Source organism: Dehalococcoidales bacterium, assembly GCA_035529395.1.
Taxonomy (GTDB): Bacteria; Chloroflexota; Dehalococcoidia; order Dehalococcoidales; family Fen-1064; genus DUES01.
Map to the genome: position 1 here is coordinate 1 of DATKWT010000136.1, position 52,205 is coordinate 52,205.

Annotated in this window: 43 protein-coding genes and 1 pseudogene; 18 read left to right on the top strand and 26 right to left on the bottom strand. The window is 53.9% G+C overall.

Annotated elements, in window-relative coordinates:
- Together aroF and VMW13_08770 are read right to left on the bottom strand one after the other, a co-directional pair.
- Positions 1-885: 3-deoxy-7-phosphoheptulonate synthase (gene aroF, locus VMW13_08765; GenBank protein ID HUV44906.1), on the bottom strand; the 885-nt coding region annotated here is incomplete at its 3' end.
- A 77-nt stretch (positions 886-962) separates the two neighbouring features.
- A complete protein-coding gene (locus tag VMW13_08770) occupies positions 963-1,541 on the bottom strand; it encodes a flavin reductase family protein (GenBank protein HUV44907.1) in 579 nt (192 codons plus the stop codon).
- A 541-nt stretch (positions 1,542-2,082) separates the two neighbouring features.
- Between VMW13_08770 and VMW13_08775 the strand changes: the two are divergent.
- Both VMW13_08775 and VMW13_08780 read left to right on the top strand, forming a co-directional pair.
- Positions 2,083-2,217 (top strand): annotated as a pseudogene (locus VMW13_08775) (IS3 family transposase).
- Between the two features lie 392 nt (positions 2,218-2,609).
- Entirely contained in the window at positions 2,610-3,956 is a 1,347-nt protein-coding gene (locus tag VMW13_08780) for an MATE family efflux transporter (GenBank protein ID HUV44908.1), read from the top strand.
- A gap of 85 nt (positions 3,957-4,041) precedes the next feature.
- On the opposite strand, the gene VMW13_08785 is transcribed toward VMW13_08780, so the two are convergent.
- Positions 4,042-5,385, bottom strand: a complete 1,344-nt coding sequence (locus VMW13_08785; GenBank protein ID HUV44909.1) for an acetyl-CoA hydrolase/transferase C-terminal domain-containing protein — start codon at positions 5,383-5,385, stop codon at positions 4,042-4,044.
- A gap of 758 nt (positions 5,386-6,143) precedes the next feature.
- On the opposite strand from VMW13_08785, the gene VMW13_08790 reads away from it, so the two are divergent.
- The 6 genes from VMW13_08790 to VMW13_08815 all read left to right on the top strand — a co-directional run bounded on the left by VMW13_08790 (position 6,144) and on the right by VMW13_08815 (position 11,240).
- The gene (locus tag VMW13_08790; protein HUV44910.1) at positions 6,144-6,899 is read left to right on the top strand and encodes a glucose 1-dehydrogenase; all 756 of its coding nucleotides are present in this window, start codon (positions 6,144-6,146) and stop codon (positions 6,897-6,899) included.
- Complete coding sequence (locus VMW13_08795; GenBank protein ID HUV44911.1) at positions 6,896-7,717, top strand: enoyl-CoA hydratase-related protein; 822 nt, start codon at positions 6,896-6,898, stop codon at positions 7,715-7,717. Before VMW13_08790 ends, VMW13_08795 begins: the two co-directional genes overlap by 4 nt.
- A 248-nt stretch (positions 7,718-7,965) precedes the next feature.
- Positions 7,966-8,733, top strand: a complete 768-nt coding sequence (locus VMW13_08800; GenBank protein HUV44912.1) for a glucose 1-dehydrogenase — start codon at positions 7,966-7,968, stop codon at positions 8,731-8,733.
- Between the two features lie 558 nt (positions 8,734-9,291).
- A complete protein-coding gene (locus tag VMW13_08805) occupies positions 9,292-9,693 on the top strand; it encodes a gamma-glutamylcyclotransferase family protein (protein ID HUV44913.1) in 402 nt (133 codons plus the stop codon).
- A 36-nt stretch (positions 9,694-9,729) separates the two neighbouring features.
- Positions 9,730-10,422: a glycerophosphodiester phosphodiesterase gene (locus VMW13_08810; protein ID HUV44914.1), complete on the top strand. Its 693-nt coding sequence runs from the start codon at positions 9,730-9,732 to the stop codon at positions 10,420-10,422.
- Positions 10,423-10,457: 35 nt separating this feature from the next.
- Positions 10,458-11,240, top strand: coding sequence for an enoyl-CoA hydratase-related protein (locus VMW13_08815; protein ID HUV44915.1), 783 nt, complete (start codon positions 10,458-10,460; stop codon positions 11,238-11,240).
- A gap of 3 nt (positions 11,241-11,243) precedes the next feature.
- On the opposite strand, the gene VMW13_08820 is transcribed toward VMW13_08815, so the two are convergent.
- The 8 genes from VMW13_08820 to VMW13_08855 all read right to left on the bottom strand — a co-directional run bounded on the left by VMW13_08820 (position 11,244) and on the right by VMW13_08855 (position 21,330).
- Positions 11,244-13,583, bottom strand: coding sequence for a penicillin acylase family protein (locus tag VMW13_08820; GenBank protein HUV44916.1), 2,340 nt, complete (start codon positions 13,581-13,583; stop codon positions 11,244-11,246).
- Positions 13,584-13,636: 53 nt separating this feature from the next.
- Positions 13,637-15,670: an alpha/beta fold hydrolase gene (locus VMW13_08825; GenBank protein ID HUV44917.1), complete on the bottom strand. Its 2,034-nt coding sequence runs from the start codon at positions 15,668-15,670 to the stop codon at positions 13,637-13,639.
- 274 nt (positions 15,671-15,944) lie between these two features.
- Positions 15,945-16,184 (bottom strand): hypothetical protein, encoded by a 240-nt coding sequence (locus tag VMW13_08830; GenBank protein ID HUV44918.1) that lies wholly within the window; start codon positions 16,182-16,184, stop codon positions 15,945-15,947.
- 284 nt (positions 16,185-16,468) lie between these two features.
- Positions 16,469-17,923 carry a DUF2779 domain-containing protein gene (locus VMW13_08835; GenBank protein HUV44919.1) on the bottom strand — a complete coding sequence of 485 codons (1,455 nt, stop codon included), beginning with the start codon at positions 17,921-17,923 and terminating at the stop codon, positions 16,469-16,471.
- 42 nt (positions 17,924-17,965) lie between these two features.
- A complete protein-coding gene (locus VMW13_08840; protein HUV44920.1) occupies positions 17,966-18,535 on the bottom strand; it encodes a nitroreductase family protein in 570 nt (189 codons plus the stop codon).
- Positions 18,536-18,568: 33 nt separating this feature from the next.
- Positions 18,569-19,882, bottom strand: coding sequence for an AmmeMemoRadiSam system protein B (gene amrB / locus VMW13_08845; protein ID HUV44921.1), 1,314 nt, complete (start codon positions 19,880-19,882; stop codon positions 18,569-18,571).
- Positions 19,875-20,918 (bottom strand): AmmeMemoRadiSam system radical SAM enzyme, encoded by a 1,044-nt coding sequence (gene amrS / locus VMW13_08850; protein ID HUV44922.1) that lies wholly within the window; start codon positions 20,916-20,918, stop codon positions 19,875-19,877. The genes amrB and amrS overlap by 8 nt, the downstream gene beginning before the upstream one ends.
- A 127-nt stretch (positions 20,919-21,045) precedes the next feature.
- Positions 21,046-21,330 (bottom strand): hypothetical protein, encoded by a 285-nt coding sequence (locus VMW13_08855; protein ID HUV44923.1) that lies wholly within the window; start codon positions 21,328-21,330, stop codon positions 21,046-21,048.
- A gap of 739 nt (positions 21,331-22,069) precedes the next feature.
- Here VMW13_08855 and VMW13_08860 point away from each other — a divergent pair.
- The 5 genes from VMW13_08860 to panC are packed head-to-tail and all read left to right on the top strand — an operon-like array spanning position 22,070 to position 25,732.
- Positions 22,070-23,008: a DUF2520 domain-containing protein gene (locus VMW13_08860; GenBank protein HUV44924.1), complete on the top strand. Its 939-nt coding sequence runs from the start codon at positions 22,070-22,072 to the stop codon at positions 23,006-23,008.
- A 29-nt stretch (positions 23,009-23,037) separates the two neighbouring features.
- Positions 23,038-23,478, top strand: a complete 441-nt coding sequence (locus tag VMW13_08865; protein HUV44925.1) for a hypothetical protein — start codon at positions 23,038-23,040, stop codon at positions 23,476-23,478.
- A gap of 58 nt (positions 23,479-23,536) precedes the next feature.
- Positions 23,537-23,908, top strand: a complete 372-nt coding sequence (panD, locus tag VMW13_08870; GenBank protein ID HUV44926.1) for an aspartate 1-decarboxylase — start codon at positions 23,537-23,539, stop codon at positions 23,906-23,908.
- Positions 23,909-23,919: 11 nt separating this feature from the next.
- The gene (panB, locus tag VMW13_08875) at positions 23,920-24,753 is read left to right on the top strand and encodes a 3-methyl-2-oxobutanoate hydroxymethyltransferase (protein ID HUV44927.1); all 834 of its coding nucleotides are present in this window, start codon (positions 23,920-23,922) and stop codon (positions 24,751-24,753) included.
- Between the two features lie 49 nt (positions 24,754-24,802).
- Complete coding sequence (panC, locus tag VMW13_08880; protein HUV44928.1) at positions 24,803-25,732, top strand: pantoate--beta-alanine ligase; 930 nt, start codon at positions 24,803-24,805, stop codon at positions 25,730-25,732.
- 194 nt (positions 25,733-25,926) lie between these two features.
- Here panC and miaA read toward each other — a convergent pair whose 3' ends face one another.
- From miaA to dxs, 5 genes are all read right to left on the bottom strand, one after another.
- The gene (gene miaA / locus VMW13_08885) at positions 25,927-26,886 is read right to left on the bottom strand and encodes a tRNA (adenosine(37)-N6)-dimethylallyltransferase MiaA (protein ID HUV44929.1); all 960 of its coding nucleotides are present in this window, start codon (positions 26,884-26,886) and stop codon (positions 25,927-25,929) included.
- Between the two features lie 22 nt (positions 26,887-26,908).
- Positions 26,909-27,703 carry a triose-phosphate isomerase gene (gene tpiA, locus VMW13_08890; protein ID HUV44930.1) on the bottom strand — a complete coding sequence of 265 codons (795 nt, stop codon included), beginning with the start codon at positions 27,701-27,703 and terminating at the stop codon, positions 26,909-26,911.
- A 77-nt stretch (positions 27,704-27,780) separates the two neighbouring features.
- Complete coding sequence (locus VMW13_08895) at positions 27,781-28,998, bottom strand: 2,3-bisphosphoglycerate-independent phosphoglycerate mutase (protein ID HUV44931.1); 1,218 nt, start codon at positions 28,996-28,998, stop codon at positions 27,781-27,783.
- Positions 28,999-29,045: 47 nt separating this feature from the next.
- Positions 29,046-30,242 (bottom strand): phosphoglycerate kinase, encoded by a 1,197-nt coding sequence (locus VMW13_08900; GenBank protein HUV44932.1) that lies wholly within the window; start codon positions 30,240-30,242, stop codon positions 29,046-29,048.
- 75 nt (positions 30,243-30,317) lie between these two features.
- Positions 30,318-32,219, bottom strand: a complete 1,902-nt coding sequence (gene dxs, locus VMW13_08905; GenBank protein HUV44933.1) for a 1-deoxy-D-xylulose-5-phosphate synthase — start codon at positions 32,217-32,219, stop codon at positions 30,318-30,320.
- 439 nt (positions 32,220-32,658) lie between these two features.
- Between dxs and VMW13_08910 the strand changes: the two genes are divergently transcribed.
- A complete protein-coding gene (locus VMW13_08910) occupies positions 32,659-33,156 on the top strand; it encodes a small multi-drug export protein (GenBank protein HUV44934.1) in 498 nt (165 codons plus the stop codon).
- A gap of 742 nt (positions 33,157-33,898) precedes the next feature.
- Here VMW13_08910 and VMW13_08915 read toward each other — a convergent pair.
- Positions 33,899-34,582, bottom strand: a complete 684-nt coding sequence (locus VMW13_08915; protein ID HUV44935.1) for an ImmA/IrrE family metallo-endopeptidase — start codon at positions 34,580-34,582, stop codon at positions 33,899-33,901.
- Positions 34,583-35,240: 658 nt separating this feature from the next.
- On the bottom strand, positions 35,241-38,387 hold the full coding sequence (locus VMW13_08920; protein ID HUV44936.1) for a tetratricopeptide repeat protein: 3,147 nt from the start codon (positions 38,385-38,387) through the stop codon (positions 35,241-35,243).
- 225 nt (positions 38,388-38,612) lie between these two features.
- Here VMW13_08920 and VMW13_08925 point away from each other — a divergent pair, with 225 nt between their 5' ends.
- Entirely contained in the window at positions 38,613-39,149 is a 537-nt protein-coding gene (locus VMW13_08925) for a lamin tail domain-containing protein (protein HUV44937.1), read from the top strand.
- 212 nt (positions 39,150-39,361) lie between these two features.
- On the opposite strand, the gene VMW13_08930 is transcribed toward VMW13_08925, so the two are convergent.
- The 6 genes from VMW13_08930 to VMW13_08955 all read right to left on the bottom strand — a co-directional run bounded on the left by VMW13_08930 (position 39,362) and on the right by VMW13_08955 (position 47,258).
- Positions 39,362-39,655 carry a hypothetical protein gene (locus tag VMW13_08930; protein HUV44938.1) on the bottom strand — a complete coding sequence of 98 codons (294 nt, stop codon included), beginning with the start codon at positions 39,653-39,655 and terminating at the stop codon, positions 39,362-39,364.
- Between the two features lie 910 nt (positions 39,656-40,565).
- Positions 40,566-41,135, bottom strand: a complete 570-nt coding sequence (locus tag VMW13_08935; GenBank protein HUV44939.1) for a manganese efflux pump MntP family protein — start codon at positions 41,133-41,135, stop codon at positions 40,566-40,568.
- A 147-nt stretch (positions 41,136-41,282) separates the two neighbouring features.
- Complete coding sequence (locus VMW13_08940; protein ID HUV44940.1) at positions 41,283-41,813, bottom strand: cysteine hydrolase; 531 nt, start codon at positions 41,811-41,813, stop codon at positions 41,283-41,285.
- 187 nt (positions 41,814-42,000) lie between these two features.
- Positions 42,001-43,650 carry a dihydroxy-acid dehydratase gene (gene ilvD / locus VMW13_08945; protein HUV44941.1) on the bottom strand — a complete coding sequence of 550 codons (1,650 nt, stop codon included), beginning with the start codon at positions 43,648-43,650 and terminating at the stop codon, positions 42,001-42,003.
- Positions 43,651-43,810: 160 nt separating this feature from the next.
- Complete coding sequence (locus tag VMW13_08950; GenBank protein HUV44942.1) at positions 43,811-46,882, bottom strand: FAD-binding and (Fe-S)-binding domain-containing protein; 3,072 nt, start codon at positions 46,880-46,882, stop codon at positions 43,811-43,813.
- A 28-nt stretch (positions 46,883-46,910) separates the two neighbouring features.
- Entirely contained in the window at positions 46,911-47,258 is a 348-nt protein-coding gene (locus tag VMW13_08955) for a metalloregulator ArsR/SmtB family transcription factor (protein HUV44943.1), read from the bottom strand.
- Positions 47,259-47,503: 245 nt separating this feature from the next.
- Between VMW13_08955 and VMW13_08960 the strand changes: the two genes are divergently transcribed.
- The 3 genes from VMW13_08960 to VMW13_08970 all read left to right on the top strand — a co-directional run bounded on the left by VMW13_08960 (position 47,504) and on the right by VMW13_08970 (position 49,575).
- Positions 47,504-48,049 carry a C-GCAxxG-C-C family protein gene (locus tag VMW13_08960; protein HUV44944.1) on the top strand — a complete coding sequence of 182 codons (546 nt, stop codon included), beginning with the start codon at positions 47,504-47,506 and terminating at the stop codon, positions 48,047-48,049.
- A 165-nt stretch (positions 48,050-48,214) separates the two neighbouring features.
- Positions 48,215-48,787 (top strand): flavodoxin family protein, encoded by a 573-nt coding sequence (locus VMW13_08965; protein HUV44945.1) that lies wholly within the window; start codon positions 48,215-48,217, stop codon positions 48,785-48,787.
- A gap of 317 nt (positions 48,788-49,104) precedes the next feature.
- Entirely contained in the window at positions 49,105-49,575 is a 471-nt protein-coding gene (locus tag VMW13_08970; GenBank protein HUV44946.1) for a peptidylprolyl isomerase, read from the top strand.
- Positions 49,576-50,015: 440 nt separating this feature from the next.
- On the opposite strand, the gene VMW13_08975 is transcribed toward VMW13_08970, so the two are convergent.
- Complete coding sequence (locus VMW13_08975; protein HUV44947.1) at positions 50,016-50,585, bottom strand: cytochrome c3 family protein; 570 nt, start codon at positions 50,583-50,585, stop codon at positions 50,016-50,018.
- 89 nt (positions 50,586-50,674) lie between these two features.
- Positions 50,675-52,205 (bottom strand): FAD-dependent oxidoreductase (locus VMW13_08980; GenBank protein ID HUV44948.1); only part of this gene is annotated, 1,531 nt, incomplete at its 5' end.

Genomic DNA, 52,205 nt, shown 5'->3' on the forward strand with positions numbered 1-52,205 from the left:
TCCATCAGCACCGGCGGCCACTGCCGCCCTGGCTATTGCCGGTACCAGCGAGTAGTGACCGGCGGCGTGGCTGGGGTCGACAATTACCGGCAGGTGACTGGCCTTTTTAATCACCGGTATCGCCGAGATGTCCAGCGAGAAGCGCGTGCTGTCCTCAAAAGTCCTTATTCCCCGCTCGCACAGGATGACCTGCTCGTTTCCTTCTGCCAGCAGGTAGTCGGCAGCGGTAAGCCACTCGGTTATGGTGCAGGAAAAACCTCGCTTCAGAACGACGGGACGCTTGCTCTTACCGACGTTGGTCAGCAGGGCAAAGTTCTGCATGTTGCGAGAACCGACCTGAAGGATACTGGCGGACCTGGCCACCATATCGACGGCCTGCGGGTCGACTACTTCGGTTACCACGGGCATTCCGAAAGTCTCACTCACTTTCGCCAGCAGCTCCAGACCTTTTTCCTCCAGACCGTGAAAACTAAAAGGTGATGTCCTCGGCTTGAAGGCGCCACCGCGCAGAATACTTGCCCCGGACGCCTTCACTGCACGGGCCGCCTCCATGAGTTGTTCCTCACTCTCCACAGCACAGGGCCCGGCCATAACGACTATGCGCTTGCCACCGACCTCCACACCATCAACCGATACCAGGCTGTCCCTGCCCTTGAACTCCCGAGCCGCCAGCTTGTAAGGCTTCATGATGCGGGTGACACTTTCGACCTCGGGAAGCACGGCGAAAACATCCGTGGAAATCTGCCCGGTGGTGCTCCCCAGAATGGCAACCACCGTCCTGTCCGTACCGAGATTCAACTGGACTTCCAGACCCAACGACTCAGCCCTCTTAACAACGTTATCCACCGCTTCCCGGCTGGCACCCTTTTCCATTCCAATTATCATCGAACCCTATCCCGTCTCCTTCTCCATTACACAATCAAGATTATGCCAGACTGCGTTCCCTTTCTCAACCTCAGCACCTATATCTTCTCCCCGAGCCCACGACCAACACTGAACGCATCCGCAATTATGTCGCCAAGAGCCTGGTACTGCTGTGCTGGCGACGTAACGTAGGCAAACGGCCGAATCCTGGTCACATCCGGTTTACCATCGGTAAGGCAGTCCTCGGAAACGTGGGTCTCTTCGATTCTGCCGACAACCAGCAAATTGCTTCCCATGTCCATAATGTGCACCACACGGCACTCCAGGTTAACGGGGCATTGCTCGATGAGCGGGGCGGCTTCCAGCTTGCCGTAGAACACACGAAAGCCGCAGACAGAGACCTTATCAACCCTGGAACCGGAGACAGTACCGCAGTAATCCACCTCCTTTACCATGTCGACCGATGGTATGTTCACCGAAAACACCATGTTCTCACGGATACCCTTGAAGGTGTACCTCTTAGAGACTATCGCCACGGAAACCATCGGCGGTGAACCGTTGACAATTCCACCCCAGGCAACTGCCATGAAGTTCGGTTTCCCGCCGACATTTGCTCCTACCAGAAACACCGGCATGGGATAGACCAGCGTCTCCGGGCCAAGCTGCACCTTTGCCATAGTATCCCTCCTCTTATCCGGGCAAAGTATCAGTGCTTCACCCCGGTAGAATTGTAGCCTTTTACCGGAGAGGATAGCAAAGAAAGCGCCTCTCAGAAGAGGCGCCGCTTCTGGAGAAGGTGCGCCCCTGTTTTTGTGATATATAATATGGTGTCCTGCGCCTGATGGTGTGTCAGACCCCAACTCTGACAGGCTGTACCCCCCAATGGCAAATGGTATCACGCCGTGCCTGACACCATGTCTGGAAACAGCCACCTATGCCGCCGATTACCATCCGGTGTCACGTGGTCTGTTAGCACCGGTGTTAGCAACCGCCGAGTTCTCTCCTGGTGCAAGCTGCCCTGCACCAGGGGAATGTCCCTCGGGCCCGCGCAAAGAGCTGGCGGCAGTCCAGTCCAGTAGCAAAGTTGAGGGCCAGGTCGTGAAGTCCGCACAGGAGTTTCTAGAGCTACTGCCTGGCGGGAGTAAACTTTCCGGCAGCAACAGGTGGCAGGGAAGTCATTCTACCGGGCGTATATCGAGTGGTGCGATGACCAGAAGCTCAGGGAAAGGGAACGGCTTTGATAATGCACCGATGGAGAGTTTCTGGGGGACACTCAAGCAGGAGCTTGCCCATCGTCGCCGGTACAAGACCAGGCAGGAGGCGATACGGGATATTACCGAGTATCTGGTGATTCTCGGTTGCTAGGGCCGAGGATTAACCACCAATCATCAGCCATTCTGGCAGGGGGGATTTCACCCTACCTTCTGCCGACCCTGGTACCTCACAATAACCAACCAATGAGAAGCCGAAGTCATCTCTCACAACTACATCCACCGCTGTTTCCGTGGCCAAGTTTGCTTTCAAATGTTAATCTTGATTAATCATAAATGATTACCGAATGACAAGACAGGGTGTTTCCAGTCTTGGGCTTTCTTGCTTAACAAGTGATACAATGCCTGTTAATGTATCCCGGATGTTGATTCGAGAAGTAAGAATATCCGTGGCATAATTCCAGTTATAAACGTGTATTACTTACGCTTGCGAACGTAAAGAAAGAAAAGGTCCGCTCTGCGAAAAGCATGACGATGATAACAAAAGACTGGACACAGGGCAGTATCCTTAAAAACCTGTTTGGGCTGTCATGGCCGATGGCGCTAACCGAAGGCTTCGGTTCGCTGGTGATGACGGTTGACCTGATATGGGTGGGCAGACTGGGTTCGGCTGCTATCGCCAGTGCCGGTGTCGGTGGTATGGTTTCCATGCTGGTAATGGGTGCCAATGTCGGTCTGATAATGGGGGTACGGGCGATAGTAGCCCGTTTTGTCGGGGCGCGAGACATTAGTAGCGCCAACCACGCGGCCACGCAGGCTCTCGTAATCGCAGTCGTTTTTGGTTTAGTGGCGGTATTGGCAGGAGTAACGCTTGCCGAGTCTGTCATGAACCTGTTCGGATTAGAACCTCAGGTTGTCTCTGAAGGCGTGACATACGTCAGGATAACGTTAGCCGGTGCTTTGGCGTTCTCATTGAGGGTAGCAGCCGATAATATCATGCAAGCTTCCGGTGATACGTTAACGCCAATGAAAATAACTATCCTGACAAGGTCAATCCACCTGCTACTTGCCCCTGCTATTATCCTTGGTTGGTGGGTATTCCCCCAGATGGGAGTTACTGGCGCTGCTCTAATCAATGTGTTTACGCACACTTTCGCCATGGCTATTGGACTCTGGGTCCTTATTACGGGTCGTTCGCGCCTCAGGCTGAACTTGAAGAACTTCCGGATTGACATGAATATCATCCGGCGCATGGTAAAGATCGGTATGCCGGCAAGCATTATGAATATTCAGAGGTCACTGGGATACCTGGTGCTCGCCTGGCTCATGGTCCCCTTCGGTACCTTTGCCGTAGCTGGACATAGTCTCATTCAACGGATTGATATGCTCATTATTCTGCCTACGTGGGCGATTGGATCCAGTGCCGGAGTACTGGTGGGGCAAAATCTAGGCGCCCAACAGGTACAGCGGGCGGTGAGGAGCGTGTGGCTGGCAAGCGCTGCCATTTCTGTAGTGATGATTGCAGTAACAACGGTAATACTGCTATGGGCAGAGGGTATTGTCGGCATCTTCAACAATGAACCCGGTCTTATGGATATTGCCAGCACTTTTCTAAGAATAGCCGCTGCCGGATACCTTCTGATGGCGCTTACGGTAGTATTGCAGCAGGCACTGTCCGGTGCCGGTGACACCATGCCGGCAATGCTGATAAGCCTGATGATGATATGGGTTGTGCAGTTACCGCTGGCTTACTTTTTACCCCGGCTGACGGATTTTGGTGTCTACGGGGTCCGTTGGGCACTGGTGATTGGTATATTCGCGGGTGCGGTTGCTTACATCGTCTACTTTCACATCGGCAGATGGAAACGGAAGATGGTCTAGCTGGCTGTCACCAGGATTGAGTGTATGTGATTGGTAGAATCGAGGTAACTCTAACTTAACAGGTGGTATTCCTTTTGAGGGCAGGTCAGCACAGAGTCCTAGTATCCAGTGTGGTCCAAGGCCAGAACAGCTTCCTTGCTTCTCTCTCAAGTTCGGCACGAAAGGCAGGATGCGCTATAGCAATGAGCTCCTGCGTCCTTTCTCGCTGAGACTTCCCTAGAAGACTGGCAATGCCATATTCGGTGACGATGTAATCGACGAAATTCCTAGGTACGGTGATAATTGTCCCAGGCTCAAAGAAGGGCGTTATCCGTGAAATCTTTCCATCAGCTGCAGTTGAACGTAGCATTGTAATGGAGCGACCTCCTTTCGAGAGCATAGCACCGATAGCAAAAGAGGGCTGCCCCCCTGAGCCAGAATACATGCGAGGCCCTATTGACTCCGATGCAATCTGGCCAGTGAGGTCAACGGAGAGGGCAGCATTAATAGCCACCATGTTGTCATTGGCGGCGACGTTCCTGATGTTGACGACGTAGTCCTGAGGATAGAGTTCAAACATGGGATTATTGTCAATGAAGGCAAGTTCCTCTGGGGCCACTGCACCGAAGTTATTGCTGACTACCTTGCCAGGGTGAAATGTCTTGCACTTCCCTGTGACCACTCCGTCCTTTACCAGTTGCACAACTCCCGGAACAAGATTCTCGGCATAGTAACCAAGATCATGCCTGTCGTTGAAGATCCCCTGAGAGCACAGGGTGCGGCCAATTGAACCAGCGCCGATACCAAGGGTATCACAATCCTTGACTAAGGTCCCAACGTATTGTCCAATAACCTTCATATACTCTTCAGGTTCCGGCAGTACAAATTCCCGCGGCTCGCGAGTATACTCCACGAAGTAGTCTATCTCGGAAATATGCACAAGGTTATCGCCATAAGTTCTAATATGGTTCTCGTTTACCTCGGCAAGAACCTTCTTGGCACTTTTGACATACCATTTCTTGGCCCATATCGCGGGACCGAAGCTGCAAAAACCATGCTCATCCGGGGGGGACACTTCTGTTATGAAAACATCTGTTCCTCTTATCCCCGGTCTTCCCTCAGTCTCGGCCTTTCCCTGGATGGAGTACAGGACAGGTGAGTAATCTGCTCTTTTTTCATTCACCATTGGACGCGCCAGTGACCCCATGTAGCTTATAACAGTTATCCTAAGAGATTCCTCCCAGCCAGGCTGGTACCAGCCATAGTCTACTATAGGGTTACCTATTTGGATTTCCACGTCTTTTAGGTCGACTAACCTGGCAGTTAGCGCCTCTGAGAGGGCCTCTGACTGGTCGTTCGTAGTGAACACAACCCGGTCCCCAGACTTAACAATACTGACCGCTTCTTCTGCGGTAACCAGCTTCTTTCTGTACTCTTCTCGCCAACCCACTAATCTCACCTCTTGATGTTTTCTGCAGTGATCTACCCCCAAATAGTGTACCACCAAAATGAGCCAGATACACGGCTGTCCACGAGTCTCCTAGCCATGGCCGGTCCGATGCCCTTCACCAACCCGGAGCCAAGGTACTTCTGAATACCGGTGATCGTAGAAGGGAGCACGGAAAGGCAGGTCTCTACTCTCGGGACTGCTCACCGAACTTGGCACCCATCACCCATTCGTCTTTGAGTCTCAAGGTCTCCCAGGCGTAGGTGATGGCAGAGCACCAATGATTGTGACAAGGTCACGGCGCCGGGCGACCTGGAACCGGGCGACGGTGAAACCGCTTTCCTCGTTAAGGAAAACTATACGCTCTAGAACACCCTCAGGCGTTGCGTGTCTTCTTGTACGATTCCTGGTTACTTCCACCATAGCTACCCTCGGTCAAGGTCAACTATGGCAAATGACAGGTCACCTTGAAAGCGAATCGGTCATGGAGCGATGGTCTGGATACCACTGTACCAATCCTGGAGCCTCTCGCATCCGATATGCCCATTACACGAAACAACGAAATGGTTAATGCCTTGCACAATCAGATGAAGAGTGTCTTCCGGGTCGAGAACCCTTGACAAAGATGGCCCACGTACCTAGAGTGTTAATTAGCGGCCGGCCCAAGACAGCGATGGAACACCTGGTCTGCGCCCTATCAGTCGCGTTTGGCCTTCTCGGGATATGGTCGGCCAGCCATTCACGTCTGGAGGACAATCATCATGGAGCGTTTTCAAGATAGAGTTGCCATCGTGACAGGCGGAGCTCAGGGAATAGGCGAGGCCATCGCTCGTAAGCTTGCGGCTGAGTCTGCAAAGGTCGCCATTCTTGACATTCAACACGAGAAAGCGCAAGCGGTCGCGGACGATATATCCTCGAGCGGGGGCAGGGCTATAGGCGTGAAGACGGACGTCACCGATAGCCGGGATGTTTGGCGAGCGGTCCAAGACGTTGAAGCTATGTTCGGTAAGGTTGATGTCCTGATAAACAACGCCGGGTGGGATAAGACCGGGCCTTTCGTTGAACTCGGCGAGGAGATATGGGACAGAGTGATTGCCGTCAATCTCCGGGGGCCCATGACCGTGACGAGGGCAGTTCTGGACGGCATGATAGCCAGGGGCTATGGGAGGATAGTGAATATCGCCTCCGATGCGGGGAGAGTCGGCTCTTCAGGAGAGTCCGTTTACTCAGCGTGCAAAGGTGGGATCATTGCCTTCACCAAGACACTCGCACGCGAACTCGTCAGGAGCAACGTGCTGGTTAACTGCGTTAGCCCTGGGCCTACTGACACCCCCTTCCTGGCCGGAGTGACCTCAGACAACCCCAGGCTGGCTGAGGCCCTGGAGCGAGCGATACCGATGCGGCGTCTGGGTAGGTCCGAGGAGGTGGCAAATGCAGTGGTGTTCCTCGCCTCTGACGAGGCAAGCTACATTACCGGTCAGACCCTCAGTGTCAGTGGCGGGCTTACGATGGCATAGGACAATCATGGAGGAAAAGGCAGATGGACTTCACTGAGATCATCTACGAAAAGAGGGACGGCGTCGCGCGGATCACAATCAACCGTCCGGAGAAGCTCAACGCAGCCACGACAACAACAATGACGGAAATGGTACAGGCTCTCTCCGATGCCTGGGTGGACAGCTCCATAGGAGTAGTCGTCCTCACAGGGGTGGGGGATAGGGCATTCTGCACCGGGGGAGACCAGTCCATAAGGGAATCAGGAGGCTATGCCACAGGCGCGATGACATTACCGCTCGAAGTCATCTGGCAGCAGGCTACTCAACTTATAAGGAGTCTACCCAAGCCGGTCATCGCCAGGGTAAACGGATATGCTATCGGCGGCGGACACGTGCTGCAAGTAGCCTGCGACCTGTCTATAGCCTCGGAGACAGCTCAGTTCGGGCAGGCTGGCCCCAGAGTCGGCAGTTTCGACCCCGGCGTGGGTACGGGCGACCTGGTAAGGTGTGTCGGCATGAAACGGGCGAAAGAAATCTGGTACCTGTGCCGGCGCTACACCGCGAAGGAGGCTCTTGACATGGGACTGGTGAACTGCGTCGTGCCGCCGGACAAGCTTGACGAAGAAGTGGACAAGTGGTGCAGTGAGCTCCTGGCGAAAAGCCCACTAGCCCTCAAGATGCTCAAGTACGCCTTTCATGCTGAGTGGGACGGCATTGTCGGCATTACCAATCTTGGCGTCGGTGGTCTGTCCCTTTACTACCGGACTGAGGAAGCGCAAGAAGGACGCGATGCTTTCATGGAGAAACGACAGCCGGACTTCGGCAAGTTCCGAAAGTGACTTCTTTGGGCGGCAGGTGTACGACTGGCCCTTAGGCGTGGAAGCCGATGGACCCTATTCCGCGCTGGCGTGACCACTGATCACACAGAATGGATTCGTGTTTAACTGCATGGCTCCGAAATGGAGATTGACAACCAAGTGTCATGGATATATTGTCGGGACAAGAGCAATGAGGTATTCATACCCTCATTGCAAATTCAAATGGGAAATCCCAACTAGTGTTAAGGAAAGCAAGAAGGAGGTCCTGTATGTCTCTATTTGAACTTAAAGACAAGATCGCCATCGTTACTGGTGGCGCTGGTGGTATCGGTACATGTATCGCTCTACAGTATGCGAAAGCTGGCGCCAATGTCGTTGCCGTCAGCCGTAACCAGGAGAATCTGGATAAGGTTGCCGCAGAAATCAAGGCTCTCGGCAGGGAATCCCTTGCCATCGCCACAGATGTCTGCATCCCGGAGCAGGTAGACAACATGGTCAAACAGACGGTGGATAGGTTTGGCCGGATTGACATTATGGTCAACAACGCCGGTCGCGGCAGCCTCCCCGTCATGCCGGAGGAGCTCTCTTTTGAGGACTGGAATACCATTATTGCCCTCAATCTTACCGGCCCCTTCCTCTGCAGCATCGCCGCCGGTAAGGTAATGATTGAGCAGAAGAGTGGCAAGATAATCAATATCTCCTCGACTGCTGGCATTAAGGGCTCCCCGGGTATGGCTCATTACGGGGCGGCCAAAGCTGGTGTTATCAACCTGACCAAGTCCCTGGCTAATGCGTGGGCGCAACACAACATCAATGTCAACTGTATTGCCCCCGGTCTGACTGCGACTCCAGGGCTTAAAAGTGCGGGGTGGATGCCACCCGATAAAACCGAGGACGGCACGCCGGTACCGCCGCTGCAATTTCCCCATGGTCCTGAAGAGGTTGCCAATCTGGCCCTCTTCCTTGCTTCTGCATTGTCTGACCATATCAGCGGTGAACTCATACCAATAAGAGGGTCAGTTGCACTGGATCATTGACGCATGGGGACGTGGCACTTACCGTTTGCCTTTGCCCTGGCATGCCCCCACAAAGGATACCTCTCCCTATGTTAGAGTTGAAGATAGTGGACTTGCCCCCATTACTGTACCACCTGCAATGTTAGTTTTACGGGTTCTGCGGCCATCTTAACCGCAGCGAACTCCAGAGGGGGTTTCAGAAAGCAACTAAGGCCGCCGGCCTACCCCACCGGTCGTTTCACGAGATCCGACATACGTGTGCAAGCCTGCTGATCAGGCAAGGCGTAGACCCCAGGACCCTCACCATGTGGCTCGGACATCACAGTGTCAAGACAACCCTGGACATCTACGGACACCTGCTCAAAGGGCCAGCGGGGGTCGGCCGCGGAGCGCCTCAGTGCCGTATTCGATGAGATTCCTTCACCCGAGTAGTCAATGGAGTGTCAGCAAAGTGTTAGCAGCGAGGTTAGAAACCAGAGTGTTTACACAGGGAATACGGGCCATGGCGTACTATGGTGTATAATATGTCTCAGTAATCGCCCGGAAACCCTCGGGGAACACCGGGTCGGAGAGTGTAGGATGTACTACTTTGCCTATGCCAGCAATCTGAGCCGAAAACAGATGACGGAGCGCTGTCCTGACAACCAGCCCAGGTTTCGCGCCGTACTGCCCAACTACAAGCTGATATTCACCGGCTGGTCAAGGCAGTGGCGGAGTGGGACCGCCAGTATCAAACCTTTCCAGGGAGAAAAGGTCCCGGGGGCGGTCTACGAGATATCAGAGCTGTGCCTGAAACGACTGGACAAACACGAAGGTTACCCCACCGTCTATGACCATATAAACGTGAGGGTAATCGACGAGGACGGTGAGGCCGTCCGGGCAGTCACATATATCAAGCGGGAGCAGTCGGAAGAAACACAACCCTCGCGGGAGTACCTGGCAGTAATCCAGCAGGGCTATCACGACTGGGAGATTACCTGACCGACGGGGCCGCGACGCCAGGAGAAGTGTAAACTCATGAAGCACGTCCTCAACATAGCCCACCGGGGCTTCACCAGGGATTTCCCGGACAATACCCTGGAGTCTTTTGAAGCCGCCATCCGGATACCGGTCGATGCCATAGAATGTGACGTTCGGGAGACCGCCGACGGCCATTTTGTTATATACCACGACGCCGAGTTGTCCGGCAGGGACATAGGCCATCTGTCACTATCCGAAATCAAGGATACCCGGCTTCGTGGCCGATTCCGAATACCGACCCTCGAAGAAACCCTGGACCTGTGCCACGAACGGGTCAGGTTGAACGTCGAAGTCAAGCGGGTAGACTCTCTGGCCCGTTTCCTTGATATCCTGCGGGCGGGTATCCAACCGGACGAGGTGTTCCTGACCTCATTCAACAGGGACCTTGTGATGGAACTGGCCAGTCTGGCTCCCGATATACGGCGGGGCGTCATCACCGCCACCCCGATGGAAGACCACGTCACCCTGGTCCGGGAGACAGGGGCGGATATGATCATCGTGATGTTCCCCAGTGTGAACACCGACCTCGTCCGCGAGGCCGATGAGGCCGGCCTACCCGTCTTCGTGTGGGGTTTTGCCGACATGACCCAGGTCCGCATAGCCCTTGACCTGGGCGTGGACGGCATAATCACCGACTTCCCGGACCAGGCCAGAGCAGAGCTTGAGCGAATGGGCAAGAACTCGTCATAGCCCGCTCAAGCAGAACGGACCCGAGGAGGCAGGAAATGACCGGTAAGACCGTTCTGGTCGCCCGGGAGAATGGTATAGCCACCATTACTCTCAACCGTCCTGAGGTGCTCAATGCAATGAACACCCGGCTGAACCAGGAACTCAGGACCGTAATGGAGGAATTGAAGAGTGACAGGACGGTCCGGGTAGTGATTATCACCGGTGCCGGAGACAGGGCATTCTCCGCCGGCAGAGACCTCAAGGAGTACAGCGAGTACAAGTCCACGCCCATTGAAGACTGGGAGAGGCGTGTGCAATCAGGCGAGAACTCCGGTGTGGCCGGAATGCCCCAGCCGACCATCGCCGCCATAAACGGCTTCGCTATCGCCGGTGGCCTGGAGCTTGCCCTTGCCTGCGATATCCGCATTTCCTCGGAGAAGGCCACTTTCGGACTCTTCGAGATACGACGTGGTTTCTTTCCCGGCGGCGGGGCCACCTGGCGGCTGGCTCCACTTGTCGGCAAGGGTTGGGCAATGGAGATGCTCCTTGGCGGAGATACCATCACGGCGGATGTTGCCGAGCGTATCGGGCTGGTGAACCGGGTCGTCCCCCACGACCAGCTAATGCCTGCCGCCCGCGAGTTGGCCCGAAAGATAGCTGACAAGAGCCCGGCGGCAGTGAGGCTGGCAAAGGCAGCCATCAATCAGGCCACGGCCGCTTACGAACGCACAGGTTTCGATATCACCGTTGCCCTGCGTTCCCTGGCCGAAACCAACGAGGATATCAGGGAAGGCACCAGAGCCTTCGTTGAGAAGCGGAAGGCCGATTTCAAGGACTAGCCTCTAGCTTTCGTTATCCTCCCTTTTTACCGGTAGGAGCCACAATGTGCCCTCCTGGTTCTCCCTGATGCGGTCCCAGTTCCAGAACATCGGGCGGTACTCAAGATTGAGCCAGGGCTGGATGTTATCGTTGTAGTGCGGACTACCAGGATGCCCGGACTGCCCCGGTGGCAGTATCCACACCGCGCTGTCGACGTCGGCGAAATCCACTATCATCCGGAACGAGACACCCATATTAGTGGCAAAGCCCGTCCGGTAGCCCGGTGCGGCATTGAACACCGTAGTGCCATCGCCACCGATACCAACCGGCGGGATGTTGAAGGCTTCATCGTATGGCGGTGTCCGCCCCAGGTTGTGAATGAATGTCTGCCGGTGCAGCCTGCCCCAGTTCCATTTTGCAGAATCGGCTCCCTGGTTCTCAGTGAGGAAGTCCTGCGCCTCCTTGAGCGATTTCTGCATCACCTGCTGCCATGTCATCCCCCGTGTGGCCTCGTTCAGTTCCAGGATGGAATGGTCGTCTTCTTCCATCTGACGGAGGAGTCGGGGCAGGTAACAGCTTTGCCAGCGGTCAAGTGCGGTAGCCGCACCCGGAAGTCCGGTGAGACAAGAGAAGACGCTCGCCAGGAGCTTCTGCATGAAGACCTCATACATGGCCGCTGCTGGTGCATCCGGCGACAGTACGCAGTCCCATGATTGCAGCAGTTCCACAGCAGCCCGAAGCTCTTTCGCTGGTTCTATTTTCCCCAGCATCCGGACAATGTCTGCCGCCGGTCGACAATAGCGGTCGCCCTGGATGGCCATGAAATCCTCTATTCCGAAGCTAGCTTTGCCACGCAGCATATCTTCGACACGCCATGCCCGATAGGTAATGGTGGGCACATTCACGTGATACTTGTACCCGGCAGGAACTACCCGGTTATTGGCACTGGCAATGAAATGACGGTCCGGGTTCTTCGCCCGGGGCAGTTCCTCAAATGGTATGAATCCAGTCCAGTCATACTCTCCGGTCCACCCCGGCGCAGGCACGGCGTTAGCCCCGCCGTGAGCACGTACCGGAATATCACCAAGGAGCTGGTAGGCGATATTGCCGGAATCGTCAGCCGTTATCCGGTTCATGGGTGGGCCGGCCCAGTTACGCTGGGACTCGCGGAACTCGTCGACATCCTTTGCCCGGGCCATTCCCGGTATACACTCGAAGGTGCTGACCACTCCGTGAGCCGTCCACTGCCAGGCGAGCGGTACTCCGGGTTCAAGAGGCCCTCCGCTTACCAGCGGGCCGTGCACCGTGACCGGGATATCCTCGACCACCGGTTCGCTACGCCCTTTGACCCGGATTTCTTCGTGCCGCATCTCTGCTTCGAGCCACCGGTCCCGGTACAGGTATTTCCGTCCGCTCTCGTCAAAACGCTCCACGAACAAGTCGGCGATATCCGCCAGTGCATTGGTTACCGTCCAACCGACATGGCCGTTGTGCCCGTAGAGAAACATGCCGGGCACGCCGGGGGTACTCACGCCGGTCATCTCCCACTCCGGCGTCCTCAGGTGGCTGATGTACCACACGGGTGCGGTCTGAATAACGGCGTGCGGGTCACCGGCAAGCAGCGGTTTTCCCGAAGCACTCAGGTTGCCATCTACCGCCCAGTTGTTAGAGCCGCCTTCCGGTGAAGAAATCGGTGCCAGATTCGCGGCCAGGGCACTCATCTCAGCCAGTTCTGCCCCCAATCCCTTTCCAGTACTGCCGGGAGGGCATACCACCGGTGACTCCCCTGGTACGTCCGGTTCGAGAAGGACTGCCGCTTCCGGGCCCAGTTCACGCGCAATCGCGGCACGGAGGAGTTTAATATTGAAATCGGCAGTCTGGGTGAGGAAGATGACTTTCCAGAGGGCAATGCTGTCAGTGGGAGACCAGGGTTCCGGCTCCAGGTCCAGGACGGCAAACTCCGGCGGCAACTGGTGTATCGCGCCCATTGCCGCGTTGACACCATCGCTGAACGCCTGGAGAATATCCTGCGCTTCCTGATTTAGCTGGGGATAATCGCGCTCAGCGACACGCTGTATACCAAGTCGACGGTAGTACCGGTCGACTCGTATCAGAGGTTCACCAAGTATCTCCGAAAGCGTCCCCCGGGCAAAACGCCGTGTCCGCTCCATCTGCCATAGCCTGTCCTGGGCATGGCAGAAGCCCTGGGCAAACCAGATATCATGCTCATTGCTCGCCGTGATATGAGGGCACCCCCAGAGGTCACGAATCACGGACACGGACTTGTGAAGGCCGTCTGCCCATATCCTTCCCTTAATTTTAGGCAGTCCACGCTTCTTAAGCCGTTCCGGCGTTAACGCCATGTCAGGACCTCCCAAATTTAACACTGACACACGTCCACCGCGAAACAGACCCTTCAGTTCTCCTCTGGAACGTCTGCGGTGAATCTAGCAGTAAAGAAGGCGATCACTTCTCCGACCATCTCGTCTTCATGTGCGCTCCAGAAATGGTCTGCCCCCGGTACGACATGGTACTCGGTGGGGTGACGAGCCGCCTTGAGATACTGCTGGAAATGGTCCATCTGGATTACCGAGTCGATACCACCCACGATAATCAGCTTTGGCCTGGTGAGTTTCTCCAGTTCTACCCACCCGCTGTCAGTCAGTGCCGGTGACACCAGGACAAGACAGGCGACACGCTCCTCCTCAAGTGCAACCGGTAGAGCAACACCACCACCGAAGGAGTACCCGGCCAGCCCGATTCTCTCCTGGTCCACATCGGCTGCGCTGGAGAGAAACTCCAGGGCTGCCCGGACATCTTCCCTCTCATTGACTCCACCACCGAACTGACCGCCACTGTTACCCACTCCACGGAAGTTGAAACGGAGGGCGGCTATCCCCTGCTGGCTCAATGCTTCACAGATGGTAACGACCACGTTATTGTACATGTTACCACCATAGAGCGAGTGTGGATGGCAGACCACTACCGCAGGGGACAGGGCCTGTCGTCCGGACAGGCTCTCCCTTTCAGGCAAGTGCCATTCGCCTTCAAGAGTGATTTCTCCACAGGGAAACTCCACATGGATGGACTTCACTTTCTCACCCCTTTCGCCTTCCTGCTCCTGCTCTTTCACCTCAGCCCACCACTCCTTGAGTCGGGCAGCCACCTCTTGCTCATAGCCCTGGTCACCAGGGGTGTAGAAGCGCTTTCCCTGAAGCGAGTCCGGCAGATTCTGTTGTTTAACGAAGTGCTCCGGGTGGTCATGGGCATACTTGTATCCCTTACCGTAGCCGACCTCCCTCATCAGCGACGTCACCGCGTTCCGCAGGTGAAGCGGCACAGGGTCGTTGGGTCCCTGCTGAATCTGCGCCTGTACGGCACCGTAAGCCCGATAGAGAGAGTTGCTCTTGGGGGCAGTAGCCAGGTAGACTACCGCCTCAGCAAGGGCAAGACTACCTTCCGGCATACCGATGAAGTGCACTGCCTGCTGGGCGGCCATGGCGACCACCAGCGCCTGCGGGTCTGCCATGCCAACATCCTCCGAGGCAAACCGTACCAGACGACGGGCAATGTATAGCGGTCCCTCTCCTCCTTCAAGCATCCTGCCCAGCCAGTAGAGAGAAGCATCCGGGTCGGAACCACGCATCGACTTATGCAGCGCCGAAATAATATCGTAGTGCTGTTCGCCGGACTTGTCGTAGACCAGTGCCCTCTGCTGCACGGCATCCTCAACCACCGGCAGAGTAATATGACGCCTCCCGTCAGCATCCGGAGGTGTCGTCATAACGGCCAGTTCCAGGGCATTGAGAGCAATTCGGGCGTCGTGGTCCGACATCATCACCAGGTGGAGCATGGCCTCGTCTTCAAGCTCGATGTCTATATGGCCTAGCCCATTTAGCCGGTCCTTCAATGCCCTAAGGATAATAATACGGATTTCGTCTTCGCTGAGAGGGTTGAGCGTCAGCAACTGGCACCGCGATAGCAGTGGCGCAATGACCTCGAATGAGGGGTTCTCAGTGGTAGCGCCTATCAGGGTGACGGTACCATCCTCCACGTAGGGCAGCACGGTATCCTGCTGCGCCTTATTGAAACGATGAATCTCATCGATGAACAGGATGGTCTTTCGCTGGTAGAGCTTGCGGCGCTCCCTGGCCTCTTCAATGATGCGGCGCAGGTCGGCAACACCGGCACTGACAGCACTCACCGAGCTGAAATGGGAATCGGTGGAGTTGGCAATGATACTGGCCAGGGTGGTCTTGCCACTGCCGGGCGGACCCCAGAGAATGATGGAGGGAATCCGGCCGGACTCGATAGCGGTTCTGAGCACGTGCCCCTTGCCTACCAGGTGCTCCTGCCCGACAAATACGTGGAGACTGGACGGCCTCATCCGGGCGGCGAGGGGTGCCTCCTTCTTCTTCTGCTCCTCAGACTTCTGCTCGAACATGTCCATGAAGGGCTTCCTTTAAGGGGAGAATAGGTTTCCTATTCCCTGGTAGGTATTCTTTGAACGTCTGGCTATCTTGCCAACAATTATTAGATTGTCCTTATCAAAAACAGCGTATATTATGCGCCAATTCCCCACACGGATTCTGTATATAGAAGCTCTTAGTTTCTTACTCCCGAAAGGTCCAGGGTCACCGCCAAGCTGTTGTAAGGCAGCTACTATACGTGCCAGGTCTTGAGCAGGAAGATTATCCAGCTCGCGCTGCGCACGGGAGGTTAACTTAAGTTGATACACGCGTATTCCTCTGGCGCAGATATTCCTCCAAATCTATTGCCAACTCAGGGTGAGCACGGTACTTAGCCAATTCCTCTTCCATGTCCTGAATATCAGCAATATCTTCACCGTATACGGTATCAATAGCTCGCCGGATTAGCTCGGCGAGAGAGGTATCTGCCTCAAAAGCGAGCCTTCTGAGCCATTGGTGGGTTGCTTCAGGTAGATAGACCATAGTTCTTTTCATTGGTGACTCCCTCAACAGTAATAGACACATATATATTATAGCATATATATGCCGTGGTGTTCAGTATGTCCATGATGGGTCTTACCTCGTCACCGCAGAGCGATAAGTTACTACCATCTACACCTTCTTCATCCCCTCTCTTTCATCCTCTATCTGTCATTGCGAGCCGAAGGCGAAGCAATCTCAAAGGTACTACCGTTATCTCCCTTTCTCACTGTCCAGATTGCGCCCACTGAAGTCAGCGAGGCGTCGCTACACTCCTCGCAATGACGTAATGCTCAGGGTTATAGGGGCTTCACCACGTCCGTCAGCTTCTCGTGGAGCTTCACCATGGCGAGGGTGTCCTGTTTGCAGTATTTAAGCAGATTCTGCTTGACCGTATCAACCTCATCCGGCTTCCAGTAGGTGCCCATAGCCAGGTAGGCAAAAGCTGCCGATGCGGAATCGCCCTCACCGATTTCCATACCCTTATACGACATTCCCGAAACAAGTGCCGGCAAGGTGGCCTTTATCGAGGTGCTGCCGTGAAAGTCGGGGTGATAGTAGTTCCGCCTGATTATGGCTTCCAGGTCCACGATGCGCTCTCGCAGGGCACCCAGTGCATCCGACAGGTCAGGGAACAACTGCGCCAGGCCGTTAATGACCGCATTCTCAAAGCTGGAATAGGCGATGATGCTGCCCTGCTCCCCCAGGTCTCGGAGCAGACGCTCAGCAAGCTCCCGGCGGCAGTCTCCGGCAGGGTCCGCCAGGTACTCACGGTGCTCAATAACCCTGCCGACATCAGAACACACGTGTACAGAGTATTGTGTTGGGATCTGAGTATACGGAGCAATATCGGGATACAGTGGTATCGCCGTCATCATCGTTTCAAAATCCAGGTAGTACGCCGGCCACTCGATGGTCTCCAACTCCGTTCTTAACTCTTCACCAACGTACGACTCACCACGTTGAACGCAGTCCTTTACGTGGGTCTGGTTCTCCGTCAGGTCAAACCAGTTGGGGATGTCCTCGATACGTACAATACCATGCGCCACCAGTTCGCCAAACCTGGTCTGACTCAGCCTCGGAAGGTCGAAGATATGGTTCTTTATCCCTCTACCCACACAGATACGGAAGAGGTCACAGTGACGACATTCCATGATGAGTTGCGGTTCCGGTTTCTCCTCTGCCCTGGTTATCTCCTCGATTTCCCGCCGGATGGTTTCAAGCTCCTCGACGCGTGCAAGGACTTCGTCAGTGTGGTCTATTCGCGTGAAGAGCGCATCATCCGCCATTCCCAGGCGGAAATCGCGGGACACCAGAAACAAGGAGACCCCGCCTATTTTCAGCCCACAGAAATCCGCCACCATGTAGGTATGGGCCATGTCGTCAATATATTCCATCCTGTCATTTGTGCCGGACTTCACCTCTATCAGGTGCCAGCCTTCGGCTTCCTGTTCCAGTACATCTGCCCTGGTGACAAAGCCGTCCGCCAGGAAGGCACCCTCAAAAATGGCTGGAACCGACGAGTGGAGAGCGTCGGTAGTCTTCCTGGCAGCAGAAGACAGGTTTACATCCGCTACCATCAGGCCGTCCGGATAGAGCGTCCTGGCCCTCCGGCCTATCTCCCGGCCCTGCGCAAACCGGAACCTGTCTCCCAGGGTCAGGCGCGGCTTCGGCGCTTCTCCGGTACGCAGCATCCATCCCAGCACGGGACATGTCAGCGCATTCAGGAACACATTCTTTGATACGTTTCTCATGGTCTCAGTACATCCACCATCCGGCGCAGCGTTCTGAAAACGTTAGCCCACAATTATATCGTCCAGCCGCCGCTTGGGTACATGGTGCACCTGGTCTTCATCGCGCCAGTAGCGGGCATCGCCGCCCGGCTCCAGGGTCTCCATTACTACACGCTCCTTGGGTTTGCCCAGGGCCAGCACAAGGAGAATCTCGAATTGCTCCGGGATTTCCATAAGCTTACGCAGTTCGTCACGTTTTACCGAAGCCAGCATACACCCGCCCAGACCTTTGTCCACGGCACCGAGGAGAATACTCTGCGCGGCTATACCGTGGTCGACGCCGGCGTTCTTACTTATCTCCGTGTCTCCCAGGATGATGATGTAGCCTGAGGGTCGTTCCCCCTCCGGCGGGCCGGACCAGTCCGGAAGTGCCGCCGCCCATGCCAGAGTGGAGAACACCCGGGCATTTCTCTCCGGAGTGCAGGAAAGGACGTATTTCAGGGGCTGCCGGTTGGCTCCTGATGCAGAGCACCTCGCCAGGTCGACCAGCTCCTTCAGTGTCTCCTGCTCAATGGGGACATCCTGATAGAAACGCCTGTAGCTCCGGTTCTTCATTACCAGGTCTCTTATCATATCAACGTCCTTCCTTATTATTATTAGTGAGAATTACTTGTACCTCTTCACCTCAAAACGGTACAGATTGACCGCTTCTGCGGGGCCTATGCCCGCCTTCATGCGGCAAATCTCAATCTGCCTCTCCACGCTATCCACTCCTTCAAGGTCGGGTAGCAGCAGGCCCCGTCGCCAACCGGCCTCAACAATGGCCCCGTAACGTTTCGGGTCAAGCTGGTCGGCCCTGTCGATACCTTCCGGTGTCGTCAGAACATCAACGCTGTACTCAAGGCTGTCGAGTTCATCTATGCTGACCGGAAGGAAGCGCGGGTCCCTGGTGGCGGAACTGATGGCGTTGGTGACAACCTCTTCGGCGATATTGTTCTCCGCCGGTTCAAATGTCCCGATACAGCCACGCAGTTCGTGGTGCATGTGAAGGGACACAAAGACACCGGCCTTCTGCTCCATATCCTGCGTCAGGTTCTCCGGTCGGAGCCTCTTTCCTTCACGGACATACGTCTCGACGGTCTGTTTGGCCAGTCGCACCAGTGGCGACATTCCGCCGGCTTTGATAATTATCCCGGCGTATCCAACGACGGCTGAGTAGTCCCCGGTGGTGTCGCCGCTTGTCTGGTATCTGACCAGTTCCGTATCTCCGGCACCCAGTTCTTTAGCAGCGGCAATCATGGTGGCCGCCGGTGCGTAAGCACACATCGATATGTTCAGTTCCCGCACCCGCTTCAGCAGTTTCTCTTCGTCCAGCTCCAGTATCGCCTCTATCCCCTCCCTGTCCTTCCGCTCTGCCGATTGCTGCGGTTCGTAGTGGGTCATGTCACCGGAGGCTATTATAACCACGCCCCTTTCCAGCTCTTTGACTGCCCCGGCCAGGGCCTGCCCGATTTCCCGGTACGTGTCAACATCAGCGGAAGCAAGAACGATAGGCACAATCCTGACATTCGGCTTGAAATACTGCAGGAAAGGCAACTGTACTTCAACAGCATGCTCCTGCAGGTGGGCCAGATAGTCCTCCTTCAAAATGCCGGACAGGTTCAGGACTTTTTTACCTAGCTCGGTATCGAGATCGACATCCCCCAGCGGAGTTCTCCATGTCCCCTCCGTCATGATGCTGAAAGGCTCCCCCATCCCGGTGTGACTCGGCCCCATGATAATAAAGGTATCCTTGAACCTGACCCGTGATATGGTTGCCCCGGCTACCGTTCCGGAGTACTCGTAACCGGCATGAGGCATCACCACACCGATAACGTCTTCTTTGTCCGCCCTCTCATCGACCATACCGCCGATAATCTTCCGCAGCCGGTCAGGGCTGCCGGGATAGAACCGTCCCGCGACCACCGGTTCCCTAATCATTATGTCCACCTCCTCTACCGGGCATCCTGAAGCCAAGCTCCGCCCCGCAGTATCCACACTTCGAGCCGTTCAAGGCTACCACATTGGTCTGGTAACCGGACCTGGCCACAACCAACTTTCCGCAGGAGTAGCATACCGTGTTCTCACTCTCGTGGCCGGGAACGTTTCCCAGGTAGACAAACCGTAGTCCGGCAGCCCGCCCGATATCACAGGCATGTTCCAGGGTTGCGATTGGTGTTGAAGGAAGTTCTGTCATCTGGTACTGGGGGTGGAATCTGGTCACATGCCACGGCGTCAGTTCACCCAGGCTATCATATATCCACCGGGCGATACCCTGAAGCTGCTCGTCATCGTCATTCAACGTGGGTATGATATTGGTGATAACCTCAACGTGCATGTTCCACTTTGTTTTAGCCCGCTCGGCGACCTCCAGTATCTCCCGCCAGTGGGTTATCCTGGCCAGTCGGTGGTAGACGGAGTCGGTGAAGCCCTTGACATCCACTCGCCAGGCGTCCAGATACGGCCCGATGATGTCCAGCGCTTCCGGTGTAAGGTAGCCATTGGTCACGTAGACCGTATACAGGCCCTTTTCTTTAGCCAGCCGGGCCCCGTCAAGGGTGTACTCGAACCAGATACTCGGTTCGTTGTAAGTCCAGGTAATACCCTGGCATTTACTACGCTCGGTTAGCTCTATTAGTTGCTCCGGCAGGATTTCCCGCGCGCCGTATGTTTGGTTATGGTCACGGACGGAAGAAATCTGCCAGTTCTGGCAGCCCCGGCACTGGAAATTACACCCCCAGCCGCCTACCGAGAAAGCAAGGGTACCGGGGAAGAAGTGAAACAGGGGTTTCTTCTCGATCGGGTCGGCAGCCATGGAAGAGACCCGGGCGTAACTGAGATTCTGCAGGGTGCCGTCCACGTTCTGGTACATCCGGCAGACCCCGAACTTACCCGGGTTAATGCTGCAGCGCCACTGGCAGGTACCGCACTTCACCCTGGAACCCGGAAGCTTCTCAAAGAGCATCGCCTCTGGCATTCCTACCTCCAGCCACCGACTCGGCACAATTATACCACTAGAATGTTGCTAATAATACTCCGCACGGGCCCACCTTTGGGAGCGCGCACAACGCTGCAATCCGAGACGCAGCGTCGGCTCGATTCGATCATGGTCGCCAACTGTCATGTGGATGAGGCTCAAAGCGGAATATACCGTTGTTCAGTTCCCTGTCAGCATCCCTGAGTTCTTCGATCAGATTCTTCCTGGCCTCGGCCATGAAGGGGTTCAGGAGTTGTGTCTCGCGATACGTAACCGGAGAGTTGCACTTGAGGTGCTCAATCAGCTGCAGCAGGAATGAACCAGCCCGTGATTCTCCCAACAGGATACGCTGCGCGGGTTCCAGGGCCAGTTCGAGAGCGATCCCCAAAGTGAGCGGTACCAACGACGGCACCACGCCTATCGTAATCCTCCGGGGTAACAGGCCAGAGTGTGTATCCCTGCTGGTTCAGGTACCCAGAGATTCGCTTGTCCGGCTCTCCGATAACGGGGATTTCCCCTTCGTGAAGTTCCGGGAGGCCGAATCGCTGTCTGCGGACTAACGACAATTCACTTTCTGCAGCGATTCTAGCAGTGCAGCAATCCATGACAACACAGTGCTCCCGCGAGGACTCATTGATCTGGTCGACCCATAACCGGATCACTTCAACAGGCACCGCCAAGAAAAGGAAGTCGGCCTCTGAAATGGCTCTGCCAGGGTCGTCTGCTGATGCAGCACCCGCAGTCCTGGCTTCCTCCTCCACATTCCTGGCTGAGAGAACCGCCACGTCGAAGCCACGCGAGAAGAGTTGGGCAGCACGTTTTCCCATCCGGCCAAAACCGATGATGCACATTTTCTCATTACCAGGCAACCGTACCACCCCCTTTCACACAATTACCCCTGAACTTGATGGACAGACATGACCTATTATAGTGCATGGCTCGCCAACAGATAAACTATTACGAATGCAAAAAGCATGCCTTTATAACCATAAATCTATTGACAAACAGATACCCCCCTTGTTAAAATCCAATTGCTGGGGGGATGCGGGCCATCGACAATGCGGTGAGTCCACTAATAAGAATCCCCGGTAATGTAGCTGGTCGCTTGGATCGGATACGACCGAGACGGCAGGAATATCGGTGATACACGAATGCCTTCTCTGGTTGTACCGGAGAGGGCATTTTTACTGGGAACGGAGCGGAGGAAGACAGCCATGCTGAAGCTGGGTTTCATCGGGGCGGGAACTGTGGGCACGGCACTGGCGAGAAGATTGAGCGAGAGGCAATATCCCGTTGTCGCTGTCTTCAGCCGCACCCCGGACTCCACAAACAGGCTTGCCCGGGCAGTAGACGGTTGTCAGGTAGTTGAGAGTGGTCAGGCGGTGGCTGACGTCGCTGAGCTTATCTTCATCACCACGCCCGATGATGCCGTCGGTCCGGTGGTAGCCGGAATAGAGTGGCATCCCGGCCAGAGCGTGGTCCACTGCAGCGGCGCTGACTCTGTGGACACGCTGGAGACGGCCAGGAAACAGGGTGCCGGTGTCGGTGCTTTTCACCCCTTGCAGACCTTTGCCAGCGTGGAGCAGGCCATCAGTAATATAGCCGGTTCTACTTTTGCCCTCGAAGCTGGGGAACCCCTGCTGAGCACGCTCAAGGAACTGGCCCATGCCCTGGACGGACATCCCATAGAGCTAAGACCGGGAGCCAAAGTGCTCTATCACGCCGCCGCCGTTATTGCCTGCAACTACATGGTGACCCTGGTCAAGCTGGCTACCGACCTGTGGCAGACCTTCGACGTAGCACCGGATGAGGCTACACAGGCGCTGCTCCCACTGTTGCGGGGGACCATTGCCAATATCGACCGCGTAGGGATACCGCAGGGCCTGACCGGACCTATTGCCCGTGGCGATACCGGTACTATCAGGAAACACCTGGAGGCCCTGGAGAAAGCGGCTCCCGCCGTGCTTTCCACATACTGCGACCTCGGCCGCCAGACCGTTCCTATCGCCCTGGCTAAAGGTAAAATAGACAATAAACAAGCTGAAGAGCTACTGGCTCTTCTCAAGGACAATCCTTCGGGAAAAGATTAGAAGACCGGATGAAGGAGGCAAATAGAACATTGAAATACAGGACATTACTTCCCCTGGTTGTACTGTCAATTGTCGGAACGCTGCTGACAGGATGCGGTGGGACACCCAGTCCACCGGTGGGCAGCATAAAACACCTTCAGGAACTGACACAGGTTGGTCAGACTTTCGACCAGTTCCAGGAGTTAATGACAGACGCACTGAAGGACAGAATGACAATATATCCGGCGCAGGATATCGCGAAACAGGAGAGTGGCAACTGGACATTCAAGGCCAAGGAGGGTGGTAGCCCCGGGGACACCGATGCACCCTGCCTGGCCATCGTAATCGAGCCGGACCCCGGTGACAACATGTACTTCGCGGTCTTTCTCAAGGACAGACAGATTATTGCCGTGGAATGGTTCGATTATGCAGGGGCATTCGTAATAAATACGGTGCTTGGTAATCTGCTGGACCTGGGGGGAACTGAATAGTCTGACTGGCCGTTTTAGACCAGGCCGGTTCACACTATCCACAAGGAGTATAAGCCTGATGCGCTTCATGCTTAAGAGCAAGATTCACCGGGCCCGGGTAACCGGTGCCGACATCAACTACGAAGGCAGTATCACCATTGACCGCAAGCTCATGCAAGAGACGGATATCCTGCCTTATGAGCAGGTCCATGTGCTGGATATCAATAACGGTTCTCGCCTGGTAACCTACGCTATCGAGGGTGGTGAAGGTGAAATATGCCTTAATGGAGCAGCGGCCAGACTGGTCTCAATCGGAGACCTGGTTATCATCCTCTCCTACTGCCAGGTCAGTGATGAAGATATCCCGGACTTCGAGCCCAGGCTGGTTTTTGTTAATGCTGATAACGTCAGTATGTCAGTTGGACGCCTCGCCGAGACTGCGCCCGTCTAAGGAGGAGGACAATGCGTATAACAATCAATGACATCAGGGAACTGAAGGAAAAGGGTGAGATAATCACCATGGTCACGGCCTACGACTACTCGACCGCCAAGATTGTAGACCAGGTGGGAATACCACTCATCCTGGTAGGAGACAGTCTTGGCATGGTGGTGCTGGGCTACGAGTCTACCATCCCGGTGACGCTGGACGTTATGCTGCATCACACCAAGGCGGTAGTCAGGGGCACCGAGCGGGCACTGGTGGTTGGTGACATGCCCTTCATGACCTATCACACCAGCCCCGAGGACGCAATGAGGAATGCGGCACGCTTCATACAGGAGGCTGGTGCCCAGGCAGTCAAGCTGGAAGGTGGAGTTACCGTCGCCGATAAAGTGAAGCGCATCGTGGAGTGCGGTATCCCGGTGATGGGCCACATCGGGCTTACGCCACAGTCCATCAATCAGTTCGGCGGGCACAAGGCCCAGGGGAAGACCCCGGAAGCCGCGGTAAAGATACTCGAAGACGCCAGGGCCCTTGAAGAAGCCGGTGCATTTGCCGTGGTACTGGAGACAGTCCCGGCCCAGCTGGCAAGCCTGATAACGGAGAAAATCAGCATCCCTACCATCGGCATCGGCGCCGGGCCTGGCTGCAGTGGCCAGGTGCAGGTCATCAACGACCTGCTGGGTTCGTACACGGACTTCGTCCCGCGGCACGCCAAGCAGTATGCCAAGCTGGCTGATATAATCTCCGGTGCGCTCACCGAATATTACAACGAGGTGCGCGCCGGCACTTTTCCCACGAAAAAGCACGGCTCCTCCATAGACGAAAGTGTACTGGCAGAGCTCAAGGCAAAGTAGGAAGACCAATCGGTATCCTTTGACCAAAGGCCTTAACCGGAGGGTGGTTATGAGCATCGTACAGGGGAAACAGACTGGTGCGTCGACACTATGGTCTGGTCACGCTTCCAGAGATAATAGCGAGAAGAAGGGTCCTGACATGAAGGTCATCGAGACGGTGGACGAAATGAGAAGGTTACGCCGTACCCTGGCCGAGCCAGTCGGCTTTGTACCGACCATGGGCTATCTTCACGAAGGTCACCTTTCCCTGGTGAAACGGGCCCGTGAGGTCAATGCAACCGTTGTGGTCAGCATATTCGTGAATCCCACCCAGTTCGGTCCCTGCGAAGACCTTGAAGATTACCCGCGTGACATCCAGCGTGACCTGGCAATGCTGGAGGAACTGGATACGGATGTTGTCTTCATGCCGTCGCCGGACGAGGTCTACCCACCGCAGTTCAACACATGGGTAGAGGTTACCAGGCTGACGGAACGACTCGAAGGAGCCGCCCGACCGACCCACTTCCGGGGTGTCACCACCGTAGTCGCCAAGCTGTTCAACATCGTACAGCCAACCCGTGCCTACTTCGGGCAGAAGGACGCCCAGCAGGCTATCGTTATCCAGAAAATGGCAACTGACCTCAATATGGACCTTGATGTCATTGTCTGCCCTACAATCCGGGAACACGATGGCCTGGCAATGAGCAGTCGGAATATTTATCTCACCCCGGAACAGCGCCGGTCGGCGGTAGTACTATCGCAATCGCTCAAGCTGGCCGAGCGACTATGGGCAGACGGCGATCGTAATGCCGAGCGTATCCGCGGCGAGATGCGGCAACTAATTGAGCAGCAGCCGGAGGGGCAGATCGACTACCTCAGTGTAGCTGACACACTGACACTTGAAGAACTGGACACAATCACATCTACAGCCCTGGTGTCACTGGCGGTCAGATTCGGCAAGACCCGGCTGCTTGACAACGTGGTGCTGAGACCCGACTAGTGCCCAGTTACCGAAATACCAGCTAGTATGTTCCATGGGGTGAGACCCTTAGGCTTCGGCCTGCTGGCTTTGCCAGCAGATAATCTCAGGGTGACACGCCGTTGATATGTCATTCTTGAGCGAAGCGAAGAATCTAAATGTTGCGCGTATTTCTGCAACTGAGTACTATTGTAATGGTATCCTGTCCCTAATATTCAGCCAGTACCAATGAATTTGCTGACCAGTCCCCGAATCTCTGCCTCCGGCTCTATCTTCACATCAAACCAGTGGATGTGTTCATCCTTCAGTCGGAACCAGCTATACTGGTGGCGTACCAGCCGGTGCGTCTCAGTCTTCATTTGCTGAACAGCCTCGGTTAGACTCAGTTCACCACGCAGGTACATGGTAATCTGCCGGTAGCCGATACCGGAGACGACCGGAGGAGCGGAGCCGTAGCCCATTTCTACCAGCTTCTTCACCTCATCAACCAGTCCTCGCTCAATCATGGTGTCAACCCTGGAATCAATCCGACGATACAATTCACCTCTATCTGTGGTCAGACCGATGATGAGCGTCTCATAAGACGGCACCTGTTTACCACGTAGCTCCGATATAGGTGCCGAGGTACTGCGACTGACTTCGAGCGCCCTGATAACACGGCGGACGTTGCGCGGGTCAATCCTGTGAGCAGCCACAGGGTCAATCCTGACCAGTTCCTCGTACAGGCGGTGACCACCTGATTCGGCAGCCCGCTTTTCCATTTCCTGACGGAACCCGGCATCCGGCGGGACACGCGGAATTCGCCAGCCTTCCACTACTGCCCGGACATAGAGACCGCTCCCACCGACGAGAAATGGCAATTGTCCGCGCCGGTGAATATTATCGATTGCTTCGCAGGCAATTTGCTGGTACCGGGCAAGGCTGAAATCCTCGTCGGGATTGATTATGTCAAGAACATGATGCCGCACCAGGGATTGCTCTTCCGGGCTGGGCCTGGCGGTGCCGATATCCATGTACCGGTATACCTGGCGGCTATCGGCACTGACTATCTCCCCGCTGAACTCCCCGGCCAGTTCGAGTCCCAGTCGGCTCTTGCCGACTCCGGTGGGGCCGACTATGACTACGAGACGCATCATTCTCTGTCCCGGCAATACGTCACCGCTCGCCTGATACATACTCCTGCCGGTTGCCTGCCGACTACCAGGGTATGAGGTCTTTGGTTGGCGGGTTGTTGGGGAAGAATATCTCTTCCGTCTGCCGGATAATGCTGGTGAACTGGTCCGCTTTCAGACTGGCCCCACCAACCAGGGCACCATCGATTTCAGACTGCTCCATGAACTCGGCGATGTTGTCTGCAGTAACGCTGCCACCGTAGAGAACGCGGGCGTCATCGGCCATCTGCTGACCGTACAACTCGGCCAGCGTACTCCGGATAATCCGGACAGTATCATTGACCTGCTTACCATGGGCTGCCCTGCCCGTCCCTATCGCCCAGATAGGTTCGTAAGCGACAACCAGTTCGCCGGAGCAGTCCAGTCCGGCCAGCGCAGACCTCAGTTGTCCGGTAACGATATCATTGGTCTTGCCAGCCTCGTTCTCCTCCAGTTTCTCTCCAACGCACAGAATGGGCTTCAGACCGGCCTTCAATGCCGTACCCATCTTCTTGTTCACAACATCATCCGAATCACCAAAGTACTGCCGGCGCTCCGAGTGCCCGATGATGACATGCTCACAGAGGCCGACCAGCATCATTGGAGAGATTTCGCCGGTATAGGCCCCTTTTTCCTCGAAGTATATATTCTGCGCACCCAGCTTAATCGAAGTCCCCTTGAGCGCCTCCTTCACAGGCACCAGAGAGATAAACGGCGGGCAGACCACCACCTCTACGTCATACGCCCCACTGAGCCCCTTGCGTACCTGATTGACCAGTTCGACGCCCTCGCTCACCGTGGTATTCATCTTCCAGTTGCCGGCAATCATCGGCAAGCGCATTCTGTCACCCCCGAATAAGTTTACTGTCCCGGTCAGTTACACATAACGTCAGGCAATTACTGACAGGGAAAATACCTTCATGCCCCGAACTTGGCCAGCTTGAGAGCGTGGGCCATCGCCAGGGGCATTGTCTGTGTGGCCGGAAACCTCCCCAGCCCACCAACTACACAGGCCGACTCCGAGAACTCGGTGGCACGGTCCGGTCGACACCACGGTGAGTACAGGAGCACCGGTACCGGATGCCAGCTATGCGCTTTCAGCAGGGCCGGTGTCGAGTGGTCTCCGGTGACCACTATCACTTCCGGTTGCAGACCGGTCAACTCAGGTAGAGCCTCATCGACTTGCTCGATGACCTTCACCTTCCGGTCGAAATCGCCATCTTCTCCGGCGGAATCGGTGGCCTTCACGTGGAGAAAGAAGAAGTCATAGGCAGCATATCTCTGCTTCAGGGTGCTGAACTCGTCCTCAATCGTAGGCCCGGTATCGAGAACGTCCATGCCCACCAGCCTGGCCAGCCCGCGATACATGGGATAAGCGGCAATCGCTGCCGGCTTCAACTTGTATATCTCGGTCATAGTCTCAAAGTGAGGTTTCTCAGAGAAACCGCGCATGAGGACCATATTGGCGGGATGATGACTGGCAAGGACTTCCCCTGCCCGAATGACAAACTGGCTGGCGACTGCCGCCATCTTCCCAGCTGCCGGTGATAGAGCGGTGATAGCCACCGGAGCAAGTCCCACCTGCTGAGGGTCGGATTCTGTCACCTGAGGAGTAAGACCCTCCCCACGAAATACGGCTATAAAGCGGTGCTCTCTCACCGGACGTACAATTACAGTCACACCCTCAACTGTCAGGCCATCCAGTTGTTGGCACAGCTCAGTACACTTCTCGGTGGATATGCGGCCGGCACGGCGGTCTGTAACCAGCCCGGAACTGTCCACGGTGCAGAAGTTCCCCCGGGCGGCCACATCCTGTGGTTGCAGGTCAAAGTCTATCCCCACCGCCTCAAGTACCCCACGCCCGATGTCGGCAGTAAGCGGGTCATAGCCGAACAGAGCCGTGTGACCCGGGGCACTGCCCGGGGTTATACCGCGACCAACCGGGTCTGCCAACCCACATACACCCCTGGCTGCCAATGCATCAAGATTCGGTGTCCGCGCTGTCTCCAGTTCTGTCCTGCCGGTCTCCGGTCGGGGCAACCCGCCGATACCGTCCACGACCAGCAGCACAATCTTGCCGGGCGAAGATCTGGAAAGTTGTTTCATCAACTCCAGACTATCAACTCTGGTGCCCACCTCACCCCCTTAGCCCCCTCTTTGATACGCGAATACCCCGTTGTAACTCAGGTTTCCTCCCTGTCACGCAGTGCCTCTACTCCCGGCAAGGGCTCACCTCCAAGGAGTCTCAGTGAAGCCCCGCCGCCGGTGGAAATAAAGGTCATCTTTCCAGCAAGTCCCATGTTTGTCGCTATTTCAGCAGTGGAGCCGCCGCCGAGGATTGTCGCCGCCTGGCTGCCAGCAATGAGCTTGGCCATGGCGCGCGTGCCTTCGGCGAACCGTGGTATCTCATAGACTCCCATTGGCCCGTTCCAGAATATGGTACGACACCTGCGTAGCTCCTCGTAGAAAGCCTTCGTTGTCTGCGGACCGATATCAGCAATCCGTTGTGTCTTACCGATGTTCTCAACCTGTACTGTCACTACACCAGACTCAGCATCAATGTCATCGGCAACAACCACGTCAATCGGCAACAGGAGATGCACTCCGCCATCGGACGCCTTTTGCATCAGGTTGTCTGCAGTCTCAAGCCGGTCTTCCTCGATGAGGGACTTGCCTACTTCATACCCCCTGGCCTTTAAGAAGGTAGCTGCCATGCCACCACCAATGAGCAAACAGTCTACTTTGGTCAGGATATTCTCCACCATACCAACCTTGTCGCTAACCTTGGCACCACCAAGAAGAGCGGCGAAGGGATGGGCAGGGTTCTCCAGTAGACCGCCGAGGGTGTTCAGCTCCTTCTCCAGAAGCATACCGGCAACCGCGGGCAGATGCTCGCTGATACGCACTATCGAGGTATGGCTACGGTGGGAGGTACCGAAGGCATCATTGACATACAGGTCGGCAAACCTTGCCAGGGCACGGGCGAAGATTGGACTGTCCCTTTCCTCGGAGGAATGGAAACGCAGGTTCTCCAGAAGGATGACATCCCCGCTCCTGAGAGTCTCTATCGATTTCTCCGTTTCCGCACCGATGCAGTTATTGGTTACTCCTACCTGCTTGCCAAGGAGCTGTGACAGCCGCTGGGCAACCACGGCAACCCGCAGTTTACTGTCTACCCTTCCCTCGGGTCGCCCCAGGTGAGTGGCCAGAATAACCCTGGCTCCCTGGTCAATGAGGTACTGAATAGTGGGAAGTGTTGCCCGGATACGGCTGTCGTCAGTAATCGCCCCGGTCTTATCATCCAGAGGCACGTTGAAGTCAACCCGAACCAGTACCCGCTTGTCCCTGACTTCAACATCTCTGACCGTCAGCTTGCTCATCTCTCACCCTGGACAGCAAAATCCCCGATGGTTGTTATCATGTGAACTGTGATTAAGTTGGCCCGATATTCGTGATTAATGGATAACCTCAATACTACGTGTTGATGCTGCCTTCTGCTGAAGCACCGGGAACAGGTCCAGCACCTGCCGACCTATCCCTTCGGCATCCAGCCCATACCGTGAGCGAAGCACCGCCTGAGGACCGTGCTCAATAAACTCGTCAGGGAGCCCGATACATCTGACCTGGACATCGTCCATACCGGTCTTCTGAAAGAGGTCGGCCACGCTGCTGCCGAAGCCGCCGCTGAGAACATTCTCTTCAACAGTGATAACTCGCTTGACCCGACCGGCGACATCAATCAGAAGCTCGGAGTCCAGGGGCTTGGCAAAGCGGGCATTAATTACGGTAGCCTCAATGCCGCTGGCTTCCAGCTTTTCAGCCGCTTTCATGGCCGGGTCTACCGTCGACCCGATAGCCACTATGGCAATATCATCTCCGTCTCTCATTACCTCACCCTTGCCGGTGGGGATAATATGCAACTTCTGGTCCATTTCTACTCCCAGACCGGCACTTCGCGGGTACCGGACGGCCATCGGATGCGCTGACCTAGTTGCCGTGTAGAGCAGGTGCTGAAGTTCGTTCTCATCCTTGGGAGCAGCAACAATGAGATTCGGGACCATTGTCAGGTAGGAGATATCAAAGGTACCCTGGTGCGTCTTGCCATCATCGCCAACAATGCCGCCACGGTCAATGGCAAACACCACCGGCAGGTCCTGAAGGCAGACATCATGGATTACCTGGTCAAAGGCGCGTTGCAGGAAAGTGGAGTATATGGAGACCACGGGGATGTAGCCCTGAGTGGCCAGTCCGGCAGCAAAGGTAACTGCATGCTGCTCGCAGATACCAACATCAAACACCCGGTCCGGAAATTCAGTGGCAACAATACTCAGGTGGCTCCCCTCCGGCATCGCCGGCGTAATCGCCACCAGCCGGGGCTCTTCCCGAGCCAATCGGAGTGTGGTCTGGGCAAATACCTCACTGTATGTCGGTGTCGAGTGAGCGGTGGTGTTATTAGCCGGTACGCCGTGGAAGTAAACGGCATTACCTTCAGCGGGAAGGTGGCCTTTCCCCTTGGTAGTAACCACATGTACCAAGATTGGCCTGCGTCGGTAGTCCCTTGCCCGGGCCAGCACAGCCTCCAACTCTTGGATGTTGTGGCCATCCACCGGCCCCATATAAGTGAAGCCGAATTCCTCCCAGAGGACCGTTGGCATCATCAGTCCCTTCATGCCGTGCTCAACCTGTTTCCCTGCCCACCAGACCTTCTGGCCCCAGGGCAAATGGTCAAGAAGCCTCTTGCTTCTCTCCTTGGCACGGTGGTAGCGGTCGTCAAATCGGACCCGGCTGAGCAGTTTGGCCAGGGCTCCAACTGTTGGCGATATGGACATACCGTTATCATTAAGGATGACGACCAGCCGTGAGGCCAGGTGCCCCACCTGATTCAGACCCTCAAGTGCCATCCCCCCGGTCACAGCGCCATCACCAATAACGGCGACTACATCGTAATCATCGCCGGAGAGGTCGCGAGCAACCGCCATCCCCAGAGCCGCCGAAATCGAGGTACTGGCGTGACCGGCACCAAATGGGTCATGCTCGCTTTCAGTACGGCAGGTGTAACCGGACAAACCACCGAACTGCCGCAGGGTGGCAAAACTATCCTTCCTGCCGGTGAGCAGCTTGTGGGGATAAGCCTGATGCCCAACGTCCCAGACAATCTTGTCTCGCGGGCTATTGTATACACGGTGCAGTGCGATGGTCAGTTCGACCACGCCCAGATTGGAAGCGAGGTGGCCTCCATTGTCAAAGACAACCGATACCAGCTTCTGGCGAATCTCGGAAGCTAACTCCTTGAGTTCGGGTTCGGTCAGCTTCTTCAGGTCCGTTGGGCTATTGATGCGGTCCAGATATTCGCTCATGCCTAAACCTGACTCCATACTAGCAACGTCATGTTTTGATGTCAAGATATTGGGGGGATCGGCAAAGACGACAAGACCACAGACAGAGAATTAAGGGAAACAATTCGAGGCTAGTCAGGCGTGATTTGTTTTTCGAGTTATGGTAAGTAGAGGGAGAGCGTGCTCTACGGCAATTATGGTAAGTCTAGTGGGTGTTAATTATCCTCAATTATTACTATACCGTTTTTTCTATAGTTACCATACTTATATGCCCAACATTACCACCATGTATTCTTGAATACCTTGTTGTATTTCTGCAACTGAGTAGCAGTATACCGAACGAGTACACCGACATAACGAGTACACCGACTTGACTACCCAAACCCCATTTGTTAGACTCCACCAAGACCATAACCCTCCTACATAGTAAAATCACCTTTCAGAAACATCAAGGAGAAACGTGTCCCCGGAAGAGCTTCTCAATCTGGGTTTCGCCAAAGAGCTGGTAGTCCTCGTCACTTCAGCCCTGCCGATCCTCGAACTCCGCGGTGGTATCCCGGTGGCAATAGGCCTGTTTGACTTCTCATGGTATTACGCTCTGCTGCTGGCCGTCATCGGCAACCTCCTACCGGTACCCTTCATTCTGCTCTTCCTCAATTCAGCCACCCGGTTCCTCAGCAGAGTGCCCTTCTTCGACCGTATCCTGACCTGGCTCTTCGAACGGACGCGCCGACGGGGAAGAATCATCGAAAAGTACAAAAGAATCGGCCTGGTACTTTTCGTTGCCATTCCCCTGCCGGTGACCGGAGCCTGGACCGGTTCGCTGGCAGCCGTTCTCTTCGGGCTGCGATTCAGACATGCCATGCTGTCTATTTTCATCGGCGTATTGATTGCCGGAGCGATTGTCACCTGCCTGTCCCTGTCCGGGCTTACGTTATATGGCATGTGGCAAGGTTAGAATGAAACGGTAACATACTGTCGCAGGACACAGGATAACGACAATTTCCTTGACTGCACTTCGTCTCGATGGTACATTAAGACTGACCGATGAGCCTGTCCCTGTAGCTCAGCTGGATGGAGCGGCTGCCTTCTAATTCTAGGCCAGGTATGCCGATATGGATCGTTAGATACAAACTGGGACTTTTGTGTTAGTTGCCAAAACCTCGTTTTGAGGCTAAAGTGCTTTTTGGTGACATCCTGTCCTTTTTAGTTCGTCGCCTTTTTGTCGCCAACCATTGGTGCTTTTCACCAACGACTTTCAGTCTCGCTACCTAGTCCACGACCATTTATGTTCGAGGAGTCCGACGGATTGTCTGCTGGACCCTCGTTGTAGTCTGAAGCCAACAAAACAGTCTAATGTGACTTTGCTGTGCATTATAAGCTCTCGTTCAGTATGTAACGCTCTTGACATCTGCAGGTCTCAAATGAACGTGCCTCTTACTCTAATCGGGGTGTCGCAGGTTCAGCCTGCGAAGTCCGGCAAGCCACCCCTGCCGAGGTATTCCAGGGCGGATCAGGATGTTAGGACATCAGGTCAACCGACGCTTTGATTGTCCCTCTCTTGGTAGGGGCAGCCATGGCAATTGCACTCAGGATTCAGTGCACTCACTGCGATATTAAGGGCAGCCACTTCACAGAAGGAGGAGAGGATACGAGAGTGACGTCATCGTGATCCGGTGCCATTCGCAGAGGTACCGGGACTATAATGCAAGACCTACCTGCCTCAGCCTGATGCACACCACCTGGTCTGGGACGTCAAACAGCCGAGCAAGTAGGTGAGAGAAGCCGGCCCCCTGCCATTGCCTCTTGAGGAGATCGGTGGGCACCAGGACATAGGACGCGAAGAGGTCGGCAAGGACCTCGTTGAAGGAAACTGGAGCACCTATCACTCTTCTGCATGGGAGGCAACTATAGTCATCCACCAGTACGTGGAATATCTCGTGGAAGAGGATGAACCTCCTTACGTAGAAAAGATCAGCAGCCCTCAGTTGTATTACCCACGCGTCCTTCAGGCGCCATACAGCGCCACGGCGCCTCATCAGTGGCAGTACACGGACCTCAACCGGGCATTGCTCATCAGCGTACTTCGCGATCAGTGACGATACCGGAGCATGCTGGACTCCAGCTGTTTCCAGCAAACTCTCGGCAACTGACTCTACCAACTGAAGCGCCCTGCATCCTGTGACGGGTCCGATGGAAGCGAACTCTTCTGGTGTGCTCATCAGGATGCTGAGTAATCGCTCTACACACACCTTGCTGCTTTCCAGACACCACCCGCCACCAGCAGCCCATTCGCAGCGTCCCCACTCAGGGCACCGCATCGCGTCGCCTGTGTGAAGGAAGTTTTGCAGTTCGACTCGTGCTGTTTCAACTATCGTAGACATGTCTTTGAGACCTTCAGGGGTGACACATACGCGCAGGCGTACCGCTATCCACTCCCACTGGAATAACTGCTGGGAGTGGCGCGGTCCGAACACTGTCTGTTGGCGTCATCAAATGATGTCTGTATTTCGTCTGCCAACCTATCCGGCATGCGTATGGCGCATGCCTCGGCCCTACGCCGACCGTACGTGGAGTAGCATCAGGGCGACAAGAGCATACCGTCTACCATGGGATGCTCCACCGTAGGTTGTCGGGAGTGTGGCTCCACACCACACGCTCGCTGAACGACTACCGCCAGTCCAGAGAAAACCCCGACCAAGAAAGAGACCGCTGAACCAGATAGGAATGCCTCCAGCGGTCCCTCTTCCTCGTCTGCACCATCAGTTTACGGCCCGATGCCATCGAGGCCTGCCATTGCCGGCAATGCAGCAGCCACTGTCATCAATGTAACAATAGCGAGTATGAGCAGGGTCTGTAGACTCTTCCTCATTTGTCACCTCCTTTCACTGGCGTTAGAAAGACTTCGAACTGCTTATGCCAGCATTGTAGGAGATGACTTCTTACCAATCTCTTACCAGGGGAGAGAATAGATAAGAAAGGGGTCTACCTGTTCAGGTAGACCCCTGCATGGGAATAACCAAATGTGAACCGGACTCGACTTCAGACCATCTTTCTACCCACCATTGCGCGTCGATACAAATCCTGCACTCGTTCCGAGGGCACCACTTCCGCTTCGTTGGCTATAGTATCGAGGTAGCGCCTGTACATACGCAACGCACAGGCGCTGTCTCCTGCCACGAGGTGATATTCCATTACCTGACAGTACGCGTCATCATCATATGGGTCGATGGCCATGAATTTCTCAAGCAGTATGATAGCTGCGTCGTATTTCCCCAGTTTGCTGTTAATCCTGGCCAGTGATGAAAGGGTCTTCATATACTTGTCTTCATATTGACGGCGTGGTATTTCTACCCACTCACTATAGAATTCGTCCATGAAAGGGCCGTTATACAACCTAATAGCACTCTCCAGACTCGTTACCTTAGCACTGATACGAGTATTAGGTAGACTTGTGGCCTCATTTAAATGGCCCTCGAATTCTCTTGCGTCGAACCAGACAGTTAGATCAGGATTGAATTTGTATCGTCCGTACTCAAGTGTAAAGACCCCCGGGAATATCGCCCTCCGTGCCCGGTATAAGTTGACATGGAAATTGCTGTTAGCTTTGGCCCGAGGAAGGTCTGGCCACAATGCGGCTGCTACTTGTTCTTTAGTCTGTCCAGTATCGTGACAAAGTAGATAGAAAAACAGCTCTTTAGCTTTGCTGCTCCTCCATTCTGCTTCACCTGCCGAATGGCCATTCACCAGGACCCGAGTTTCTCCCAACGCGTGGGCTTTAATGTCAGGTTTAGTTACTACGAAGGAGTGGGCAGGAACCGGAGTATTAACCAGTATCTGTCGGCTATCGCGGTGCCTTCTAATCTTCTCCATGATACGGGTGAAGCGGTCACCACCCACGCCATTTAAGGCGGCATATTGAATAAGAGGCACCAGATTTCGACCCTCGATGGCCAGAAAGTCATCGTAGCCAAGTTCGTCAGCTAGTCCGGACGTCTTTTCGAGCCACTCAATAGCTACATCAAATTTCTTTGCCAAGAAAGCTGCCTGGCTAAAATGGAAGCATGCCCTGGCAAGAGCATCCCTGTCTCCTATACCCGTCAGACGCTCACAGAGATTGAGAAGGATTCCCATTGCATTCTCGTATTGGCCCCGCTCGTATTGAATGATTCCCAGTTGTGTTCCGAACAGCATCGCTTCGTGGCTCTGCCCATGTTCCTCAGCCTGAGAGATGGCTTCTTTCAGGAGTACCTCTGCCTTGTCAAGATCACCGAGAAGCCGATATGTTTGTCCCATTCCTGCCTTAGCCCCCGCAACGTAATATGGTTCCATAACCTGTCTCGCAAGCTCGAGCCCATCATTATATGTAGCAAGAGCATCGTCACACAAATCCGAATCGCGTAGCACTTCGGCAATGTTGATGAGAATAAGGGCCTCAGCTCTCCGATATCCAGTTTCCCGAGCCTTTCCCAGACCAGATCGAAAGGTTTCTAATGCCAGTTCGTATTGACCTCGACGTTGATATACCAACCCCATGTTGTTCAGTGTCAAAGCCAGAGCACCAAAATTCTTTACCTTCTGCCATCCTTGTCTGGCGTGTTCAAAATGCATGTTGGCCTTGGTGAGGTCGCCGAGACGCTTGTACATCACACCGAGGGAATTGTGCATATCAGCGATTCGGCCCACATCAAACACGGCAGAGTAGCACTTCAATGCGCGTCGCATATGTTTCAGTGCCAGAGTGAATCGCCCCTGTTCCATGTGGATGTTCCCCAGGCGCCTGTGTGCATCGCCAAGGATAGCGGGGGGTCCATTGTGCTGCTCGAGAAGACTGATGGCAATTTTAGCATCGCTTCTGGCTTCTGTAAAATAGCCAGCCAGGCGAAAAGCAGCACTTCGCCAACTGAGCGCTTTGGCTCTATATAGCCAGTCTTCACGGCTTGTGACCTTGCACAGGATGTCGGTCAAGGCACGAGCAGCCTCATCCACTTCGCCCAGATGGATCAAGCTCTGAGCATGAAGCAAGACTAAATCGGGATCAGACAGACGCATGTCTCTTGGTAGAGCCTCAACCCACTTTGAAACAGTTGTCCATTTCCCCGAGTTGTGAAAATCCTCGCCGGTATTCTTGATAACTCGGACAGCTTCGTCATACCTCTCTGCTGTAATAAAGTGATTGATTGCCTGATTCCACTGCTCGTCTTGCTCTAACAGCAAGGCCACGTCGCGGTGCAACAGTGCAAACTGCTCAGGGTCTTCCTGCAGGAGCCTCTTTTGAAGAAACTTGCGGAAGAGGTCATGGTAACGGTACCAGGCTTTATCGTTGTCAATACAGTGTATGAATAGATTCCGTCTTTCAACCTCACGAAGAAGCGTTCGAGAATTATTAATAGCCAGCAACTGATTACAGATTTGTGGCTCGATATCATCCAACGTGCTGGATGCCAGAAGGAAATTCTGTATGTCAGACGGCTGTCTCTCGAAGACCTCCGATGTGAGATACTGGAAGACATCCCACTGAGATAGTGCTGGCACGCCTGTAGAGAGTCCTTCTTCTTGTAGGCTGCGTGTGCTGAGCAGTATGCTGACTATCCAACCTTCAGTATCGGTGATCAGTCTATCTGCTTCTTCATCAGACAGATGGACATCATAGCGCGTGGTCACCAACTCCTTGGCTTCCGCAGGGGTGAAAGAAAGGTCCGATGCTGTGAGGGTTACCGCTTGCTGCTGCAACGTCAGAGTAGATATAGCCGGAAGTTCCACCGGAGTACGGCTCGAGACTATGATGTGGCAATTATCCGGAGCACGGTCCACCAGGAGGTTAAGAAGAGTCCTTGCCAAGTCGCTGTCCTCGACAAGATGATAGTCTTCCAGTACGAGAACAAAGTACTCACCGATGGTCGTATACATCTCCCCGGCTAGTGTTCCGACTAAGTGCATGCCCTCTCTTATTATGTCCTCGGTTACCAGCAAGCGGGACTGCGTGACCTGGCCGAATTCCGGGAAATGGTAACGAACGCATGACAAGATACCTTCGAGAAGTACCCGGGGGTCTTGGTCTGCACTGTCCAGGGAATACCAACACACCGGTATTTCCAGGTCACCGGCAAAATCTGCTAGCAGTGTTGTTTTACCGTAACCCGCTGTTGCCGATAGAACCTGAACACGCAGATGAATATGATCGTGCAATCGGTCAACTAGCCTCTGGCGGGAAATAACACAGTCCCGTCGTCGGGGTACTAGCAGTTTTGTTGTGAATTCGATACCAGAGATGCTCGTATCTACCGCTGCATACCTCCTGCCCGTTTCCTTGCGCAGTCACGAGGAACCGTGGAGAACTGGATTTGGTGGCTATGTGAAGTATTATAGTACTTCGAAAAGAGGTAGGCAAATGCAGAATGGTGGATACAGTTCTTGGATGCCGTAGAGCCGGAGATTGCCATCTACATGGCTGGGAAAGGCAATAGATATGGTCACCCACACGATGAGACTATCACGGCTCTTTCCGAAGTTGGGGCTGAGATATACGGTACTGATATCAACGGTACTATCATAGTCACCACGAATGGCGAGTCATATAGCGTAGTACCCGAAGAAGAAGGCACAATCTCTGCGCCACAGGCTCCGCCGCCTGCAACTACTGACCTGGCAGGTGATGTGACCATAGAGAGCATTGACTTAGAAGTGGAAATCGTAGTCATCGCAAACAATGGTGATACTCCAGTCAATCTCACTGGCTGGCGCCTGGTGAGTACGGTCGGAAATCAGGAGTTTGTGTTTCCTGCGGTTACTCTTCAGCCTGGTGCCGGGGTTCAGGTGGTGAGTGGGCGGAATGCTGAGGACGGCCCTCCCCATAAGTTTCTCTGGACAAAGACCTACATCTGGAACAACGATGGTAACCCTGGAATACTCTATGACTCTGAAGGTAACTCAGTATCAGAGTATCCTTGATTCCCAACTGAGTCTTTGTATGCCAAAGTGGTCTACCTTGTCAGCACCACCTGACAGTGGCAAAGTGGTCCTAGTGGAGGCTAAAGCCCACGTAGGGGTACTGGTCTCTGCAGGAACCAAGGCCTCGAGGGGATCTCGAGAGCGAATCATTGCCCGCCGGGGTATGTAAAGCCGGCACCTCAATGCGCTCTGAGAGGACGGCCCTTTGCCATTCATTTGCCACTCCGAATAAGACGCTCCTGGGTTGGAGGTATCTGCTGGAGCATCGCCAGGGGTAGTGGCAACCCCAGATAGACTGTCGCTCGAAAGAGGGCGTTGGTCCGTTCATCGGGCCGCCCCCAGCCGAAGGAATTACTCACCAAGGTGTCCTTTGGTCCGGTCACTACCAGAAACTGATCCTTACCCCGAACCTTCAACTCAATCTTCTGGGGGGGGGTGAGCACGTCACGGTAGACCTGTAGCAGTCCCAAGCCCACGCTACTTATACCGCTCTTATCGGTAATCATACGTCTTGACCCCCTACGGACCGCATACCAAGAGGACACAGTGTCCTGGTTGCCGGAGGACCGGGCAACGTAACGTACTGCACAGCTAGACACCCTCTTTCCTGCTGGTGAGCACAACCAGTAAGTTCACTTAAGCGGCAACGCCTACGATCCTTGGGCTCACCCGATTTGTCGGAAACAAAAAGAGCGCCAGTCACCCCATTTCCTTGGCGATTCTGGTGCCCTTGACCATCTTCCACCACCCACCTCCTTACCATTGTCGAAACGTTGGGTTTGAGATGCCAGGCATGTGCCGGGGACGTTCACTTCACCTCAGTTGGTGGTGTGTCAACGGTCTGCAGAAGCAGGATCGACATACTTCCTAGCTTCACCCCCGTTATATGCCCGAATCCTACAGTACGACGTCTTACCAAACTCTTACCACATTTGCGGCACAGCACAACGAAAGGATATTTGAGTCACAACTGCGGGATCGCGGGGTCCTGTACTTTGCCATCGCCGAGTTCCGTGACATGAAGATGCAGCAGGACTAGGCGAAGGGGGGGCACAGGTGACACAGGGAGTCTACCAGATCAAGATCAGAGGGCAACTTGACAGCAGCCGGTCGGAGTGGTTCGCAGGATGGACCATCACCCCTATGGATGAGGTATCACTGTGCTGACTGGCCTGGTTGTTGTCGGAGTACATTTAAAACAATGATTTGTTTTGTTTGATATTGGATAAACACCGGGATGTTCGTCCACTCATGTGTATAAATATTTGATACCGTTCGCCTTTTCCATTAAATACAAATCACCGATTTGCGAACATCGGGATGCTTGTCCAGTGAGGCGTACAAATATTTGATACCGTTTACTTCCTCTAGTAGATACCCACGGGCAAAGCCCGCGGAACTCTGCCCTTCGGGTTATTAGAGGATATGGCTTAATAGAATCCTGAATGCAATAGCTAATAGTATTAAAGCCCCTATTGCTTCAGCTCTTTTACCAATTAACTTGCTGGCTCTCTTTCCTAATATGAACCCGATCGTTGTAACTATAAATGCAATTATTCCAATTGTCGGGCTAGCCAGTGCAATATCTACCTTTAAGAACGCAAAAGATAGACCAACCGCCAAGGCATCAATGCTTGTTGCTATGGATAACGTTAGGAGAATGAAACCTCTGCTAACATCTGCCTCTTTTTCTTGGCCGTCTTTCGAGTGAAATGCCTCCCAGAACATCCTGCCACTGACGATTACTAGTAAGACGAAAGCTACCCAATGGTCATAATCTGCTATGAAATCGACAACAGTTCTTCCAGCCAACCAGCCTAATACTGGCATCAAGGCCTGAAACAACCCGAATGAGAATGCTACGCGAAATATTTGCGGCCAAGAATGGTTTTTATTGGAAATTCCGGCGCTTAATGATACAGCAAAACAGTCGGCGGACAGCCCTATAGCTATTAATATAATAGAGAGAAAATCGTTACCAAGCACTGCCCAATTATTACATACCAGGTAAGAATGTTAAAGAATGTTGGCAGAAATAACAAGACAGTCTGATAATAGTACAACCACGTTTACTTCGGGATGTTCACGTGGGCTAATAACCATGTTTGACAATTAGCCAAATTGTTGTCCCCCTCAGAACTGGGTCATCTCCAAGGCCTGGATAAACTCCCGCGAAGTAACAACGCTTGACTGTCGTGGCAATACCTTTTCCATAAGTACCCGTTGAACCTCATCATCCCGGTCGGCGCAACAGTCAGAGAGCACTATTAATCGGTAATCTATGTCAGCAGCCCACCTTACTGTTGAGAGCACGCAACCGCTTGTTGAAATTCCCATCAGGACCAACGTATCGATTCCTTGTTTTCTAAGTAGTTCATCCAGGTTCGTAGTTGAGAATGGTCCGAACCGGCGCTTGGTAAGCACCGGCTCTCCAGGCTGAGGAGTTACCGCAGCGTGAATCTCGGTCTCCGGTGTCCTCTCTCCACGGCGCACTTCCACATAGACGACAGGAATACTGTCGTGACGGGCTTTTGTTAGAACTTCATTTGCTCTTGCCATGAGTTCGTTCTGGAAATCTTCTGAAAAAGAACTCAGTTGCCGGTTCTGGTAATCCATGATAAGAACCGCTGTCTTATTTCGGTTAAGTGATAATTGCTCTGCCATTTTCCCAGGCCTCCCTGACGCATATTACACAATAGCTGTCGTACTTTGACTTTGCCATTCCATTTCATCTGTATAGTGCTCATTGGCTTCGAAGATGACATTGTGGAGGTTGTGAAGGGTCTGGTCACCCCTTATCTCAATCTTGCGCCACACCTTGTGAGACTCCTTTGTGAGTTGCCTCATCAGGTCAGGGCACTCTTAGAATGGCGCCGCTGCTGGCTGAAGTCACCATGGCCGAGTATCTCTTGAGGTAGCTTTTTACCTCTCTCTTTAACGGAGGCGCTGACCACCTGGCCAGACGCCCGGTTATCTCATCATCAGATAGCCTGATATTTAGTATTTTCTTCGGAATATCGATTTCGATAATATCGCCTTCCCGGAGAATAGCCAACGGCCCACCAGCCATAGCTTCGGGCGAGATATGTCCGATAGCTGCCCCTCTGGTAGCACCTGAGAACCTGCCATCGGTAATAAGGGCAACGTCCTTATCCAGACCCATCGATACTATGGCGGCAGTAGTCGATAGCATCTCTCTCATACCGGGCCCGCCTTTGGGACCTTCGTACCTGATAACCACCACGTCCATACTCTGAATCTTACCGTCGAGTACAGCCTTTGTCGCCTCCTCCTCGATATCGAAGACCCTGGCCGGCCCCTGGTGGGACAACATCTCCGGGCTCACCGCCGACTGCTTAACCACGGCTCCCTCTGGAGCCAGGTTGCCATAGAGAACGGCAATCCCACCCTCAGGGTAATAGGGTCTTTCCACAGGTCTGATGACATCTCCATCCGGTTTCTTAGCCCCCTCGATAACCTCGGCCAGAGTATCCCCGCCGAGAGTCAAGCAACCCAGGTGGAGCAGGTCTTTTCTGGCAAGCTCCTTCATCACTACCGACAACCCTCCGACCCGGTACAGGTCTTCCATATGGTAGTTGCCCCCCGGGCTGAAGTTGCATAATCTGGGGGTGCGCCGGCTTATCCGGTCAAAAAGGTCAAGGTCCAACTCAACATTGGCCTCGTGGGCAATGGCCATTAGATGGAGGATGGTATTTGATGAACCGCCTATGGTCATATCGACCGTAATCGCATTCTCAAAGGCTTCCCTGGTGAGAATGGCTGAAGGAGTTATCCCTTCCTGCCACAGCTGCATAATCCTCTTACCGGTAAACTTGGCCAGCTCTATTCTCTTACCATAGACAGCCGGAATAGTGCCGTTACCCGGGAGGGCCAATCCCAACGCTTCAGCCATACAGTTCATGCTATTGGCCGTAAACAGCCCCGCACACGAGCCGCACCCCGGCGCGGCCGCTTCCATAAACTCCGTCCGCTCCTCTCGGGTCATCTTTCCTCTAGCTACTTCTCCTGCCAGCTCAGCAACCCGGCTAATATCAATAGCTTCATCCCTGAAGATACCGGCCTGCATCGGCCCGCCACTGATTAAAATGGCCGGGATATCCAATCTGGCCATAGCCATCATCATTCCCGGTGTGATTTTATCGCAATTACTGACCACGACCATGGCATCCAGGGCATGGGCCAACATCATTGCCTCAATACTATCGGCGATAAGTTCCCGGCTGGGCAGAGGATAGCACATCCCTGCATGACCCTCGGTGATACCATCACAGATAGCGATGCTGGGGAACTCAAAGGGAGTCCCTCCCGCCGCGATAATTCCCTCCCTGACCGCTTTAGCAATCTCATCCAGATGGATATGACCGGGCACAAGCTCATTCTGGGAGTTGACCACACCGACCAGCGGCTTGCCTATCTCCTCTTTGGTTCTCCCCATAGACAGAAATAGAGATCTTCGGTTCTTAACTACATCACTTTGCATGGGCATCACATCCTTTTCTTGACTGTTAGTTTACAGTAGGAATAGTACACTGTAAATCGTTAGCGATTACCTGATTAAAGGGGCTGGGTAAATGTCTCCCAGCCTCTTCTCGTTTGTATTGTACATTTTAAGCTTTTGTTGCATACTGCTGTTTTCGTGCCTACACCCCCCTGAGGTAGTCAATCATTGGTCCCGTAATCAGCGGCACCACATCACCAATCATGTGGGGCATCAGGTTGTCCATAACTTTTGGCATCAGTTCCGGCATCTGCTCCCGCATATAGTCAGGCATAGGTATTCGCTCTTCCACGCGCTGGAGCATGACAGCCATGACTTTGGGCATCATCCGGGGTAGTAACCTGGGGAATAGAACAGGGAACAACGGTTTCATGAGATTCAAAATTCCCGGGACCTTGCCAATAGCCCTCATCATTCCCCCCATGCGCAGTGGCATGGCATCAATTAGTTCCGGCCACATGCTACCCATCAGGTCAGCAAAACCCTGCGGTGTCATCAAGTATACCATTGCTTCGAAGACCGCCCATTGTCGCAGCACTTCGGGATTGGAATCGGGGAAATCATAACCCAGGGCTGATGCGCTGAAACGGGCCAGGTCAACGGTCTCAATAGGGATATCCTTCTTGTCGGCAGTGACCCGGAACTGGAACTCGCAACAGGGACATAAGGCCAGCAATTTCTCGGCACCAACCGCAGTTGCCTCGTCCATTCGCGCCTTACCAATCTCGGCAGCCACCGGAGGGTCCTTGATGAGGGTGAGAACACTACCACAGCAGTGTGCCCATTCCCGATTATGCTCCATCTCCACCAGTTCCACACCGGGTATAGCCTTGATAAGCTCGCGGGGAGCATCATAGACACTCGATACGCGACCAATGTGACATGAATCATGAAGAGTTACCCTGGTGTTATAACCACTATCAGGAAAAGTAAATTCACCAGCTTTTATTTTTTCAGCGACCACTTCACTGTAGTGTTTGGCTTCAATATTGTAGTCAATACCAAGTTTTTCCGCCCATCTCGGATAGGTTTGCCGCCACATCATGTCACAGGCGGGACATGAACACACCACGGTATCGACACCGATGTCTTTCATATTCCGGATATTCTGCCTCATTGTTTCCTCGAATACATCCCATTTCCCGCAGACCAGCATCGGTGTCCCGCAGCAGTTATCCTTCTCCGCGAGATAGGTAAAGTCAACACCGGCAGCATCAAGTAGACGTACCGTAGCCATGGCAATATCAGTCTCAACATGGCTGGCCGTACAGCCGGTGAAGTAGGCAATTTTTGCCTTATGCGACGGTCCGTGTTTCTCTTCAAGGTCCTTTGGGAACCAGAGGGCGCGGTCTTTACGGTACGCTGCCCAGATATCGCCCTCCTTGCGCAACGCCGCCGCCATCATCTCGAAGGGGGGGATGGTCATTTTCTTATCCTCGTCAATAAGTTTGCCGCGCAACTTCATCCAGGAGGTCTCGATGGGGAGTGATGCCGAGCAGCGCAGATTACAAAGCTCACAGGTGGTGCAAACGAGAATGGTATCGACCATAAACTGGTCCCATTCCTCGCGCCCCTCCATGTACTCTCGCAACCAGTACCATTTGCCACGCGGGCTCTGACTCTCCCAGCCACGACCGTAGAACTGGTCGCATTCATGCACACAGTAACCGCACTGGGAGCAGCCGTAGGCATACCAGGCGATATCTGCCGGGATGCCCCGCACTGGCTTGGTTGGTCTCTCCCCCAGATGAGTCATAACAAGATTACCGAACGGGCGAATCAGTGGTTCCATAGCTTGAGCCAGGAGCATGAAGCTACCTATTAGGCCACTGTTGATGACTTTGCCCGGGTTGAGAATAGACCGCGGGTCATACTTCCTCTTGAAAGCCTTGATGCGGTTAACAGCATCTTTCCCAATTGCCTTTTCTGCTTTGCCGGTGAAATACATACCGGTAGAATAGGGACGGCCACCATGTTTTTCAGCGATTTTAATTATGGTCAGTGCCAGACCAAAGACAAAATTGTAGTCGAAGCGGCGCTGGTCACTGGGGATAAAGCCGAGTATTACCACTTCAGGCTGGCCGTTTGCACCTTCCCTGATGACCAGACCTTCTTTAACGACGGGCTGGTCTACCTTAGCTTCAATCTCCGCCATGACATTACCCAGTTCGGAGAGGGGGATGACCACTTCCGCCGGCACCAGGCTGGGGCCCAGGCGCTTAACCAGCATAATCTTGAAGCGGTTTTTCCATTCGTGCTGAGCAATACGGTCGCTTAAGAGTTCTGCCTGACATGGCTTCATGATTTCGGGCAGACTGTCCATGATGATACCGCGATCCTTCTTGCGGAAGGTTAAGGTGGCTATGTAGGACGCGGGCAGGAGCACTCTTTCCTCTATGGGATATTCGAAGTGTTCCAGCAACGGAGCCTTGTTCTTCAGCTCCGCCATGCGCGGGTTTATAAAGAGCAATGACCATATGGGCAGCTTTCGGTCTATCATAGATTGAACCATTTGCTGCAGGTCGCTGGCATCTGGACAACCGATGGCAACAACCTCGATTTCTTCCAGGGGCTGGACGAGGAGTGTTACCTCACTAATAAGCCCGGTGGTACCCTCAGCCGCGGATATAAGGTCGAGGTCATCTCCACTGAATTCCCTGACCTCGCCGCTAAGCATCACTACACGCGCGCTTACGACATTGTCGCGGAACCATCCCGCTTCGAAGGAGCCAATGCCAGCACCTCCCTGAGCCAACCAACCACCAACAGTTGCCGCCGGGTAGCTGGATGGATATAGCCTGAGGGTCAACCCCCGCTTTATTAGCTCTTTGTCTAACGTTTCCCAGACAATACCAGCCTCTACTGTCGCTGTCTTCTTATCCGAGTCGATGTGTTTTATTGCCTGCATGCGGTAGAAGTCAACGACAATGCCACGCCTTAGAGGTATCACACCGCCGTAGCCAGATGAAGCCTTGCCGCGCGGGGTAATGGGTATGCTATGCTGTGCTGCCCAGCGAATGAGGTCAACCAGTTCATCCTCCGTCTGCGGTTGAACTACTGCATCCGGAATAGTCTTACCAATGAGTGGTTTGATTAATCCGGGAATTGCAGCAATATCGTGCCCGTAGAGCTTTCTTTCTAACTTACGAAAATTGACGCGGTTACCGAATTTCTTTTCCAGGTCTGTGCGCAACTCATTATTCATTTTACCCATAGTTGTTCCCTCCCCTGGCTATTTACCCCTACTGTTGTATCAGGTTGGAGAGTCGCTGGCGGTTTCGTAGCTGCTCGGTGATGACTTCGTGCACTATGTCACATGCCTCGGCTATCTTTGGACTAACAAGCTTATAATAGACTGTACTACCCTCTTTTCGGGGGGAAATTATGCCTATCCTACGCAGTATGGCGATATGCTGGGAGGTGTTCGATTGCTTGAGTCCCAGTACTTCGGATAATTCGCTAACGGTCTTTTCGCCTCCCCGCAGTTCCTGGATTATATGGAGGCGTTTTGGGTTTGACAAGGATTTGCACAGTTCGGCTTGTAGTTCCAGTACCTCGATTTTGCCTTCATCTTCTTTTACGTATAACAAACCTACCTCCATAAATATTATGACATTACAATATTATAATATACTATATACTTTGTCAATCTCAATGCTAATCAAGCGGTTGAATGGGCAATCATATCAACATGAGCTGGAAAGTAAGACTTCCGGGTATGTCTGTATTCACTGGATTACACGATACTCTAGAGTGTGTGATTTCGCTGAGCTTGCCCGGATTGTTGACAGCTGGACGGAGACTAGTCTATGCTCCAAGACGAAAGGAGACGGAGATGTACGACAAAGGGACTCATGAGAAGGCAGCCGATGCAGCAATAAGGGTGATGCGTCTGCGCGGTCCCCTTAGACTGGGTGAGCCGGCCGGATACATAAACGTAAGGTGCAATGAACCGGTTATAGAAGCACTGCAACCGCTCTGTCCGCTCAAATGGGATAGACTGGCAGATGTGACCATGGGAATTGGAGCTGGTTTCTCGAACATGGGGGAGGTCTGCGGTGCCCTGTCAGGGGCAATAATCGCCATTGGGCTTGACCTTGCCGCCAGATACCGGGATACCGCCGTGCTAAGGCTTCTCTCCATCAAGTTCACCCAGGGGATAATGCGCGACTTCACCAGGGAATTCGGAGGCGTGCGTTGCAGGGACCTCGTTGGCCATGATATCTCCGGATGTCTGATACCCGGCGACGAGGGTTACGCGGCATTCCTGAAGGACAGGATTGCAGAGGGGCCTGGGAACATGAAATGCCACCAACTGATACGTTACTGCATCATGTACCCTCTTCCGTCCGAACAGGAGGAGTTGCACCCTGCTCTCTGATGAGACCAGGAATATTGCCGGCCAGTCCAACTATGTTGACGGTGGCATGGATATGGGTTGGTGACAAGAGCCACGGAGGGCTCTTAAAGACATCGTCTGTCATGACAGGTCCCGGAAGTAATACACGATACCAGGCGGCCAGGACAGCCAGAAAGGATGGACATTATGAGTAACAGGAAAGTAGTCATAGTCATGGGTAGCCCCAGGAAGAACGGCAACAGCGCAGCGCTGGCGGAGCAGGTCGCGGAGGGGGCTCGGGCGACAGGGGCAGAAGTACAGATATTCAACCTCCACGAGATGGACATCAAGCCTTGCGATGGCTGCAACGCGTGCCAGAAGGGGAACGGGAGAGACTGCCACATCAAAGACGACATGCAGGACCTGTACCCGGCTATCCGCCAGGCAGATGCCATGGTGATAGCCGGTCCGGTCTACTGGTACTCCGTAACCGCCCAGACCAAGCTCTTCATCGACCGATGCTATGCTATCGCTAAACCCGGTGACAACGCTCTGTGGCGGAAGCGGGTCGGGATAGTGCTGGTGTACGGTGGTGCGGACGCATTCGATTCCGGTGCCGTGAACGCTCTGCGGATGTTTCAGGACGCCTTCAGGGGGACCGGTTCCCGCATTGTCGGGATGGTGCATGGGAGCGCAACGATGCCGGGCGAGGTCAGGGGGAACGCCGGGTTGATGGAGGGGGCGTACGACCTGGGCAAACGGCTTGTTGCCGAGGCGTAGTCATCTGGTCCCGTATGCCTACCACACCACCACTTCCCTCCTGGTTGTCGTAACTACATTCCGCACACCCAGGAGAGTGGGTACTCTTGACTATGTTGACACCTGCTGTCCCCTGGACTACGATAGACTCCTACATGTGTTATCAGTAGCACTGGACCCGGACGTGTCACAGCATGTGTATGCCGGAAACGAATCGCCCCTGGCCGTATTTGTAAGGGAATAATTATGAGAAAGGAGATAGTTGGCGTTATCCAGGGTCTGGCAGCGCTTCTCCCGATATCTTGCGGTGCTGCACCCTCGGAGCCAACACCAAGCCTATGAGTTACTCAGCACCACCACCCATGACAATTGATTCCGGCAAGCAGTACGTTGCCACCATTGAAACAGAGAAGGGGAACATAGGGCTTGAGTTGTTCGCCGGCGATGTTCCGGAAACGGTGAATAACTTCGTGTTTCTCGCGCGTGAGGGATTCTACGATGGCACGACATTCCACCGTGTCATCCCTGGCTTTATGGCCCAGGGTGGGGACCCTACCGGTACCGGAAGTGGCGGCCCTGGTTACAGATTCGCTGATGAATTCACCAAGCACACCCATGTCACCGGGGCTCTATCGATGGCCAATGCCGGCCCCAATACCAATGGTTCCCAGTTCTTCATTACCTATGCCCCTCAAAACCACCTTGATGGCAAACACTCGGTATTCGGCCAGCTAACGGACGGAACGGATGTTCTGGAAGCCGTTAAGCAGGGTGATACCATCATAAGGATAGTCATAGAAGAGAGATAGACGTGACCAGCTCCTGAAAACCCTTCACAGCTTGCACGGCAATCATCGACAAGACGAATTGGCAGGCAGGTACCTGCCAGGCAGCACCATACTCTTCTCGATTGTCGTGACTACATTCCACGCGCCCAGGTGGGCGAGTACTCAAGTCCAACACGCTGGAATCGAAGATAGGAAATGGCTACGGAGACCAAGGTATGTCAGGTAGAGATGTCAGGTAGAGAATGAAGTCCTGACGCCAATAGACACTACGCTCTGTCAATGGGAGAGGCGACCAGGAAATCCTGCCTGAAATAAAAGAGGTGTACGAGGGTCAAACCATCAACACGCCAGAATAAGCTACATTGCATGAATCAGCTTTTACTGATACAACACACTCCACTGCTTCAAATTTATATATTGCTCCGATAATGTCAGAAATTCCACTATAGTGATTACTGACCTTACTCTGTTCCGGGTAATACCGGCTCTTCCAAAGTTTCCAGTGATACCCATCCTTCTCCAGTTGCAACAGTACCGTGACACTGTGAACAAAAATCCTCTGACGGCTTATGCATCTTGTGGCAGAGGTTGCAGTCCATCTCGTCGAAGTGTGAATCGTGAGGGTTTCTACCTACCTCCTCTATCATCTCTTCGGTGAGCTTGATAATTTCTTCATAATTACTGCCGTTTTCGTGGCACTGAAAACACCACTCTTGAGGATATTTTCGTTCCATCAAAGGTTCCTCATAATCGTGTCGAACGAATGAGACTACCTCGCCTACCGATTGTCCTATATCAAATGGATGGCAGTCCAGACAGGCAAGGCCCTGCTCTTCATGGGCATTGGCAAGGAGTGGCGGTGATTCCCATGATTCCAGGTAGGGCTGCATTAAGTGACACGTAGCACAGAATTGGGGGTTATCGTGATAACTCCATAAAGCCCCACTGCCTGCGATAATAATAATCAGTACAGCAATCAGAGGTATCCATATCCTCTTCTTTCTCATGAAGCGGAGGTTTGGTTTCCTCAATAACTGTACCTTCCTTCGCTATGATTATTCACAGACGGTCGGCGGCCCGAGTTTCCCCGGACTACCTGATTTTGACCACAGCTATGCCTCTATTCCCAGGGTTCCTCTTTTGCTGCGTTTTGGCCAGCAACCAACCCCAGGGCGCCGCCTGCCCCGGTAGCTTCACCATATATATAGTGATTACCGCAGACATTTCTCAACATTATCTCGCCGGCAAGGTACAGGCGAGAAATAGCTTCGTTGAATACTGTAACAGGATGCAGGTCTTTGTTTACAATAATGGAGACAGTGGGGTTATACGCCAGCCAGGCAGTGTTCCTGAAAGCATAGAAAGGCGGGGTATCCAACTTCTCAACGTTGGGTGTACCAGTGCCTACCATTGTCTTTCTACCGAGGACCGTATCATAACCTTCGACCTCAATATCATGGTTGTAACGATCAACTGTGTTCTTCAGGTCTATAGCTCCGATTTTGTCGCCCAGTTCCCCGATGGTAGCGGCCTCTGCAAGCAATGCTATAGTGTCCGGTCCCAGCCCAATAGGAGGACCTGCAGCTACGGCCTTGTCATAGGCTCTCTTATCAATAACCTGGTACAGGATTGGTATACCGCCTTCTTTCGGCTGTTCCAGTGTAAGTCGTGTACGTTTGTTCGACCAGTAAATATCCTCACTGATATAACGCTGACCATCCTTGTTGACATCTATTGCCCCATACAGGAACAACTCTGCGTATCCCTTCATAGTAGTAGATTGCGGCTCCATACCCTGAACTGAGTAGATTGTGGGGCGCCCTCTCATGAAGCATCCCAAGTCAAAAGTCATATTATGGCCATCTCCTGTATGGCCTGGACTGGAAAGTGCCATGACATTGCCAAGACCGGGAACACATTCATTAAGCAGATTCTCACTGTGGGTAAAACCACCCGTAGCCAGAATAACCGCTTTCCTTGCCTTGATATTGGTCTCTTTCCCCTGGGACTCCACAATGGCACCCAGAACTTCCCTGTTACTATTAACAATGAGCCGCTTCATAGAAGTTCTAAACAGAATCTCTGCTCCCTTTTCACGGGCAGTGCTTTCCAGCAATTGCACATGCTTAGCCGGATCCACTGTGTGGGTTCTAGGGATACTACAACCGGGCGATGCACTAATCGCATCAACAAATGGAACGCCGATCTTTTTAACTAGATCGTAGTATGCCATATTACTATCTGCGTACAGGCGGACAACCTCAGGAGTAGTCTCTTCGCCATACTCGATCATATCCTTGTAGAAATCATCGGGGGTATCTGTGATTCCGTGTTTCTGCTGAATATCCGTCCCTGAAAAAGTTATAAAACCCCCACAAATAGCTGTTGAAGAAGCCAGGCTGCTGGACGTTTTCTCCAGTACTATAACTTTCGCTCCTTCTTCTACAGCAGCAATCGCTGCAGCCAACCCAGCTCCTCCGGCTCCGGCAATGAGTACATCTGTCTCATCATCCCACTTTTCCGGGAGCCCGGTTTCGACAGCGGAGCCTGACGTGCAGCTTGCCAGAATACCTGAACTAGCCACCACGACAGCCCCAGCCGCAGCTCCTTTAACAAAATCTCTTCTGGTTACTTCCTTGTTCATTACATTT

What these genes read in the sequence shown, in the direction of transcription:
- amrS (HUV44922.1), bottom strand. Translation starts at nt 20,918, where the DNA reads ATGCCAGAGGCGATGCTCTTTGAGAAGCTTCCGGGTTCCAGGGTGAAG.
- VMW13_08840 (HUV44920.1), bottom strand. Translation starts at nt 18,535, where the DNA reads ATGATAAGAGACCTGGTAATGAAGAACCGGAGCTACAGGCGTTTCTAT.
- panB (HUV44927.1), top strand. Translation starts at nt 23,920, where the DNA reads ATGCGTATAACAATCAATGACATCAGGGAACTGAAGGAAAAGGGTGAG.
- VMW13_08970 (HUV44946.1), top strand. Translation starts at nt 49,105, where the DNA reads ATGAGTTACTCAGCACCACCACCCATGACAATTGATTCCGGCAAGCAG.
- VMW13_08835 (HUV44919.1), bottom strand. Translation starts at nt 17,923, where the DNA reads ATGAGAAACGTATCAAAGAATGTGTTCCTGAATGCGCTGACATGTCCC.
- panD (HUV44926.1), top strand. Translation starts at nt 23,537, where the DNA reads ATGCGCTTCATGCTTAAGAGCAAGATTCACCGGGCCCGGGTAACCGGT.
- panC (HUV44928.1), top strand. Translation starts at nt 24,803, where the DNA reads ATGAGCATCGTACAGGGGAAACAGACTGGTGCGTCGACACTATGGTCT.
- VMW13_08940 (HUV44940.1), bottom strand. Translation starts at nt 41,813, where the DNA reads ATGGCAGAGCAATTATCACTTAACCGAAATAAGACAGCGGTTCTTATC.
- dxs (HUV44933.1), bottom strand. Translation starts at nt 32,219, where the DNA reads ATGAGCGAATATCTGGACCGCATCAATAGCCCAACGGACCTGAAGAAG.
- tpiA (HUV44930.1), bottom strand. Translation starts at nt 27,703, where the DNA reads ATGCGCTTGCCGATGATTGCCGGCAACTGGAAGATGAATACCACGGTG.
- VMW13_08770 (HUV44907.1), bottom strand. Translation starts at nt 1,541, where the DNA reads ATGGCAAAGGTGCAGCTTGGCCCGGAGACGCTGGTCTATCCCATGCCG.
- VMW13_08805 (HUV44913.1), top strand. Translation starts at nt 9,292, where the DNA reads ATGTACTACTTTGCCTATGCCAGCAATCTGAGCCGAAAACAGATGACG.
- VMW13_08815 (HUV44915.1), top strand. Translation starts at nt 10,458, where the DNA reads ATGACCGGTAAGACCGTTCTGGTCGCCCGGGAGAATGGTATAGCCACC.
- ilvD (HUV44941.1), bottom strand. Translation starts at nt 43,650, where the DNA reads ATGCAAAGTGATGTAGTTAAGAACCGAAGATCTCTATTTCTGTCTATG.
- VMW13_08960 (HUV44944.1), top strand. Translation starts at nt 47,504, where the DNA reads ATGTACGACAAAGGGACTCATGAGAAGGCAGCCGATGCAGCAATAAGG.
- VMW13_08790 (HUV44910.1), top strand. Translation starts at nt 6,144, where the DNA reads ATGGAGCGTTTTCAAGATAGAGTTGCCATCGTGACAGGCGGAGCTCAG.
- VMW13_08780 (HUV44908.1), top strand. Translation starts at nt 2,610, where the DNA reads ATGATAACAAAAGACTGGACACAGGGCAGTATCCTTAAAAACCTGTTT.
- amrB (HUV44921.1), bottom strand. Translation starts at nt 19,882, where the DNA reads ATGATTAGGGAACCGGTGGTCGCGGGACGGTTCTATCCCGGCAGCCCT.
- VMW13_08830 (HUV44918.1), bottom strand. Translation starts at nt 16,184, where the DNA reads ATGAAAAGAACTATGGTCTATCTACCTGAAGCAACCCACCAATGGCTC.
- VMW13_08800 (HUV44912.1), top strand. Translation starts at nt 7,966, where the DNA reads ATGTCTCTATTTGAACTTAAAGACAAGATCGCCATCGTTACTGGTGGC.
- miaA (HUV44929.1), bottom strand. Translation starts at nt 26,886, where the DNA reads ATGTATCAGGCGAGCGGTGACGTATTGCCGGGACAGAGAATGATGCGT.
- VMW13_08950 (HUV44942.1), bottom strand. Translation starts at nt 46,882, where the DNA reads ATGGGTAAAATGAATAATGAGTTGCGCACAGACCTGGAAAAGAAATTC.
- VMW13_08820 (HUV44916.1), bottom strand. Translation starts at nt 13,583, where the DNA reads ATGGCGTTAACGCCGGAACGGCTTAAGAAGCGTGGACTGCCTAAAATT.
- VMW13_08930 (HUV44938.1), bottom strand. Translation starts at nt 39,655, where the DNA reads ATGATTACCGATAAGAGCGGTATAAGTAGCGTGGGCTTGGGACTGCTA.
- VMW13_08900 (HUV44932.1), bottom strand. Translation starts at nt 30,242, where the DNA reads ATGAGCAAGCTGACGGTCAGAGATGTTGAAGTCAGGGACAAGCGGGTA.
- VMW13_08810 (HUV44914.1), top strand. Translation starts at nt 9,730, where the DNA reads ATGAAGCACGTCCTCAACATAGCCCACCGGGGCTTCACCAGGGATTTC.
- VMW13_08965 (HUV44945.1), top strand. Translation starts at nt 48,215, where the DNA reads ATGAGTAACAGGAAAGTAGTCATAGTCATGGGTAGCCCCAGGAAGAAC.
- VMW13_08825 (HUV44917.1), bottom strand. Translation starts at nt 15,670, where the DNA reads ATGGACATGTTCGAGCAGAAGTCTGAGGAGCAGAAGAAGAAGGAGGCA.
- VMW13_08915 (HUV44935.1), bottom strand. Translation starts at nt 34,582, where the DNA reads ATGTCTACGATAGTTGAAACAGCACGAGTCGAACTGCAAAACTTCCTT.
- VMW13_08860 (HUV44924.1), top strand. Translation starts at nt 22,070, where the DNA reads ATGCCTTCTCTGGTTGTACCGGAGAGGGCATTTTTACTGGGAACGGAG.